The 57,529-nt window shown below is 74.3% G+C and carries 49 protein-coding genes (2 of these 49 only partly in view); 25 read left to right on the forward strand and 24 right to left on the reverse strand.

Annotated features, from left to right (window positions below; translation table 11 throughout):
- Nucleotides 1–1,215, reverse strand: partial view of a hypothetical protein gene (locus QSK52_RS24890; protein ID WP_285738365.1) — the 5' portion only. It extends 201 nt beyond the left edge of the window; 1,215 of the gene's 1,416 nt are visible here — the first part of the coding sequence; it begins with the start codon at nt 1,213–1,215; its stop codon lies beyond the left edge, outside the window.
- Nucleotides 1,216–1,533: 318 nt separating this feature from the next.
- On the opposite strand from QSK52_RS24890, the gene QSK52_RS24895 reads away from it, so the two are divergent.
- Both QSK52_RS24895 and pntB read left to right on the forward strand, forming a co-directional pair.
- The gene (locus QSK52_RS24895; protein ID WP_285738366.1) at nt 1,534–3,096 is read left to right on the forward strand and encodes a Re/Si-specific NAD(P)(+) transhydrogenase subunit alpha; all 1,563 of its coding nucleotides are present in this window, start codon (nt 1,534–1,536) and stop codon (nt 3,094–3,096) included.
- Nucleotides 3,097–3,102: 6 nt separating this feature from the next.
- A complete protein-coding gene (gene pntB, locus QSK52_RS24900) occupies nt 3,103–4,542 on the forward strand; it encodes a Re/Si-specific NAD(P)(+) transhydrogenase subunit beta (protein WP_285738367.1) in 1,440 nt (479 codons plus the stop codon).
- Here the strand turns inward: pntB and QSK52_RS24905 are convergent.
- Together QSK52_RS24905 and QSK52_RS24910 are read right to left on the reverse strand one after the other, a co-directional pair.
- On the reverse strand, nt 4,526–4,900 hold the full coding sequence (locus QSK52_RS24905) for an STAS domain-containing protein (protein ID WP_285738368.1): 375 nt from the start codon (nt 4,898–4,900) through the stop codon (nt 4,526–4,528). The two genes, pntB and QSK52_RS24905, sit on opposite strands and share 17 nt — an antisense overlap.
- A gap of 121 nt (nt 4,901–5,021) precedes the next feature.
- The gene (locus QSK52_RS24910; protein WP_285738369.1) at nt 5,022–5,456 is read right to left on the reverse strand and encodes an Hsp20/alpha crystallin family protein; all 435 of its coding nucleotides are present in this window, start codon (nt 5,454–5,456) and stop codon (nt 5,022–5,024) included.
- Nucleotides 5,457–5,567: 111 nt separating this feature from the next.
- Between QSK52_RS24910 and QSK52_RS24915 the strand changes: the two genes are divergently transcribed.
- From QSK52_RS24915 to QSK52_RS24950, 8 genes are all read left to right on the forward strand, one after another.
- Nucleotides 5,568–6,260 carry a hypothetical protein gene (locus tag QSK52_RS24915; RefSeq protein ID WP_285738370.1) on the forward strand — a complete coding sequence of 231 codons (693 nt, stop codon included), beginning with the start codon at nt 5,568–5,570 and terminating at the stop codon, nt 6,258–6,260.
- 309 nt (nt 6,261–6,569) lie between these two features.
- Nucleotides 6,570–7,889 (forward strand): sensor histidine kinase, encoded by a 1,320-nt coding sequence (locus tag QSK52_RS24920; RefSeq protein WP_285738371.1) that lies wholly within the window; start codon nt 6,570–6,572, stop codon nt 7,887–7,889.
- Nucleotides 7,874–8,533: a LuxR C-terminal-related transcriptional regulator gene (locus QSK52_RS24925; protein WP_285738372.1), complete on the forward strand. Its 660-nt coding sequence runs from the start codon at nt 7,874–7,876 to the stop codon at nt 8,531–8,533. Before QSK52_RS24920 ends, QSK52_RS24925 begins: the two co-directional genes overlap by 16 nt.
- A 201-nt stretch (nt 8,534–8,734) precedes the next feature.
- Entirely contained in the window at nt 8,735–10,012 is a 1,278-nt protein-coding gene (locus QSK52_RS24930) for a hypothetical protein (protein WP_285738373.1), read from the forward strand.
- Nucleotides 10,013–10,145: 133 nt separating this feature from the next.
- Nucleotides 10,146–11,123, forward strand: coding sequence for an ABC transporter ATP-binding protein (locus QSK52_RS24935; RefSeq protein ID WP_285738374.1), 978 nt, complete (start codon nt 10,146–10,148; stop codon nt 11,121–11,123).
- On the forward strand, nt 11,120–12,562 hold the full coding sequence (locus QSK52_RS24940; protein ID WP_285738375.1) for an ABC transporter permease: 1,443 nt from the start codon (nt 11,120–11,122) through the stop codon (nt 12,560–12,562). The genes QSK52_RS24935 and QSK52_RS24940 overlap by 4 nt, the downstream gene beginning before the upstream one ends.
- A gap of 5 nt (nt 12,563–12,567) precedes the next feature.
- Complete coding sequence (locus QSK52_RS24945) at nt 12,568–15,312, forward strand: bifunctional YncE family protein/alkaline phosphatase family protein (RefSeq protein ID WP_285738376.1); 2,745 nt, start codon at nt 12,568–12,570, stop codon at nt 15,310–15,312.
- Between the two features lie 360 nt (nt 15,313–15,672).
- Nucleotides 15,673–16,839 (forward strand): endo-1,4-beta-xylanase, encoded by a 1,167-nt coding sequence (locus tag QSK52_RS24950; protein WP_285738377.1) that lies wholly within the window; start codon nt 15,673–15,675, stop codon nt 16,837–16,839.
- A gap of 352 nt (nt 16,840–17,191) precedes the next feature.
- On the opposite strand, the gene QSK52_RS24955 is transcribed toward QSK52_RS24950, so the two are convergent.
- From QSK52_RS24955 to QSK52_RS24970, 4 genes are read right to left on the reverse strand one after another with little or no spacing between them, the layout of a single operon-like run.
- Nucleotides 17,192–19,561 (reverse strand): beta-glucosidase, encoded by a 2,370-nt coding sequence (locus QSK52_RS24955; protein WP_285738444.1) that lies wholly within the window; start codon nt 19,559–19,561, stop codon nt 17,192–17,194.
- Between the two features lie 8 nt (nt 19,562–19,569).
- The gene (locus QSK52_RS24960; protein ID WP_285738378.1) at nt 19,570–20,388 is read right to left on the reverse strand and encodes a carbohydrate ABC transporter permease; all 819 of its coding nucleotides are present in this window, start codon (nt 20,386–20,388) and stop codon (nt 19,570–19,572) included.
- Entirely contained in the window at nt 20,388–21,323 is a 936-nt protein-coding gene (locus QSK52_RS24965) for a carbohydrate ABC transporter permease (protein WP_285738379.1), read from the reverse strand. The genes QSK52_RS24960 and QSK52_RS24965 overlap by 1 nt, the downstream gene beginning before the upstream one ends.
- 11 nt (nt 21,324–21,334) lie before the next feature.
- Entirely contained in the window at nt 21,335–22,627 is a 1,293-nt protein-coding gene (locus tag QSK52_RS24970) for an ABC transporter substrate-binding protein (protein ID WP_285738380.1), read from the reverse strand.
- A 155-nt stretch (nt 22,628–22,782) separates the two neighbouring features.
- Here QSK52_RS24970 and QSK52_RS24975 point away from each other — a divergent pair, with 155 nt between their 5' ends.
- From QSK52_RS24975 to QSK52_RS24990, 4 genes are all read left to right on the forward strand, one after another.
- Entirely contained in the window at nt 22,783–23,808 is a 1,026-nt protein-coding gene (locus QSK52_RS24975; protein ID WP_285738381.1) for a LacI family DNA-binding transcriptional regulator, read from the forward strand.
- Nucleotides 23,809–23,949: 141 nt separating this feature from the next.
- The gene (locus QSK52_RS24980) at nt 23,950–25,212 is read left to right on the forward strand and encodes an FAD-binding protein (RefSeq protein ID WP_285738382.1); all 1,263 of its coding nucleotides are present in this window, start codon (nt 23,950–23,952) and stop codon (nt 25,210–25,212) included.
- A 451-nt stretch (nt 25,213–25,663) separates the two neighbouring features.
- On the forward strand, nt 25,664–26,698 hold the full coding sequence (locus QSK52_RS24985) for a polysaccharide deacetylase family protein (protein WP_285738383.1): 1,035 nt from the start codon (nt 25,664–25,666) through the stop codon (nt 26,696–26,698).
- A 440-nt stretch (nt 26,699–27,138) separates the two neighbouring features.
- Entirely contained in the window at nt 27,139–28,092 is a 954-nt protein-coding gene (locus QSK52_RS24990; RefSeq protein ID WP_285738384.1) for a glycoside hydrolase family 11 protein, read from the forward strand.
- A gap of 50 nt (nt 28,093–28,142) precedes the next feature.
- Here QSK52_RS24990 and QSK52_RS24995 read toward each other — a convergent pair whose 3' ends face one another.
- The 10 genes from QSK52_RS24995 to QSK52_RS25040 form a co-directional block, all read right to left on the reverse strand.
- Nucleotides 28,143–29,180 (reverse strand): SDR family oxidoreductase, encoded by a 1,038-nt coding sequence (locus tag QSK52_RS24995; protein ID WP_285738385.1) that lies wholly within the window; start codon nt 29,178–29,180, stop codon nt 28,143–28,145.
- Between the two features lie 21 nt (nt 29,181–29,201).
- Nucleotides 29,202–30,455: a beta-ketoacyl-[acyl-carrier-protein] synthase family protein gene (locus QSK52_RS25000; protein ID WP_285738386.1), complete on the reverse strand. Its 1,254-nt coding sequence runs from the start codon at nt 30,453–30,455 to the stop codon at nt 29,202–29,204.
- Entirely contained in the window at nt 30,452–30,775 is a 324-nt protein-coding gene (locus QSK52_RS25005; RefSeq protein WP_285738387.1) for an acyl carrier protein, read from the reverse strand. Before QSK52_RS25005 ends, QSK52_RS25000 begins: the two co-directional genes overlap by 4 nt.
- Nucleotides 30,762–32,072, reverse strand: coding sequence for an aspartate aminotransferase family protein (locus QSK52_RS25010; RefSeq protein ID WP_285738388.1), 1,311 nt, complete (start codon nt 32,070–32,072; stop codon nt 30,762–30,764). The genes QSK52_RS25005 and QSK52_RS25010 overlap by 14 nt, the downstream gene beginning before the upstream one ends.
- Nucleotides 32,069–32,524: a type II toxin-antitoxin system RatA family toxin gene (locus tag QSK52_RS25015; RefSeq protein ID WP_285738389.1), complete on the reverse strand. Its 456-nt coding sequence runs from the start codon at nt 32,522–32,524 to the stop codon at nt 32,069–32,071. Before QSK52_RS25015 ends, QSK52_RS25010 begins: the two co-directional genes overlap by 4 nt.
- Nucleotides 32,511–33,764 (reverse strand): GNAT family N-acetyltransferase, encoded by a 1,254-nt coding sequence (locus tag QSK52_RS25020; RefSeq protein ID WP_285738390.1) that lies wholly within the window; start codon nt 33,762–33,764, stop codon nt 32,511–32,513. Before QSK52_RS25020 ends, QSK52_RS25015 begins: the two co-directional genes overlap by 14 nt.
- Nucleotides 33,765–33,767: 3 nt before the next feature.
- The gene (locus tag QSK52_RS25025; protein WP_285738391.1) at nt 33,768–34,898 is read right to left on the reverse strand and encodes an acyl-CoA dehydrogenase family protein; all 1,131 of its coding nucleotides are present in this window, start codon (nt 34,896–34,898) and stop codon (nt 33,768–33,770) included.
- Between the two features lie 50 nt (nt 34,899–34,948).
- Entirely contained in the window at nt 34,949–36,202 is a 1,254-nt protein-coding gene (locus tag QSK52_RS25030) for a cytochrome P450 (RefSeq protein WP_285738392.1), read from the reverse strand.
- A gap of 188 nt (nt 36,203–36,390) precedes the next feature.
- The gene (locus QSK52_RS25035) at nt 36,391–37,320 is read right to left on the reverse strand and encodes a DUF6801 domain-containing protein (protein ID WP_285738393.1); all 930 of its coding nucleotides are present in this window, start codon (nt 37,318–37,320) and stop codon (nt 36,391–36,393) included.
- Nucleotides 37,317–39,710 carry a helix-turn-helix transcriptional regulator gene (locus QSK52_RS25040; protein ID WP_285738394.1) on the reverse strand — a complete coding sequence of 798 codons (2,394 nt, stop codon included), beginning with the start codon at nt 39,708–39,710 and terminating at the stop codon, nt 37,317–37,319. Before QSK52_RS25040 ends, QSK52_RS25035 begins: the two co-directional genes overlap by 4 nt.
- Before the next feature lie 222 nt (nt 39,711–39,932).
- On the opposite strand from QSK52_RS25040, the gene QSK52_RS25045 reads away from it, so the two are divergent.
- The 6 genes from QSK52_RS25045 (at nt 39,933) to QSK52_RS25070 (ending at nt 46,769) form a co-directional block, all read left to right on the forward strand.
- Nucleotides 39,933–40,616 carry a vWA domain-containing protein gene (locus tag QSK52_RS25045; protein ID WP_285738395.1) on the forward strand — a complete coding sequence of 228 codons (684 nt, stop codon included), beginning with the start codon at nt 39,933–39,935 and terminating at the stop codon, nt 40,614–40,616.
- Between the two features lie 110 nt (nt 40,617–40,726).
- Complete coding sequence (locus QSK52_RS25050) at nt 40,727–41,584, forward strand: protein phosphatase 2C domain-containing protein (protein ID WP_285738396.1); 858 nt, start codon at nt 40,727–40,729, stop codon at nt 41,582–41,584.
- Nucleotides 41,581–43,614 carry an LppU/SCO3897 family protein gene (locus QSK52_RS25055; protein ID WP_285738397.1) on the forward strand — a complete coding sequence of 678 codons (2,034 nt, stop codon included), beginning with the start codon at nt 41,581–41,583 and terminating at the stop codon, nt 43,612–43,614. Before QSK52_RS25050 ends, QSK52_RS25055 begins: the two co-directional genes overlap by 4 nt.
- A gap of 56 nt (nt 43,615–43,670) precedes the next feature.
- Nucleotides 43,671–43,898, forward strand: a complete 228-nt coding sequence (locus QSK52_RS25060) for a hypothetical protein (RefSeq protein WP_285738398.1) — start codon at nt 43,671–43,673, stop codon at nt 43,896–43,898.
- Nucleotides 43,899–44,235: 337 nt separating this feature from the next.
- Nucleotides 44,236–44,904: a sensor domain-containing protein gene (locus tag QSK52_RS25065; protein ID WP_285738399.1), complete on the forward strand. Its 669-nt coding sequence runs from the start codon at nt 44,236–44,238 to the stop codon at nt 44,902–44,904.
- On the forward strand, nt 44,901–46,769 hold the full coding sequence (locus QSK52_RS25070; protein ID WP_285738400.1) for a hypothetical protein: 1,869 nt from the start codon (nt 44,901–44,903) through the stop codon (nt 46,767–46,769). Before QSK52_RS25065 ends, QSK52_RS25070 begins: the two co-directional genes overlap by 4 nt.
- A gap of 80 nt (nt 46,770–46,849) precedes the next feature.
- On the opposite strand, the gene QSK52_RS25075 is transcribed toward QSK52_RS25070, so the two are convergent.
- Both QSK52_RS25075 and QSK52_RS25080 read right to left on the reverse strand, forming a co-directional pair.
- On the reverse strand, nt 46,850–48,133 hold the full coding sequence (locus tag QSK52_RS25075) for a cellulose-binding domain-containing protein (protein WP_285738401.1): 1,284 nt from the start codon (nt 48,131–48,133) through the stop codon (nt 46,850–46,852).
- Nucleotides 48,134–48,233: 100 nt separating this feature from the next.
- The gene (locus QSK52_RS25080; RefSeq protein WP_285738402.1) at nt 48,234–49,409 is read right to left on the reverse strand and encodes a lytic polysaccharide monooxygenase; all 1,176 of its coding nucleotides are present in this window, start codon (nt 49,407–49,409) and stop codon (nt 48,234–48,236) included.
- Nucleotides 49,410–49,724: 315 nt separating this feature from the next.
- On the opposite strand from QSK52_RS25080, the gene QSK52_RS25085 reads away from it, so the two are divergent.
- Entirely contained in the window at nt 49,725–50,393 is a 669-nt protein-coding gene (locus tag QSK52_RS25085) for an HD domain-containing protein (RefSeq protein ID WP_285738403.1), read from the forward strand.
- Nucleotides 50,394–50,402: 9 nt separating this feature from the next.
- Here the strand turns inward: QSK52_RS25085 and QSK52_RS25090 are convergent, their stop codons facing one another.
- From QSK52_RS25090 to QSK52_RS25100, 3 genes are all read right to left on the reverse strand, one after another.
- On the reverse strand, nt 50,403–51,095 hold the full coding sequence (locus tag QSK52_RS25090; protein WP_285738404.1) for a response regulator: 693 nt from the start codon (nt 51,093–51,095) through the stop codon (nt 50,403–50,405).
- A 5-nt stretch (nt 51,096–51,100) separates the two neighbouring features.
- Nucleotides 51,101–52,303: a sensor histidine kinase gene (locus QSK52_RS25095; RefSeq protein ID WP_435053357.1), complete on the reverse strand. Its 1,203-nt coding sequence runs from the start codon at nt 52,301–52,303 to the stop codon at nt 51,101–51,103.
- 89 nt (nt 52,304–52,392) lie between these two features.
- Complete coding sequence (locus tag QSK52_RS25100; protein WP_285738406.1) at nt 52,393–53,280, reverse strand: CPBP family intramembrane glutamic endopeptidase; 888 nt, start codon at nt 53,278–53,280, stop codon at nt 52,393–52,395.
- A gap of 662 nt (nt 53,281–53,942) precedes the next feature.
- Between QSK52_RS25100 and QSK52_RS25105 the strand changes: the two genes are divergently transcribed.
- Both QSK52_RS25105 and QSK52_RS25110 read left to right on the forward strand, forming a co-directional pair.
- Nucleotides 53,943–54,512, forward strand: coding sequence for a TetR/AcrR family transcriptional regulator (locus QSK52_RS25105; RefSeq protein WP_285738407.1), 570 nt, complete (start codon nt 53,943–53,945; stop codon nt 54,510–54,512).
- A 97-nt stretch (nt 54,513–54,609) separates the two neighbouring features.
- A complete protein-coding gene (locus tag QSK52_RS25110; protein ID WP_285738408.1) occupies nt 54,610–55,788 on the forward strand; it encodes a GDSL-type esterase/lipase family protein in 1,179 nt (392 codons plus the stop codon).
- 60 nt (nt 55,789–55,848) lie between these two features.
- Here QSK52_RS25110 and QSK52_RS25115 read toward each other — a convergent pair whose 3' ends face one another.
- Nucleotides 55,849–56,196 carry an ArsR/SmtB family transcription factor gene (locus QSK52_RS25115; RefSeq protein ID WP_285738409.1) on the reverse strand — a complete coding sequence of 116 codons (348 nt, stop codon included), beginning with the start codon at nt 56,194–56,196 and terminating at the stop codon, nt 55,849–55,851.
- 93 nt (nt 56,197–56,289) lie between these two features.
- Between QSK52_RS25115 and QSK52_RS25120 the strand changes: the two genes are divergently transcribed.
- Nucleotides 56,290–56,598, forward strand: coding sequence for a putative quinol monooxygenase (locus QSK52_RS25120; protein ID WP_285738410.1), 309 nt, complete (start codon nt 56,290–56,292; stop codon nt 56,596–56,598).
- 19 nt (nt 56,599–56,617) lie between these two features.
- On the opposite strand, the gene QSK52_RS25125 is transcribed toward QSK52_RS25120, so the two are convergent.
- The gene (locus QSK52_RS25125; protein WP_285738411.1) at nt 56,618–57,220 is read right to left on the reverse strand and encodes a helix-turn-helix domain-containing protein; all 603 of its coding nucleotides are present in this window, start codon (nt 57,218–57,220) and stop codon (nt 56,618–56,620) included.
- Nucleotides 57,221–57,350: 130 nt separating this feature from the next.
- Between QSK52_RS25125 and QSK52_RS25130 the strand changes: the two genes are divergently transcribed.
- Nucleotides 57,351–57,529, forward strand: the 5' portion of a protein-coding gene (locus tag QSK52_RS25130) for an alpha/beta fold hydrolase (protein WP_285738412.1). It continues 808 nt past the right edge of the window; the window shows 179 of its 987 coding nt (coding positions 1–179); it begins with the start codon at nt 57,351–57,353; the stop codon falls past the right edge of the window.

Raw genomic sequence — 57,529 nt, forward strand, 5'->3', positions numbered from 1 at the left:
CAGGACGTTGCTGAAGACCCCGAGCCCGGCGAGCACCACCCAGCGGGGGCCGATCCGGTCGGCGCGCATCGCCAGCAGCAGGAACAGGGTGGGGTAGATCGGGAGCAGGTAGCGGGCACCGACCTGGTCGTAGCCGGCCGCCTGGAACATGATGACGGGCAGGAACAGGGCGGCGGTGCCCGCCCACATCACGGTCCGCATCCACCGGTCGGCCGCCTTGCCCTGCGAGGAGACCAGGAACAGCAGCATCAGCGGGGTGCTGAAGAAGATGCTGGTGCCCATGCCGCCCGCCCGCAGGTTCACCACCGGGTGCGCGTCGTTGACGCCGGTGTAGGAGAAGTCGGGGAAGCGCAGGAAGTCGATGACGAAGTTCGGCCAGATGTAGTGCCAGTTCATCAGCCCGTACGGGAAGACCACCACGTCGTTGGCGGAGTGGATGTCGTAGCCGGTGCTGGTGATGCTGCCGAAGTACAGCTTGTTGCGGGCCAGCAGGACCGCGCCGCAGACCGCGAGCGGGACCACGGTGGCCGCCACCTCACGCGGGGACGGCCACCGGACGGGGCCCCTGCGGCCCACGCCCAGGTCGCGGAGGTACACCAGGGCCGGGACGACGCCCACCACCATCTCGGTGGTGCGGGTCAGCGCGATCAGGCCGACGCCCAGCCAGGCCGGCCACCAGCGGCGGCAGATCGTGCTGTGCAGCACCAGGAGGATCAGGGCGGTGCTCATCAACTGCCCGGTGAACCAGACCTTGCCGCCCAGCGAGAGCCACAGCACGATCGTGCCGAAGCCGAAGACCGCGGCCAGGACGAGGTTCTCCAGCGTGGTGCGCCGGGTGATCCGCCGATGGCGCATCAACTCCAGGGTGCGGAACATCAGCACCACGTCGAGCGCCGCCACCGCCCAGGTGAACCAGACGTCGCTGAAGCCGTCGCCCAGCAGCCACACGAAGGGCAGCATGACCATGGCCGGGAACGGCGGGTACATCGAGTAGTAGTGGCCGTTCACGGTGATCTTGTCGTCGACCACCCACGGACCGGGGCTCGGACCGAGGTCGAACCTCCCGTCCAGCCACGCCTGCACCTGCCACACGTAGTGCCCCGACGTCGAGACCCTGCCCGCGTCGATCTCGAAGATGCCGGCGAGCATCGCGAGCAGCGCCAGCACGACGGCGAACAGCGCGAGGTCGACCAGCCGACGCCGGAGACGGGACATGGCAAGGACTCCATGGTGGACGAAGAGGATTCGCGCCGAAACACACCCCCAGGCAGCGAGGCTGTCCGTTCCCCCAGGACGGAGAGCACCGCAATGCTAGGGCACGGTCGGTCGGAATCCCTACGGGAGACCACCCTTGACCCGCGTCACGCCCCGCCGGTGTAGGCCGGTCGGTGGGAGTTGTGGTGACACATTTCACCGTTCGCCCCGTTCTGCCGGGAGGGGTCGGGAGTCTAGGTTCCTGCGACCAGGGGGAGTACTCCCCCTCGATCACGGAACACGTCCGGCACCACCTCCTCCGACGAGAGAGAACGAGCGATGTCTGGATACGACTCCTCCGCCCGCCCGCCCCAACGGGTCGGCGTGGTCGCCGAGTCCACGCCCGGGGAGACCCGGGTCGCGGCGACCCCGGCCACCGTGCGCGGCCTGCTGGCCCTCGGCTACGACGTGGTCGTCGAACCCGGCGCCGGTGCGGCCTCCGGGTTCGACGACGCGGCGTACGCGGCGGCGGGCGCCGCCGTCGGGGACGCCTGGGCGGCCGACGTGGTGCTGAAGGTGAACGCGCCGTCGGACGCCGAGGTGGAGCGGCTGCGCACCGGCGCCGTCCTGGTGGGGCTGCTGGCGCCCGCGCAGCACCCGGAGCTGCTGGCGGCGCTGGCGGAGCGCGGGGTGACGGCGCTGTCGTTGGACGCGGTGCCGCGGATCTCCCGGGCGCAGTCGATGGACGTGCTCAGTTCGATGGCCAACATCGCCGGGTACCGGGCCGTCATCGAGGCCGCGCACGCCTTCGGCCGGTTCTTCACCGGGCAGGTCACCGCGGCGGGCAAGGTCCCGCCCGCCAAGGTGCTGGTGGCGGGCGCGGGCGTGGCCGGGCTGGCCGCGATCGGCGCCGCCTCCAGCCTGGGCGCGATCGTCCGGGCCACCGACCCGCGGCCCGAAGTGGCCGACCAGGTCAAGTCGTTGGGCGGCGAGTACCTGGCCGTGGAGGTCGCCCAGGAGGCGAGCACCGACGGGTACGCGAAGGCCACCTCGGCGGACTACGACCGGGCCGCCGCCGAGCTGTACCGGGCCCAGGCCGCGGACGTGGACATCGTGATCACCACCGCGCTGATCCCCGGCCGCCCCGCGCCGAAGCTGCTCACCGCCGAGGACGTGGCGGCGATGAAGCCGGGCAGCGTGGTCGTCGACATGGCGGCCGCCCAGGGCGGCAACGTGGCCGGGACGGTGCCCGGCCGGACGGTGGTCACCGAGAACGGGGTGACCCTGATCGGCTACACCGACCTGGCGTCCCGGCTGCCCGCGCAGGCCTCGCAGCTGTTCGGCACCAACCTGGTGAACCTGCTGAAGCTGCTGACGCCCGGCAAGGACGGGCGGTTGGCGATCGACTTCGAGGACGTGGTGCAGCGCGCCGTGACGGTCGTCCGGGACGGGGAGACCACCTGGCCGCCCCCGCCGGTCGCCGTCTCCGCGGCGCCCGCCGCGGCCGCGTCCGCCGCTCCCCCGGCCGCCCCGGCCGCCGCCGCGACCCCGCGGGCGACGCCCGCCGTCCGGTTCGGCCTGATCGGCGCCGGGATGCTCGCGCTGTTCCTGCTGGTCGCCTTCGCCCCGGCCCAACTGGCGGAGAACTTCACGGTGTTCGCGCTCTCCGTGGTGATCGGCTACTACGTGATCGGCAAGGTCCACCACGCCCTGCACACGCCGCTGATGTCGGTGACCAACGCGATCTCCGGCATCGTCGTGATCGGCGCGCTGCTGCAGATCGGGCACGAGAGCACCCTGGTCACCGTGCTGTCCTTCGTGGCGATCCTGCTGACCAGCGTGAACGTCTTCGGCGGCTTCGCCGTCACCCGCCGCATGCTGAGCATGTTCTCGAAAGGCTGAGCCGAGATGACCTCCCTCACCGCCGCGCACGCCGCGGACCTGGTCGCCGCCCTGCTGTTCGTCCTCAGCCTGGCCGGCCTCTCCCAGCACCGCACCTCCCGGGCCGGGGTGGTCTACGGCATCGCCGGGATGGCCCTCGCCCTGACCGCCACCGTCGTGGTCGCCTCCCGCTCGATCAGTGCGGGCGCCGTCGCACTGATCCTGCTGGCCATGGCGCTGGGCGCCGCGATCGGCCTGTGGCGGGCCCGCCGGGTCGAGATGACCGAGATGCCGGAGCTGATCGCCGTCCTGCACAGCTTCGTCGGCCTGGCCGCCGTGCTGGTCGGCTGGAACAGCTACCTGGAGGTGGAGCGGCACGGCGACGCGCAGACCGCGATCGCCGCCGACCTGCTGTCCATCCACCACGCCGAGGTGTTCATCGGCGTCTTCATCGGCGCCGTCACCTTCACCGGCTCGGTGGTCGCCTACCTGAAGCTCTCCGCCAGGATCGCCTCGCGCCCGCTGGTGCTGCCCGGCAAGAACGCCCTCAACCTGGGCGCGCTCGGCGCCTTCGTCGCGCTCACCGCCTGGTTCACCGCCTCGCCCTCCCTCGGCCTGATGGTCGCCGTCACGGTGCTGGCGCTGCTGCTGGGCTGGCACCTGGTCGCCTCGATCGGCGGCGGCGACATGCCGGTCGTGGTCTCGATGCTCAACAGCTACTCGGGCTGGGCGGCGGCGGCCGCGGGCTTCCTGCTCGACAACGACCTGCTGATCGTCACCGGCGCGCTGGTCGGCTCCTCCGGCGCCTACCTGTCGTACATCATGTGCCGGGCGATGAACCGCTCGTTCCTCTCCGTCATCGCCGGGGGCTTCGGCATCGAGGCCGCGGCGGGCGGGGACGCCGAGCAGGGCGAGCACCACGAGATCGCCGCCCGGGAGGCCGCCGAACTCCTCGCCGCCGCCGAGTCGGTGATCATCACCCCCGGCTACGGGATGGCCGTCGCCCAGGCCCAGCACCCCGTCGCCGACCTGACCCGCCGCCTGCGCGAACGCGGCGTCGAGGTCCGCTTCGGCGTCCACCCGGTGGCGGGCCGGCTGCCCGGCCACATGAACGTGCTGCTCGCCGAGGCGAAGGTCCCCTACGACGTCGTCCTGGAGATGGACGAGATCAACGAGGACTTCGCCGACACCTCCGTCGTCCTGGTCATCGGCGCCAACGACACCGTCAACCCGGCCGCCCTCGACGACCCGGCCAGCCCGATCGCCGGGATGCCCGTCCTCAGGGTCTGGGAGGCCGAGCGGGTCGTCGTCTTCAAGCGCTCGATGGCCTCCGGCTACGCGGGCGTGCAGAACCCGCTGTTCTTCCGCGAGAACACCAGCATGCTGTTCGGCGACGCCAAGCAGAGCGTCGACCAGATCCTGCAGTCCCTGGACGCCGCCGACCCGGCCCTCACCGGCCGGCCCTGACCGCGCGGGGGCGGGCGGCGCGGGGGCGGGGGGCACCGGACCGGTCGGCGCGGGGGCGGGGCCCGCCGGGGCGTTCCAGCCCGGCGAGGTCCAGCCCGGTCAGCTCCAGCAGCCGGGCCACCGGTCGGCCCGCGCCGCGCAGCACCAGCCGGGCGCCCGTCCGGTCGGCCAGCTCGCCGGCCGCCAGCAGGACGCGCAGGCCCGCACAGTCCATGAACGTCACCTCCGAGAGGTCCAGCACCACCTCCCGGTGCTCGGCCAGGGCGCGGGTCAGTTCGCGGTGCGTCCGGGGGGCGGTGTCGGCGTCGACCTCGCCGCGGACGCGCACCGGGAAGGGGCTCTCCACTCGGTCCGCCATGGGCTTGCCCGCCGTTCTGGATCGGCCCGCCCGTGCCGGGGGCGGGCCTGGGTTGCCGGGGTGCCGGGCCGCGCCGTGCCCGCGGGTACGGCGCGGCCGGGCCTGGTCCAGCCGGGCCCGGTCAGGCCTGGAGCTGGTGGCGGGTGCCGCTGTGCGCGACCGCCACTTTGCGGGGCCGGGCCTTCTCGGCGACCGGGATGCGCAGCGTCAGCACGCCCTCGTCGTACTCGGCGGTGATGCCGTCCGGGTCGAGGGTGTCGGCGAGCACGACCTGCCGGGAGAAGACGCCCAGCGGCCGCTCGGACAGCTCCCACTGCACGTCCTCGCCCTGGTGGCGCGGGCGGCGCTCGGCCTTGACGGTCAGGACGTTCCGCTCGACGTCGATGTCGATCGCCTCCGGGTCCACCCCCGGCAGGTCGAAGCAGATCACGTACTCGTCGCCGGCCCGGTACGCGTCGAGCGGCATCGGGGTCGGGCGCGACCAGGTGCCGGTCGTTCCCAGGAACTGCTGGGTCAGCCGGTCGAGTTCGCGGAACGGGTCGGTGCGCAGCAGCATCGCGAAACACCTCCTGTGGGATCAAAGGGTGCCGGTGCACATCACCTGGATCCGTTCTAACACGTCATCCGATGGATGACAAAGCAGGTGCGTCGTCGTTAGGGTGACAGTATGAGTCGCAAGCCGCACCCCGTTCCCGCCGTTCCCGAGCGGCCCGCCGCACCGGTGCCGCTGCTCGCCGCCGTCGCGGCCCTGACCACCATCGACGACGCCGTCCGCACCGCCCAGCGGCCCGGTGCGGGGGCACCGACCGGCGAGCCGCCCGACCCCGCCCCCGGCCCCGAACCGGCCCTCGCCGCCCTGGTCCTGCTGCGCGAGCTGCGGGCCCAGCTCGCCGGGTGGGAGGCCGGCCTGGTGGAGGACGCCCGCGCCGCCGGGGCCACCTGGGCCGACCTGGCGCACCCGATGGGCGTCGCCAGCCGCCAGGCCGCCGAGAACCGCTACCTGCGCCTGCGCCGCGGCGGGGCCGCCCCCGCCGCGGAGACCGGTGCGGGACGGGTCAAGGCCGTCCGCGACCACCGGGCCGCCGAGCGCGCCGTCACCGCGTGGGCCCGCGACCACGCCGCCGAACTGCGCGTCCTGGCCGCCCAGCTCACCGCGGCCGGGCTCGGCCCCGAGGCCCGCCCCGCCCAGCAGACCCTCACCGCCGCGCTCGGCACCGCCGACGCCGCCGACCTGCTCGCCCCCCTCCACGACATGCGCCCCCACCTCGATGACGACCACGACCACCTCGCCTCGCGCCTCGACGCCCTCTCCGACCGCACCGAACGGCTCCGCGACGCCAGCAACCGGCGCCGCGCCTGACCGCACCGCGACGGCCCCGACGGCCGATCCGCCCGAGGCCCGCTGGGAGCACCTGCTGCACCGGCTGGACCTGACGCGGGCCCGGCTGCGCTCCGACACGGCGGCCGCCCTGACCGCGCTGGACGCCCGCCTCGCCCGGCTCGACGCCCTGCGCGGGCAGGTGGCCCGGGGCCACGACCCATCCGGGGTGGGCCCAGCCCCACCCGGCCGTACGGGCAGGCCCATGTCGGCCCGGCCGCCCGCTCCGTAGGGTCGAGTGGCACCGTCCGCCGGGGCGGTGCCACTCGACGCGGTGGGAGGGGACGGGAAGTGGGCGGGGTCTCGTGGGGCGGGCCGGTGCGGTGGGCGGCCGCGGTCGGGGTCGGGCTGTGGCGCTCGGCCGTGCTGGTGGCGTCGACCTGCCTGCTGGCGGTGGTCGCGGTGCCGGTGGGGTGGGCGGGGTCCGCGCTGGCCTACTCGTGGTCGGCGGGGACGACGGCGGCGCTGCCGCTGCGGGCGCTGGCGGTGTTCGGGGAGACCCTGCTGGTGGCGCTCTGGGTGGGGGTGGCGGTGTGGACGGTGCACCCGTTCACCAGCCGGCCGCTGGCGGGGGCGGCCCGCCGGTGCGCGGCGCGCTGGCTGGGCCTGGAGCTGGCGGTGGAGTACCGGCGGGCCCGGCCGGTGACCCGGATGGCCACGGGGTTCTGGTGGGACGGGCAGGAGTACCACCGCTCCGAGCGGGAGGCCCGCCGCCGGGCCGCGGTGCACGCCCGGTTCCACGACCCGCAGCTGCACGGGGACGGGGTGTGGATGCTGGCCGCCGCCGTCACGGTGCTGCCGGTGGCCGCGCTGCCGCTGCTGGGGCTGGGGTTCGGCGCGGCGCTGCTGCCCGGCCGCCCCGCCGCCGGGGCGGCGCTGGTGCTGGCGGGCCTGGCCGCGGCGCCGTTCGCCTGGCGGGTGCTGGGGCCGGTGGGGCGCCGCCTGCTGGGGCCGGTGGCCTCCACCCGGCTGGGGTGGCGGGTGGCCGAACTGGAGGGCATCCGGGCCGACCTGACGCAGACCCAGGCCGCCGAACTGGAGCGGATCGAGCGCGGGCTGCACGACGGCGCGCAGGCCCGGCTGGTCGCGCTGGGCATGTCGGTGGGCGCCGCCGAGCACCTGGTCGACCGGGACCCGGAGGCGGCGAAGCGGCTGCTGGCCGAGGCCCGGGCCACCTCGGCGGGGGCACTGGCCGAACTGCGGGCGCTGGTGCGCGGCATCAACCCGCCGGTGCTGGTCGAGCGCGGCCTGGTGGACGCCGTCCGGGCCCTGGCGCTGGACGCCGCGGTGGAGACGGAGGTGGTCAGCGAGGTGCCGTCGCGGCCCGAGCGCCCGGTCGAGGCGGCGCTGTACTTCTCCGTCGCGGAACTGCTGGCCAACGCCGCCAAGCACGCGCACGCCCACCTGGTCCGGATCGAACTGTCGTACGCGAACCGGGTGTTGACTGCTACGGTGAGCGACGACGGAATCGGCGGGGCGGCCGCGTCCGCCGGGTCCGGGCTGAGCGGCGTCGAGCGCCGCGCGGCGGCCTTCGGCGGGCGGCTGGAGATCGACAGCCCCGCCGGGGGACCCACTCGTATCACCGTGGCGGTGCCGTGCGAATTGTCGTAGCCGAGGACCTCTTCCTGCTCCGGGAGGGGATGGTGCGCCTGGTCGAGGCGTACGGCCACCAGGTGGTCGCCGCCGTCGACAACGGGCCCGCCGCGCTGGAGGCGCTGCTCGCCCACCGGCCGGACGTGGCGGTGGTCGACGTCCGGCTGCCCCCGGCGTTCTCCGACGAGGGCCTGCGGGCCGCGCTGACCGCCCGTCAGCGCTTCCCGGGCCTGCCGGTGCTGATCCTCTCCCAGCACGTCGAGCAGCTGTACGCCCGGGAGCTGCTCGCGGACGGGCACGGCGGCGTCGGCTACCAGCTCAAGGACCGGGTGCTGGACGCCGCCCAGTTCATGGACGCCGTCCAGCGGGTCGCCGACGGCGGCACCGCACTGGACCCGACGGTGGTCGCCAAGCTGCTGGGCCGCCCGGCCCGGGCCGACCCGCTGGCCGCGCTGACCGACCGGGAGCGCGCGGTGCTGGCGCTGATGGCCGAGGGGCTGTCGAACGCGGCGATCGCCACCCGGCTGTTCCTCTCCGAGGGCTCGGTCAGCAAGTACACCACCGCGCTCTTCGCCAAGCTCGGCCTGGCCGACGACCAGGACACCAACCGCCGGGTCCGGGCCGTCCTCGCCTACCTGGACGCCGGGCGGCAGGAGGGCTGACCCGTCACGGGCCGCCGGGGCGGACCAGGCCGGTCTCGTGGGCGGTGCCGGCGGCCCGGGTGCGAGGGCGTCCGGCACCGCGGCCACCCGGTCCCCGGCCCTTGACGGCGGGGTCGTCCATCGGCGGGCGAGGACGCCCGGAGCTGATCATCCGTCAGAAGTACCCGCACGAACGGACCTCCGCCCCCAGGGGGAGGGCCGATGCTCCGGGAGGCCGACGCCACCGCCCGCGCGGACCGGGAGGCTGGAGGCACCGAACCGGACCGGCCCGAGCCGTCCCGCACCGGCCCGTCCCGCACCGCACCGCACCGCACAGACCCGGAGGTCACGGTGGCCACCCCCGCCCGCACCCCGCACCGCCCGTCCTGGCCCCGCCGCTGGCCCGCCTGGGCCCCCGCGGTCGCCGCCCTGTGGGCCGGCGGGTACGCCGCGCTCCAGCTCGGCTGGGCCGCGACCCGCACCACCGTCCCGTGGAAGGCCCACTCCGCCTACCCGCCCGTAGCGCTCCTGCTGCTCGCCGCCCTCGCCCTCGCGGCCGGCGCGGCCGCCCTGACCACCGCCCGCCCGGGCGGACGGGACGGCAGCGCCGACCGGACCGACCCGGGTGGCCGCAGCGGCCCGACCGCGCTCGGCGACCGGGTCGGCCGGGGCCTGGCGACCTGTGTGCTGGCGGTGGCGGTGGCCGTGTTCGCGGTGGGGGCGAGCGGGCTGCCGGTGCACTTCGTGAGCCTGGCGGCCCTCTCCGGACCGGAGAGCGCCACCGGGCTGGCGCAGGTGGTGCTGGACGCCGTCGGGGCCGCGCTGCTGCTGCTCGTCCTGCTGGCCCACCGGCGGCGGGTGCGCGGCCGGTGCCCGCGCTGCGGGCTGGCGCACGGCGGCGCGGTCGACGGCCCGCTGGTGCACCCCGCCGCGTCCCGGGCCCCGGGCCGGACCAGGACCGCGGCGTACCTGCTGGTGTGCGGGCTGCTGCCGTGGGCCGGGGTGAAGACGGTGTGGACGCTGGGCGGCAGCGCGCTCGGCGTCACCGCCGAGGCCTGGGACCGGGCGGTGTCCCCGGGCGAGTCGGGGGCGGCGGCGGCCACCGCGGCGGTCGGGGTGGACGTCACCGTGCTGGCCGCCCTGGTCGCGCTCCTCCTGCTGCTGGGGCTGCTGCACCCGTGGGGGCAGGTGTTCCCGCGCTGGACGCTCCCGCTGGCCGGACGGCGGGTGCCGCGGCTGCTCCCGCTCGTCCCGGCCTGGCTGACCGGCGTCCCGCTGGCGGTCTACGGGGTGGTGCTGAACGCGATCGCCGCGCTGACCGCCGTCGGCGTGCTGCACCCGGTCGAGCCGCAGCCCCCGTTCACCGCCTCCTGGCAGCTGACCTGGATGGTCGAGTTCGGCGGCCTGGCCTTCACCGGCCTGGGCACCGCCCTGGTCCTGGCCGCCCGCTCCTACGGCGCCCGCACCCACCCGGCCTGCGCCGCCGCCCCCGCCCGGTAGGCCGCACCGCACCCGCCCCCGCCACGGACGCACACGCTCCTCACCCGCCGTTCCGTGAACGTTCAGGAAGCGCCTCCTGACCGCGCGTCATCACGTCCCTAGGGTCTCCTTCGGCTACGGAGGAAGGGACTTCATGGACGCACTCCTCGCGGTCCGGGCCCGCGGCGTCACCAAGTGCTTCGGCGAGGTCGTCGCGCTCGACGGCGTCGACCTGGCGGTGGCCCGGGGCCGGATCCACGGCCTGGTGGGGCCGAACGGCGCCGGGAAGACGACGCTGCTGGGCCTGCTGCTGGGGCTGGCGGCCGCCGACCGCGGCAGCCTGGAGATCCTGGGCACGCCGGTCGGCCGGACGCCGGCCGCTCCCGAGGGCGTCGCCGGGTTCGTGGACGGCCCGGGCCTGTACCCCTCGCTCACCGCCCGGCAGAACCTCGCCGCGCTGGCCGCGCTGCGCGGCCGGGCGGCGGACCGGGCGGCGGACCGGGCGGGCGTCGCGGACGCGCTCGACCAGGTCGGGCTGGTCGACGTCGCCGACGACCGGGTGGGCGGCTTCTCGCTCGGCATGCGCCAACGCCTGGGCCTGGCCGCCGCGTTGCTCTCCCGGCCGCGGCTGCTGGTGCTGGACGAGCCCGCCAACGGGCTGGACCCGGCCGGCAAGCGGCACGTGCACGGGGTGCTGCACCGGCTCGCGGCGCAGGGCACCGCCGTCGTGCTCTCCAGCCACCGGATGGACGACCTGGAGGCGCTCTGCTCGGAGGTCACCATCCTCGCCACCGGACGGGTCGCCTTCTCCGGCCCGCTGCGCGAACTCGCCGCCGGGGACCGCGAACTGGACTACCGGCTGCTCACCTCCGACCCGGCGGCGGCCCGCCGGACGGCCGCCGGGACCCCCGGCGTCCGGCTGCTCGACCCCGACCCCGCCGGGCCGCCCCCGGACGCCGAACGGCTGGTGCTGCGCGCCCGGGTGCCCGCGCTGGACGTCCTGGTGTCCCGGCTGGTCGGGGACGGCGTCGCGGTGCGTGAACTGGCGCCCGTGGTCTCGCCGTTGGAGGCCGCGTTCCTCGCCCTCACCGAACAGCAGCAGCGTCCGCAGCCGGAAGGGGCCCGCCGATGACCACCGCCCGCACCGGGACCGAGGCCGGGGCCGAAGCCGGGACCGAAGCCGGGACCGGGACCGAGGCCGCGCCCGGGAGCCCGCCCGTCGCCGGGGCGGTGCCCGGAGCGCCCCCGGCCGGCCCGGTGCCGCTCGCCCGGGTCTACCGCTTCGAGCTGGTCAAGCTGTTCGCGCCGTGGCGGATCCGCCTGCTGCTGCCCGCCTGCTGGCTGGCGCCGGGCCTGTTCGTCGCCGCGGTGGCGCAGCAGGGGACGCTGCCCACCGACACCCTGTTCGGCCGCTGGATGCACGCCACGGGGTGGGCCGGTCCGCTGGTGGTGCTCGGGTTCGCCGGCAGTTGGGCGCTGCCGCTGCTGACCTCGGTGGTCGCCGGTGACGTGTTCGCCGCGGAGGACCGGCTCGGCACCTGGCGGCACCTGCTGGTGGCGGTCCGCTCGCCGCGCCGGATCTTCGCCGCGAAGGCGCTGGCCGCGCTGAGCGTGCTGGTGCTGCTGGTGGCGGGGTTGGCGGTGTCGGGTGCGGTCGGCGGGCTGCTGGCGGTGGGCGACCGTCCGCTGGTGGGCCTGGACGGGCACCTGCTGTCGCCGGGGGACGCCGCCGCGCGCGTCCTGCTGGCCTGGCTGTGCGCGCTGGCACCGACGCTGGCGCTGGCCGGGATCGGCCTGCTGGGGTCGGTCGCGCTGGGGCGCTCCCCGATGGGGCTGCTGCTGCCCGCGGTGGTGGCGCTGGCGGTGCAGTCGGCGCAACTGCTGCCGCTGCCGGTGGGGGTGCGGCTGGCGCTGCCCGGGTACGCGTTCGTCTCCTGGAACGGCCTGTTCACCGCCCCGGTCCAGGCCGGTCCGCTGCTGGTCGGGGTCGCGGTGGGCCTGGTGTGGGCGGTGGTGGCGACCGTCGCGGCCCGGCTGCTGTTCCTGCGGCGGGACTTCACCAATCCGGTGCAGGACGGTGCGGGCCGGCGGGCGGCGGTGCTGGGCGCGCTGCCGCTGGCGGGGCTGCTGGTGCTGGGCGTCGGGGTGCTGACCCCGCTGGCCCGGGGCGCCGGTTCCGGGATCACCCAGCAGAAGGTGCAGCGTTCGGTGGCGACCGCCTTCGCCCACCTGTACCGGCTGCAGGCCGCCGAGCTGAACCGCCCGGACGTCACCGAGGCGCAGTTGGCGGTGGCGGTGGCCTGCGACAAGGGCAGCACCCTGGTCGATCCGGTGGGCCCGGGCAACGACTGGCGCTGCACCGTGTCCTGGCACCTGCCGGGCACCGAGGCCACCGGGACGGCGGTCTACCAGCTCGACGTCGCCCCCGACGGGCGCTACGTCGCCGACGGCGACGGGCCCAAGGACGTGAACGGCTACTTCCTGGTGCGCACCGCCACCGGGGACGCGCCCAACCCGCTCTGGCAGTTCGACGGCAACGTCGAGCTGCTGCCGGCTCCTTCGAAGGGATAGCAGTCATGCAGGTCACCCGCCGCCGGATCGGCGACGACGCCCCGCTCCCCCACCGCCCCCGCCGCCTGTCCCGGACGGTGCTCACCGCCGCCACCGCGGTCGTGCTGGCCGCCGGGGCCGGGGTCGGCTTCGCGCACGCCGACCCGTTCGGCGACCGCCAGGTCGGCCAGGCGTACGAGCAGGGCCTGTTGGTCTCCGACAACCAGTACGTCGACCCGTACGGCGAGCGGCTGGTCGTCCCCAACGGGAAGATCACCTCCTCGACGGTGAGCCCGGACGGCACCCACCTGGCGGCCGCGGTCACCGACGGCGGTTCGGCGCTGGCGATCGTGGACGTGCGGACCTGGAAGGTGCAGCAGCTGGTCGGCAGCGGCGCCGCCTCCGTCCCGCGGATCAGCAGCAACAGCGTCGGCCAGGAGGGCCCGGCGTACTCGCCCGACGGGAAGCAGCTGTGGCTGGCCCAGCCGGACGGCTACACCCGCTTCGACGTCGCCCCGGACGGCAGCGTCGCCCGCCCGGTGTACGTGAAGATCGCCAAGAGCGGCGCGCAGCAGGCCCTGGTGGCCGGGCTGGTGTTCTCCGCCGACGGCCGCACCGCGTACGCGGCGGTCAACGGCCAGAACCGGGTGGTGGCGATCGACACCGCCGCGGGCACCGTCACCCGCAGCTGGCCGGTCGGCAACGCGCCGCGCGGCCTGGCCCTGGCGGGCGGCAAGCTGTACGTCAGCAACGAGGGCGGGCGGCCCGCGCTGCCCGGCGAGAGCACCATCAACTCGTACGGCACCCAGGTCCCGGCCGACCCGGACACCGGGGCCACCACCACCGGCACGGTCAGCGTGATCGACCCGGCGGACGGGTCCGCCGCGCCGCGCAGCATCGACGTGGGCCTGCACCCGACCGCCGTGTACGCCAAGGACGGCGCGGTGTTCGTCACCAACACCGCGAGCAACAGCGTCTCGGTGATCGACACCCGCAGCGAGCAGGTCGTCCAGACGATCGCCACCCGGCCGTGGTCCGAGGCCGCGATCGGCTACGAGCCGAACGCGGTGGCCCTCACCGACGACGGCCACCTGCTGGTCACCCTCGGCCGGGCCAACGCGATAGCCGTCTACCGGTACGCGGGCCCGCGGGAACCGGCGAGCTACGTCGGCCTGCTGCCCACCGACTACTTCCCCGCGGAGGTCACCGCCTCGGGCAACGACGTCCTGGTCGCCAACACCCGCGGCGTCGACGCCCGCCGCCCCACCACCGCGGCCGGGCACGCCACCCACGACACCACCTCCAGCGTGGTGCGCTTCACGCTGCCGAGCGACAAGGAGATCCGCAAGCGGACCGCCGAGGTCTTCGCGCAGAACAACTGGACGCACCACGCGGCCGAGCTCGCCACCGGCAACAAGGCCAGGGCCGTGCCCGTCCCGGACAGGATCGGCGACCCGTCGACGATCGAACACGTCTTCCTGATCGTCAAGGAGAACCGCACCTACGACCAGGTCTACGGCGACCTGCCGCAGGGCAACGGCGACGCGTCGCTCGCCCAGTTCGGCGCGAACGTGACGCCCAACCAGCACGCGCTGGCCACCCAGTTCGGGCTGTACGACAACACGTACGACATCGGCACCAACTCCGCCGAGGGCCACAACTGGCTGATGCAGGCCGACAACCCGGAGTACACCGAGTCCTCGGCGGGCGAGTACCTGCGCAGCTACGACACCGAGGACGACGCGCTCGGCCACCAGGCCAGCGGCACGCTGTGGAGCGGCGCCCAGGCCGCGGGCCGGTCGGTGCGGGACTTCGGCGAGTTCCACCAGTTCCTCACCAAGCCGTCCGGCGCGACCTGGCAGAACCTGTACTGCGACAGCAGGACCATGGCCGCCACCGGCGCCGCCTCGGCCTACCGGCTGGTCTCCTCCTCGCCGATCCCCTCGCTCAACGCGGTGTCGGTGCCCGCCTTCCCGAAGTTCGACACCAGCGTCCCGGACGTCTACCGCGCCGAGATCTGGAAGCAGGACTTCGAGCGCAACGGCCCCGCGAACCTCAACATGCTCTGGCTCTCCAGCGACCACACCGGCGGCCCCGCCAACGCGGCCGCCCAGGTCGCCGACAACGACCTCGCGGTCGGCCGGATCGTCGACGAGATCACCCACAGCCCGTACTGGAAGAGCTCGGCGATCTTCGTGGTCGAGGACGACTCGCAGGCGGGCCTGGACCACGTCGACGGGCACCGCGCGCCGATCCAGGTGATCAGCCCCTACGCGCAGCACGGCGCCGTCGACAGCACCTACTACTCGCAGATCAACCTGATCCGCACCATCGAGCAGATCCTCGGGATCAAGCCGATGAACCAGAAGGACACCGCGGCCACCCCGATGACCGGCGCCTTCACCCGCACCCCCGACTACACCCCGTTCACCGCCCTGCCCAACCGCACCTCGCTCACCAACGGCCTGGCCACCGCCCCCTCCTGCGGCCTCGACGTCCCCGCCCCGCAGGACCCGGCGGCGGCCGCCGCCCCGACCGGGAGCGTCCCGGCCGCCGAGGCGGAGACCGCGCGGAAGTGGTCGGACTGGAAGCAGCAGCAGCACCTGACCGGGCCCGACGCCGCAGCCGACCGCGCCAACCCGGCCCAGCTGAACCACCTCACCTGGTACGAGGCCCACGACTGGAGCACCCCCTACCCCGGCGAGCAGCGCGTCCTCGCCCCGGCCGACGTCCCCGGTGCCTTCCTGCCCGCCGCGGAGAACGAGGGCTGACACCGCTCCGACCGGAGGCCCGTCCCCCTGCCCGCCGCACCGCACCGGTGCGGCGGGCAGGTCCGTTTCGGCGGGCCGCACCGAGCAGGAGGGTAGGCGGAGACCGGCCGACCCGTCAATGAAAACTTCCGATAGTGCGCCTGAAAGTTTTGCTCGTGGCCCATCGGTCCGATTTCCGGTACTAACCTGCCCTGACCGGCCACTGACCCGGAAGGCCCGCGAGGAAAGAGGCAACTCCTGATACGTGCAGTGTTATTGACTGGGGCCGATTTCCGGCACTAGCTTCTTGGAAGTTCGATCGATGTATCGAAAGTTTCGAAATTCCTTCCCCGACCACCCTCAGGTGCCAAGGAGTTCGTTGTGAAGCCACGCCGCCAGCTCGCGGCCGCGGTTGCCACCGCTGCCGTCCTCGCGCTCGTCCCCTCCGCGATCGCGTCCGCCGCCCCCGACCAGGGCGGCAACAAGAAGCCCTCGGTCCCCGCCGACTCGCTGCGCGCCCTCGGCGACCGCCAGAAGCTGGGCATCGGCACCGCCGTCGACGACGCCCACCTGGGCAGCGACAAGCCGTACACCGCGATCGTCGCGGACCAGTTCTCCGTCGTGACGCCGGAGAACGCCATGAAGTGGGAGTCCGTCGAGCCCACCCGCGGCACCTACGACTGGGCCGCCGCCGACCGCCTGGTCGCCTTCGCCGGGGAGCACGGCCAGCAGGTCCGCGGCCACACCCTGATGTGGCACAACCAGCTGCCGTCCTGGCTCACCACCGGCGTCGACAACGGCACCATCACCAAGGACCAGCTGCGCGAGATCCTGCACCAGCACGTCACCGACGAGGTCACCCACTTCCGCGGCAAGATCTGGCAGTGGGACGTCGCCAACGAGGTGTTCGCCAACTCCTGGGACCCGAACCCGCTGCCCAACGGCCTGAACGGCGACGACTTCTGGATCAAGAACCTGGGCGAGGGCGTCCTCGCCGACGTGTTCCGCTGGGCCCACCAGGCCGACCCGAAGGCCCTGCTCTTCTACAACGACTACAACATCGCCGGCCAGGACGGCAGCAACGCCAAGTTCCAGGCCGTGCACGACTTCTTCGCGAAGCTCGTCGCCCAGGGCGTCCCGGTCAACGGCATCGGCGAGCAGGGCCACCTGGACACCCAGTACGGCTTCGACGGCAAGCGCTTCCAGGCCGACCTGCAGTCCTACGGCGACCTCGGCCTGAAGGTGGCCGTCACCGAGGCCGACGTCCGGACCTTCGTCAACAACGCCACCGAGCAGGTCCCGACCAGCCAGCTGGCCGCCTTCGCCCAGCCGTACGAGTTCTCCCAGATGCTGACGGCCTGCCAGCTGGTCGACCAGTGCATCTCGTTCACCGCCTGGGGCGTCTACGACGGCGACTCCTGGATCCCCGGCACCTTCGCCGGCACCGGCTACGGCCTGCTCTACGACGTCAACATGGCGCCCAAGCCCGCCTACTACACCCTCCAGCAGGACCTCGCCCTCGCCGCCCGCCCGGGCGGCAAGAAGTAACACCCCCTCCGAACAGCCGGCCCGCAGGAGCCCCCACCCCCACGGGGAGCCCCTGCGGGCCGGCCCGTTTCCCGGCCCCGGACACCCGGACACCCGGACACCCGGTGGAAGGCTCCCCCGGCGCCCCGCCCGCCGCTGTGCCGGACCCACCGCGCGGTCGCAGCCGCCCGCGGAGGAGCCCCCCGGCCCCGCGGCACCGCACCCCCGGCGCCCCTCCCGGTGCCCTCCCGCCGCCCTCCGGCGGCCCCTCCCCGTGCCCTCGGGCGTGGCTCCGGAACGGCGCCGGAGACGACGCGGCCGCGCCCCCTGCCCGCGGGTGCGGGAGGGGGCGCGGCCGTCGGGGTGGTGCGGGTCAGGCGGTGCGGATGTCCGCGTGGAGGCGGCGGGTGTGGTCCAGGGGGCGGACCGGGCCGGTGAGCTGGACGGTGGCGGTGAGGTGGGCGGTGGTGCTGGAGGCGGCCACCCGCAGTTCCAGGGCGCCGGGTTCGACGATCCGGCGGCCGTCGCGTCCGGTGAAGGAGGCGAGGTCGGCGGGGACGTCGATCAGCACGCGGGTCTGCTCGCCGGGCTCCAGGGTGACCCGGCGGTAGCCGATCAGGCGCTGGACGGGCTGGACCACGCTGGCGACCGGGTCGTGCAGGTAGAGCTGCACGGTCTCGGTGCCGGTCCGCTCGCCGGTGTTGCGCAGGGCGAAGGAGAGGGCGAGCGTGCCGTCGGTCCCGGCGGTGCCCCGTTCGACCTGGAGGTCGGTCCAGTCGAAGGTGGTGTAGCCGACGCCGTGGCCGAAGCCGAACGCCGGGGTGGGGTCGGTGCTGGAGACCTCGCTCGGGCCGGCCAGGCGGGCGGCCAGGTAGGTGGAGGGCTGGACACCGGGCCGGGCCGGGATGCTGACGGGCAGTCGGCCGGACGGGTTGACCCGGCCGCTGAGCACCCCGGCGACCGCCTCGGTCCCGGCCTCGCCGGGGAAGAAGGTCTGCACCAGGGCGGCGGCCTCGGTGACGGCGCGCCCCAGCGCGTAGGGGCGGCCGGCCAGCAGCACCGGGACGACCGGCGTCCCGACGTCCAGCAGGGCGTCGAGCAGCTGCTGCTGCACGCCCGGCAGGTCGAGGGACTCCACGTCGCAGCCCTCGCCGCTGGTGCCGCGGCCGAACAGTCCGGCCCGGTCACCCAGGGCGAGGATCACCACGTCGGCGCGGCGGGCGGTGTCGATCGCCTCGGCGAACCCGGAGGTGTCGGTGCCGTCGACGTCGGTCCCGGCGACCGTCCAGATCTCGCTGCCGGGGAACTCGGCGGCCAGCGCCTGGCGCAGCGTGGGCAGTTCGATGCCGACGGGGACCTCGGGGTGCTGGCTGCCGACGTGCACCGGGAAGGCGTAGCAGCCCAGGACGGAGGTCGGGGTGTCGGCGTTGGGGCCGATCAGGGCGATCCGTCGCGGGGAGCGCAGCGGGAGGGTGCCGTCGTTGCTGAGCAGGACCACGGCCCGCTCGGCGATCTCGCGGGCGAGGGCGCGGTTCTCCGGGCGGTCCAGGTCGACGCTGCCGCGCAGCGCGGCCGGGTCGTCCAGCGAACGTCCGGCCAGGACGGCGGGGACGGCGTCCCAGTCCTCGTCCAGCAGGCCGAGCTCGGCCTTCTGGGCCAGGACGCGGCGCAGCGCCCCGTCGATCAGCGCCTCGGGGACGGTGCCGTCCTCGACGGCCCGCAGCAGGGGGTCGCCGAAGGTCTTGACCGTGGGGAGCTCGACGTCGACGCCGCTGGCCAGGGCGAGGGCGGCGGCTTCGGCCCAGTCCCCGGCGACGCCGTGCAGCACCTTGAGGAAGGCGATGCCGAAGTAGTCGGCGACCACGGTGCCGTCGAAGCCCCAGGTGTCGCGCAGCAGCCCGGTCAGCAGCTCGCCGTCGGCGGCGGAGGGGATGCCGTCGGTGTCGGTGTAGGCGTGCATGACGGAGCGCGGGCGGCCCTCGCGGACGGCCATCTCGAAGGGCGGCAGGATGACGTCGGCGCGTTCGCGGGTGCCCATGTTGACGGGGGCGAGGTTGCGCCCGGCGCGGGAGGCGGAGTACCCGGCGAAGTGCTTGAGGGTGGCGATGATGCCCGCCGACTCCAGGCCCTGCACGTAGGCGGTGGCCACGGTGCCGATCAGGTACGGGTCCTCGCCGATGGTCTCCTCGACCCGGCCCCAGCGGCCGTCGCGGACCACGTCGAGGACGGGGGCCAGGCCCTGGTGGACGCCGACGGCCCGCATGTCGCGGCCGATCGCGGCGGCCATCTCGCGGATCAGGTCGGGGTCGAAGGTGGCGCCCCAGGACAGCGGCACCGGATAGGCGGTGGCGCCCCAGGCGGCGAAGCCGGCCAGGCACTCCTCGTGGGCGAGGGCGGGGATGCCGAAGCGGTTCGCGGCGGCGATCCGCTGCTGGCTGCGGGCCAGCGAGAGCGCGCCGAGCGCCGGGTCGACCGGGCGGGTGCCGAACGGGCGGGTCAGCTGGCCCAGTCCGTTCGGGAGCAGCTCGTCCAGGTCGGGCGGCTCCTCCATGTCGTGCTGGTGCGGGGCGACGTCGCCGCCCTCGTCGGAGGCGCCGACCCAGAGGCCGACCAGCTGGCCGAGCTTCTCGGGCAGGGTCATCTCGGCGATCAGGGCGTCCGCGCGCTCCGCCGGGGTCAGCGTGCGGTCGCGCCAGCGGGGCGCCGCGGTGGCGGGGGCTTCGGTAGGAACGGCCAGGTTCATCTTGTCGGTCACTTTCCTCCGACGCCCATGAGGCCCTGGACCAAGGCGCGACGGGCGAACAGGTAGACGATGAAGATCGGGAGCATCGACAGCACGACGGCGCTGAGCAGGCCGGGCACGTCGACGCCGTGCTCGGTCTGGAAGTTGTACAGGCCGAGGGTGATGACCTTGCTGCTCTCCGACTGGGTGAGGATCAGCGGGAACAGGAAGCCGTTCCACGCCTGGAGCGCCGAGAAGACCACGATGGAGGACAGACCGCCCTTGGAGAGCGGCACCACCATCTGCCAGAACACCCGCCACGGGGTGGCGCCGTCCATCGCCATGGCTTCGTACAGCTCGTTGTTGATGTCGCGCATCGCGCCGGTCAGCACCAGCGTGCACACCGGCAGGCAGAACGCCGCGGTGGGCAGGATGACGCCGATCAGGTGGTCGTACAGTCCGGCCTTGCTGATGACGTAGAACATCGGCACGATCACGGCCTGGGCGGGGATCGCCAGGCCCAGCAGGAAGATCCGGAAGACCGTGCTGATGGTCCTGCCCTGGGCCCGGACGATCGCGTAGGCCAGCGGGGGCACGACGAGCAGCACGATCGCGACCACGCTCACCGTGACGATCACGGTGTTGAGGAAGTCCTGACCGAAGCCGTTGGAGAAGTCGTCGACGTAGTTCTTCAGGGTCAGGTGCTCGGGGAAGCTGAGCGGACCCTCGGAGGAGTAGCTGGCGCGGGTGCGGAACGTCGAGATCAGCAGGACGTACAGCGGGAAGCCGACGACGACCAGCCAGACCAGCGAGCCGAGCCCGGCGAGGTAGTTGGGACGCCTGCGCATCACAGTCCCTCCGTCGTGCCGCGCATCTTGTCGTAGCCGGAGAGGCGGACGACGGCGAGCGAGATCAGGGTGGCGACCACCACGAGGACCAGGGCGATGGCCGAGCCGGAGCCGAAGTCGAAGCTCTTGAAGGCCTGCTGGTACATGTAGAAGGCGCTGTTGGTGGTGTCGGTGCCCGGGCCGCCCTGGGTCAGGATCAGCACGGTGTCGAAGGTGGTGAGGCCGCCGACCAGCATCAGGATCACCGAGGTGATCATGGTGTTGCGCAGCTGGGGCAGGGTGATGTGCAGGAACTGCCGGACCTTGCCCGCGCCGTCGATCGCCGCGGCCTGGTAGAGCACCTGCGGGATCGCCCGGGCGCCGCCCTGGTAGAGCAGGGCGTGCATCGGCGTCCACTGCCACATGCCGACGAAGGTCAGCACGGCGATGGCGCCGCTCTGCGAGCCCATCAGGTTGCCGTCCCCGAACAGCCACTCCATCTGCGAGGGGACGCCGAAGTTGGGGTCGAGGATGGCGCGCCAGACCACCGATATCGCGGTGGCGGACAGCAGCAGCGGGATGAAGAAGATCGCGGACAGCACGGCGCGGTTGCGCTGGTGCCCGGCGGCCCACACGCCCAGCAGGATGCTGACCGGGGTCTGCACCACGACGCCGGCCACGGTCAGCACCAGGGTCAGCCAGATGCTCTGCGTCATCACCGGGTCGTGCAGCAGCTTGGTCCAGTTGTCCAGGCCGTTGAAGGTCGGCGCGCCGACGCCGTCCCAGCTGGTGAAGGACAGCACCGCGACCAGCACCAGCGGCAGGATCGCGAACAGCAGGAAGAAGACGGTGGCGGGCACCGCCCAGACCAGGCCCGGGCGGGTCACCCCGACGCCGGCCCGGCGCCCGGCACGCGCACGGCGGCCGGGCCCGGACCCGAGGGAGGAAGTACTCATGGAGATTCGTCTCAGGAGGCGGGCAAGGCCTGCATGGCCTTGATGAAGCCGTCCACGTCGAGCTTGCCGCTGAAGAACTGCTGCACGGCGGTGTGGATGGGCGTGGCGGCGGCCGGCGGGTACGCCTGGTCCCAGGAGAGCTGGAACGACGGGGCGGCCTTGACCAGGTTGTACTGGTACTTCGAGTACTCGGGGCTGGCCGAGGTGTCCAGGAACTGCTCGGTGTTGGTGGTGGTCGGCAGGTTGCCGATGCCGAGCTGGGCCTTCACGAACTCGTCGGAGTACATGAGCTTGAGGAACTCGGCGGCTTCCTTGGGGTGCTTGGTCTTCTTCAGCACCGAGTAGAAGTTGTTGGTGTTGCCGACCAGGTCCGCCGGGTCGCCCTTGCCACCGGGCACGGACGGGAAGTTGCTGTAGCCGAGGTCGTTCTTGGCGAAGTCCGGGCTGGCGTCCTGCTGGGTGGCGTACGCCCAGGAGCCCATCAGCTCGAAGGCCGCCTTGCCCTTGGCCAGCAGGGCCGGGGAGCCGCCGTCGGTGAACTTCACCGAGTCGAAGTTCGAGCCGAACGCGCCGGCGTCGACCAGCTGCTTGAGCATGCCCAGCGCCTTCTTCGACTCCGGGCTCTCCCAGGCGGTCTTGTCGCCGGACAGCGCCTTCTGGAACAGTTCGGGGCCCGCGACCCGGTCGAAGACGTACTCGTACCACATCAGGGTCGGCCACTGGTCGCCGCCGCCGAGCGCGAACGGGGTGATGCCCTTGCCCTTGAGCACGGTGACGGCGTTGAGCAGCTCGTCCCAGGTCTTCGGGACGCTCAGGCCCGCGTCCGCCAGCACCTTCTTGTTGTTGAACAGCAGCACCGGCTGGGTGCCGCGCATCGGGATGCCGTAGGACTTGCCGTCGATCACCGCGGTGTTGAAGACGGAGGAGAGGAAGTTGCTCTTCAGGCCCGGGTCCGCGGCGATCATGTCGTCCAGCGGGAGGAGCAGGTCCGCCTTGACGTACGGCTGGATGCTGCCGCCGCCCCAGTTGAAGAAGATGTCCGGCGCCTGCGGGGTGTTGATGATCGTGTTCAGCTTGGACTGGTAGTCCGCACCGGGGATGGTGTCCAGCACGACCTTGACCTTCGAGGTCTTGTTGAAGGTCTCGACGATCTGCTTCTCGACCTTGTTGCTGGCGTCGCCGTAGACCAGCACGTGGATCGTGTTGGAGCCGCCACCAGCGGAGGACCCACTGCTGCTGCAGGCCGTCACGGCCACGGTCGCCAGGGAGAGGCCGAGGGCCACAGCGAAAGCGCGTCTCTTCATCTGGGGGTCTCCTAAAGTTTCGAGCCGAGTCCCGAAATAACTGCCTGGCCGGGACGCTAAGTTGCGAGCATGTTGCGGGTCAACCCCTCGCGCCGAGGGTTACTGAAGCGTGATCCGGGGGTTGGCCCGCAGCGCCGGTGCCCTATGCTGCGTCCATGGAAAAGGGCGATGAACTGGGACGGGTCACCCTCGCGGACATCGCGCGAGAAGCCGAAGTCTCGGTTTCGACGGTTTCGAAGGTCCTCAACGGACGTACCGACGTCTCGGCGTCCACCCGGAACCGGGTCGAGCGCGTGTTGCGGGAACACGACTACCAGCGCGCCGCCCGCAACGGCGGCGAGGCACCGCTGATCGAGATCGTCTTCCACGAGCTCGACAGCCTCTGGGCGATGGAGCTGCTGCGCGGCGTCGAGAACGTCGCCAACGAGCACGGGGCCGCGGTGGTGGTCGCCCACAGCGGCTCCCGGCACGCCCCCGGGCCCGGCTGGATAGACGCGGTGCTGCGGCGGCGGCCGCTCGGCGTGGTGCTGGTTTTCTCCAGCCTCCCGCCCGAGCTCAAGCGCCAACTCCGGGCCCGCTCCATCCCGTTCGTGGTGATCGACCCGGCGGGCAACCCCGACCCGGACGTGCCCTCGGTCGGCTCCGCGAACTGGGCCGGCGGCCTGGCCGCCACCCGGCACCTGATCGAACTCGGCCACCGGCGGATCGGCATCGTCACCGGCCCCGAGGACACCCTCTGCTCGCTCGCCCGGCTCGACGGCTACCGCTCCGCGATGTCGATGGCCGGGATGGAGATCGACCCCGAGCTGATCGCCTTCGGCGACTTCCACACCGAGGGCGGCTTCGCCCGCGCCAAGCAGTTGCTGGAGCTCCCCGACCGGCCCACCGCGATCTTCGCGGGCAGCGACCTGCAGGCGCTCGGCGTGATGGAGGCGGCCCGGGTCTGCGGCCTGCGCGTCCCCGAGGACCTCTCCGTGGTCGGCTACGACGACCTGGACATCGCCCAGTGGACCAGCCCCGCGCTGACCACCGTCCGCCAACCGCTGCGCGAGATGGCCGAGCAGGCCGCCCGGCTGATCCTCGCCCTGCGCAGCGGGGAGATCGGCGCCGCCCCGACCCGGCTGGAGCTCTCCACCACCCTGGTGGTGCGCTCCAGCACCGTCGCACCCGGGCCGCGCTGAGCCGGGGAGACCGCGGTTTCGAAACTTTCAGCCTCCCGCCCCTTGCCCTGCTGACCTCGGCGGACTAATTTGTAGTTCGCCATTGCAAATGGGAACGGCCGTACGTCCGGGCGCCCCGCACCGACCCCTGGAGGTGCACCGATGACGACCACCGACCCGCTGGGCACCGGCCCGTCCGGCACCGGCCCGCTCAGCAACTGGGCGGGGAACCTGGTCTTCGGCGCCCGCGCCGTGCACCGGCCGCGCACCGTGGAGGAACTCCAGGAGCTGGTCCGCCGCAGCGAGCGCGTCCGGGCGCTGGGCAGCGGGCACTCCTTCAGCCCGGTCGCCGACACCACCGGCGACCTGGTGCTGCTGGACGGCCTGCCGACCCGGATCGAGATCGCCCCGGACGCCCGCAGCGTCACCGTCTCCGCCGGCACCCGCTACGCGGAGCTGGCGGTCGCCCTCCAGGCGGCGGGCCTGGCGCTGGAGAACCTGGCCTCGCTGCCGCACATCTCGGTCGCCGGGGCCACCGCCACCGGCACCCACGGCTCGGGCGACGGGCGCCGCTCGCTCGCGGCCGCCGTCCGCTCGCTGGAGGTGGTCGGCGCCGACGGCGAACTGCGCACCACCTCGCACCCCGGCGCGGTGGTGCACCTGGGCGCGCTCGGCGTCGTCACCGCGCTCACCCTGGACGTCGTCCCCGCCTTCGCCCTGCGCCAGCACGTCCACCTCGGCCTGCCGCTGGCGCAGTACGCGGCGCACCTGGACGAGGTGCACGCGGCCGGGTGGAGCGTCAGCCTGTTCACCGACTGGGGCTCGGACACCGGCCGGGTCTGGGTCAAGCAGCTCGACGACGGCACCCCCGCCGCGACCGTCCCCGGCGCCCGGCCGGCCGACGCCCCGCAGCACCCGGTGCCGGGCATGCCCACCGTCCACTGCACGGCCCAGCTCGGCGTCCCCGGCCCGTGGCACGAGCGACTGCCGCACTTCCGCCCCGAGTTCACCCCGAGCAGCGGCGCCGAGCTGCAGTCGGAGTACCTGCTGCCGCGCCCGGCCGCCCCCGCGGCGATCGCCGAACTCCGGGCCCTGGGTGCGCGGTTGGCGCCGGTGCTGCACATCTCCGAGGTGCGCACGGTGGCCGCGGACGAGCTGTGGCTCAGCCCCGCGTACGGGCGCGACTCGGTGGCCTTCCACTTCACCTGGAAGCCGGAGCCGGACGCCGTCGCCCCGGTGCTCGCAGCCGTGGAACGCGCCCTGCTGCCGCTGGGCGGCCGCCCGCACTGGGGGAAGGTGACGCACGGGCCGCGGGCCGCCGCCTACGAGCGACTGGACGACTTCCTGGCGCTGCGTCAGGAGCTCGACCCGGCGGGGAAGTTCGGCAACGCCTTCACCAACGGGCTGGCCGCCGACCGGACCTGACCCTCCGTCGGCGCCGCCCGGCCACCACTGCTCCGCCGCCCGGGAGGCACCCCGCTTCGCCCGCCCGGTGCGCGGTACCCGTCCGCTGCCCGCCCGGACCTCGACCGAGGTGCGGGCGGGCAGCGGACGGGCCGATCGGCCGTCGGCCCGCAACGACGCGGAACCCGCCGACGGCCGGTCCAGGCTTCCGGCACGGCAGTTGACCCGCCGCCAGGCTCCGAAACTCGATCGGTCCGCGGTCGGCGCCCCCGGGCGAAACGCTCCCGTCGTTTCCCGCTGTCATTGCCGAGATTTTTCGAATGTTGCCAGAAAGTTTCTACCGGGGCGTTGACACTAGAAGTGTCCGGGTCAAAACTCGTCGCAGTCGGCCGTCGCCGACTTCACCCGAGCCGGGTCGCCGGTTCCATCCGCCTCCCGGGCTCCCCCGCGAACCACGAGGAGTCGCACCCCCATGCGCTTCACCATGCTCTCGCCGCGCCCGCTGGTCGCGGCCCTGGCCGCCGCCGCCACCCTGGCGACCGGCCTGGCCCTGACCACCGCCGACCCCACCTCGGCCCGGGCGGCCGGCTGCAGCGGCTACGTCGGACTCACCTTCGACGACGGCCCCTCCAACGACCACACCCCCGCCCTGCTCAACGCCCTCCAGCAGAACGGGCTGCGGGCCACCATGTTCAACGAGGGCCAGTACGCGGCCGCCTACCCGGCCCAGGTCCGGGCCGAGGTGGCGGCCGGGATGTGGGTCGGCAACCACAGCTACACCCACCCCCACCTGATCCAGGAGAGCCAGGCCCAGATCGACTCCGAGGTCGGCAACACCCAGAGCGCCATCGCCAACGCGGGCGGCGGCACCCCGAAGCTGTTCCGCCCGCCGTACGGCGAGACCAACGCGACGCTGAAGACCGTCGAGGCCAAGTACGGCCTGACCGAGGTGATCTGGGACGTCGACTCGCAGGACTGGAACGGCGCCACCACCGCCGCGATCGTCCAGGCCGTCGGCCGCCTCACCAACGGCCAGGTCATCCTGATGCACGAGTGGCCCGCCAACACCCTCGCGGCGATCCCGCAGATCGCCCAGAGCCTGGCCTCCCGCGGCCTGTGCGCGGGCATGATCTCCCCGCAGACCGGCCACGCGGTCGCCCCCACCGACGGCGGCACGGGCGGCACCACCGGCGGCACCACCGGCGGCACCACCGGCGGCAGCACCGGCGGTACGGGGGGCGGGAGTTGCACCGCGACGCTCTCCGCGGGCCAGTCCTGGAGCGACCGGTACAACCTGAACGTCTCGGTCACCGGCTCCAGCACCTGGAAGGTCACCGTCAAGGTGCCCTCGCCGGAGAAGGTCAGCGCCACCTGGAACGTCAACGCCAGCTACCCGGACGCCCAGACCCTGGTGGCCACCCCCAACGGCTCCGGCAACACCTGGGGCATGACCATCATGAAGAACGGCTCCACCACCTGGCCCACCGTCAGCTGCAGCACCAGCTGAACCCGATTCCGGGCAGCCGGAAACCGCCTTTCCCGGGGCACGCGGGAAAAGCGGAAACCATAGGTCGTGCACGTACCTCACAGGCTGCGAAAGTCGTGCGCCCCCACCTCCCGGGTGCGCATTCCGCGACCCCGGCGGCCGCTCCGCGGCCCGCCCGACCCCTCCTCGCTTTCGAAACTTTCGAAGCCATCTGATCGAAAATTGTGCCGCACTGCGCCGCCGCGCGCCATCGAATACGAAGGATCGGCGTTCGACTGCCCCTCCTTCCGCCCGGCCACAAGGGCGCTGATCAGCAGTTTCCCTGACGAGGACTCAACTCGCCGACAGCCGACGCATTCGGAAACTCTGTCGAAAGTGTTGACAGTCCCTCGGGCGCCCCCCAACACTGTCGCCGGGCCCCACCCCGTTCCCCCACCCACCCACAGAACGGACCCCCACCCATGAAGCTGCGCCACAAGGCTCGCGTCCTGCCGCTCGCCCTGGCCGCCGTCGTGCTGCTGCCCGGCACCGCCGACGCCGCGACCATCACCAACAACCAGACCGGCACCGACGGCGGGTACTTCTACTCGTTCTGGAGCGACGGCAACGGCTCCTCCTCGATGTCCCTGAACGGCGGCGGCAACTACAGCACCTCCTGGAGCAACGTCGGCAACTTCGTGGCCGGCAAGGGCTGGAGCACCGGCTCCCGCAACCCGGTGACGTACTCCGGCACCTGGAGCACCAACGGCAACGCCTACCTGTCGCTCTACGGCTGGACCACCAACCCGCTGGTCGAGTACTACGTGGTCGAGAACTACGGCTCCTACAAGCCCACCGGCACCTACAAGGGCACCGTCACCACCGACGGCGGCACCTACGACATCTACGAGACCACCCGCTACAACGCCCCCTCCATCGAGGGCAACAAGACCTTCAACCAGTACTGGAGCGTCCGCCAGTCGAAGCGCACCGGCGGCACCATCACCGTCGGCAACCACTTCGACGCCTGGGCCCAGCACGGCATGAACCTCGGCACCATGAACTACGAGATCCTGGCCACCGAGGGCTACCAGAGCAGCGGCAACTCCAACATCACCCTGGGCTCCTCCACCGGCGGCGGCGGCACGGGCGGCGGCGGCACCGGCACCGGCAGCTGCACCGCGACGCTCTCCGCGGGCGACTCCTGGAGCGACCGGTACAACCTGAACGTCTCGGTCACCGGCTCCAGCACCTGGAAGGTCACCGTCAAGGTGCCCTCGCCGGAGAAGGTCAGCGCCACCTGGAACGTCAACGCCAGCTACCCGGACGCCCAGACCCTGGTCGCCACCCCCAACGGCTCCGGCAACAACTGGGGCATGACCATCATGAAGAACGGCTCCACCACCTGGCCCACCGTCAGCTGCACCAACGCCTGATCCCGAACTCCCCCGACGGCCCCGGCCGTTGGATGCACCGGCGGGTGCGTTCAGCGGCCGGGGCCGAGGAGCGTCCAGGGTTCGGGGCGGGCCAGGGCGAGGCGGGGGCGGCGTTCGGCCCAGTGGCGGACGGAGGCGGCCATCGCAGCGGCCGGGTCCGGGACCTTCCAGGTCGGTGTGAAGGGGCGGCGCATGCTGGTGTAGCTCTGGAACATGGCGAGGAGCTTGACGGCCTGGTGCTGGACGGGCGTGAGGTGCCGTTCGGCGAGCGGGAGGAAGAAGCGGTTCCAGCTCTCGGTCGGAACCAGCGGCGGCCGGTCCAGGGGTGCGGCGCCGTGCGCGGCGCGGAAGGCGTTGAGGGTGCCGAGGATGACGTCGAGCAGGGCGTCGAGGTCGAGGCCGTCGGCCCCGGCGGCGATCACCTCGGTGCGGGGCCGTTCGGGCGGCGCGGACAGGACGGCGGAGGCCAGCGCGGCGGCGACCTCGTCGACGGGGCTGATCTCGGCGTGACCGGCCGGGTCGCCGACCACCACGGCGGCCGTGCCGGAGACCAGGGCCTGCAGCATCGTGTACGGGCCGGAGAAGCGGGCGATCTCGCCGGTGCGGCGGCGGCCGACCACCAGCGGCGGGCGGACCAGGGTGAGCGGGCCGGGGTGCTGCTCGCGGGCGATCTCCTCGCAGCACGCCTTGGACCACTCGTAACCGTTGCGGTAGCCCGCGAACTCGCTGCCGCGCAGGTCCTCCGGGTTGCGGACGCCGCCGACGTACGCGGTGGAGACCTGGACGAGGTGGGTGTCGCGGTCGGCGAGGGCGAGGACGGCGCGCAGCGGGTCGAGGTTGGCGGCGGTGGCCTCGTCGCGGCCGAGCGTCCAGCGGGTGCTGGCGGCGGCGTGCACGATGACGTCCCAGTGGCCGGCCAGGGCGGCGGGCGGCGGTTCGGTGCCCATCCGCCAGTGCACGACGCCGTCGCCGCGGCGGGCGACGGGGACGAGGTCGAGCGGGCGGCCGTGCTCGGGGGCGGCGGCGCGCAGGTGGTGGGCGAGTTCGGTGCCGACGACACCGGTCGCCCCGGTGAGCAGGACGCGCATGGGTGGCTCCCTCGGAAGCGGTCAGGCGGGGGGCGTGAGCACCAGGCAGGCGTTCTGGCCGCCGAACCCGAAGGCGTTGACCAGGACGGGCGCGGGGGCGACGGGGCGCGGGGCGCCGTGGACGAGGTCGACCAGGTCGGCTTCGGGGCTGCGGTGCAGGTTGGCGATCGGCGGGACGAGGCCACGGGCGGCGCCGTGCAGGGCCAGGGCGGCGGCGAGGGCTCCGGCGGCGCCGATCAGGTGGCCGGTGACGCCCTTGACGGCGGTGACCGGCGGGGACTGGCCGCGGTAGCAGCGGGCGACGGCGCGGGCCTCGGCGCGGTCGCCGGGAACGGTGGAGGTGCCGTGGGCGCTGATGTGGCCGATGTCGGCGAGGGAGAGTCCGGCGTCGGCGACGGCCCGCTGCATGCAGCGGGCGGCGACCTCGCCGTCCTCGTGCGGGGCGGCGATGTGGAAGGCGTCGCAGTTCTCGGCGTAGCCCGCGATCTCGCCGTGGATGCGGGCGCCGCGGGCACGGGCCGACTCCCAGCGTTCCAGGACCAGGACCGCGGCGCCCTCGCCCATCACGAAACCGTCCCGGTCGGCGTCGAACGGGCGGCTGGCCAGGGCGGGTTGGTCGTTGCGCAGGGACAGCGCACGCATCCGGGCGAAGGCGCCCATCACCACGGTGCTGACCGCCGCGTCGACGCCGCCGGCCACCGCGACGTCCAGTTCGCCGTGCCGGATCCGGCGAGCGGCCTCGCCGAGGGCGGTGCCGCCGCTGGCGCAAGCGCTGGAGTAGGTGGTGCAGACGCCCTGGAAGCCGTGGCGCAGCGCGACCCGGCAGGCGGGCGAGTTGGCCATGGTCCGCGGGACGGTGTGCACGGGCAGGTCGCGGGGGCGGTCGACGTAGCCCGCGGTGGCGGCCTCCATGCTGGACAGGCCGCCGATGCCGGTGCCGATCTGCACGCCGATCCGCTCACGCGGCACCCCGGCGGGCAGGGCGGCGTCGGTGAGGGCGTCGTCCGCGGCGCACAGCAGCAGTTGCGCGGGGCGGTCGATCTGCCGGACCTCACGGCGGCCGAGGTACGCCTCCGGGTCGAACTCCGGTACCAGGCAGGCGAAGTGGACCGGCAGGTCGGCCTCCACCAGCCGTTCCACCCGGGTGGCGGCGGAACGGCCGGCCAGCACCGCGGCGTACACCTGGTCGAGGGTGTGGCCCGCGGGTGACTTGAGGCCGATGCCGGTGACGGCGACCCGGTGGCCGCCCGAGGGGTGCCGGTGCGGCGCGCTCACGCGGGGCCGCCCGGGGCCGGCGTCAGGGTGATCACCGCGTGGGCGGTGCGGCTGGCCGGGTCGGCGGTGGCGGGGTCGGCGAACCGGGCGTGCAGCAGGTCGACGGCGTGGCCGAGGTCGCGGGCCGAGAGGAGGTCGTCGGGGTCGATCCGCAGGCACAGGGTGCGTTCCAACCGGGCGCCGATCTCCATGAGTTCGAGGCTGTCGATGCCGAACTCCTCGGCCAGGCCGGTGCGTTCCCCCAGCTCCTCGGGGTCGGTGCCGAGGACGTCGGAGACGACCGTCCGGACGGTGGCGGCGAGTTCCTCACGTGTGGGCATCCGGGTGCGCTCCTTCGCTGGTTCCTACGTCGGTGGTCCGCAGGGTCCGTTCGGTGGCGGCCAGTGCGGAGTCCAGGATGCTTGCGGCTTCGGCGAGTTGGGCCGGGGTGGTGAGCAGTGGCGGCAGCAGCCGGACGGTGGTGGGGCGGCTCAGGCAGGGCGAGACCAGCAGGCCGGTGGCGGCGAGTTCGAGCACGGTGGCACCCGCGGCCCGCGGGGAGGTGCAGTCGAGGCCGCGCAGCAGTCCGCGGCCGGGCACGGCCCGCACCACCCGGGGGTGGCGCTCCTGGAGGCCGGTCAGCAGGACGTCCAGTTGTGCGGCCAACGACTCTCCGTGGTCCGCGAGTTGTTCGATGGCGTCGAGGGCGGCGGGGACGGCGGCGCAGCTCAGCGGGTGGCCGCCGAAGGTCGCCGAGTGCAGGAACGGGTCGGCGGCCAGCGGCGCGTACAGGCGCTCGGAGCACAGCAGGGCGGAGAGCGGGACGACGCCGCCGCCCAGCGGTTTGCCGAGCAGCACTCCGTCGACGGGCAGGCCGTCGGCGAGGGCGACCGAGCGTTCGCCGCAGCGGCGCAGGCCGCACTGGATCTCGTCGGCGATCACGAAGGCGCCGTCGCGGGCCGCGTCCGCGCACCACTGCCGGAGCACCTCGGTGGGCAGCGGCAGGGCGCCGTTCTCGCCCTGCACGGGTTCGAAGACGAGCGCGGCCACCCGGCCGCCCGCGGTCTCCCGGCCGACCGCCGCCGGGTCCTCGGCGTCGACGTGCACGACGTCGACCTCGCTGCCGAGCAGGCCGCGCCGGTACAGCGGGCTGTGGGTGAGCGCGAGGGCGCCCAGCGACTTGCCGTGGAAGGCGCCGCGGACGGCCAGCACCCGGGGGCGGCCGGTCGCCAACCTGGCCAGTTTGACCGCGACTTCGACCGCGTCGGCGCCGTTCAGGCCGAAGTGGACCTTGGGGAGCGCGTCGCCGAGGTAGCCGCTGAGCCGGGCGGCGGCCGCGGCGGCGACCGGGTTGGCCAGAGCGCGGGTCGAGGTCGGCATGGCGTCCAGCTGGGCGCGGACGGCGGCGGTGACGGCGGGGTGGCGGTGGCCGAGCAGGGTGACGGCGTAGGAGCCGAAGTCCAGCGCGGTGCGGCCGTCGGAGAGCGTCACCCGGCAGCCCTCGGCGACCGACTCGACGGCGCCGCGCCCGGCGAAGCCGCCGGTCAGGGCGAGCTTCGGGGAGCAGTGGCGGCGCAGCCGGTCGAAGACCGGGCCCGCCCCGGTGTCCGTCGCCGGGTTCGGGAGGGCGGTGGTCACCGGGCGGCTCCCGGAAGGAGCATCCGCTGTTCGAGGGCGGCGAGCATCTGCGCGGCGCTGTCCCGCAGCGCGTCCGCCGCGACCGGGTTGAGCATCTCGGCGAGCAGCGGGATGCCGAGGTCGAAGTCGACGTGCAGGGCGACGGTGCTGCCGCCGCCGGGCGCGGCCCGCACCGCCCAGTGGCCGCTGAACGCGCCCAGGTCACCGGTGAGTTGCTCGAAGTCGAAGCGGCGCGCGGCGTGGTCGATCAGCTCCGTCTCGGTCCAGCGCAGCACGGAGCCCTGCAGCCGGACCGACCATGCGGTGGTGCGGTGCCGCTCGTCGGGCTGCTCGACCAGTTCGACCGCGTCCACGCTCTCCATGCAGGCGGGGTAGCCGAGGACGTCCACCACCACCGGCCAGGCCACCTCGGGCGGGGCGGCGACGGGCAACTCCACTTCAACGTGCGGCACGGGACGGCCTCTCCTCGGAACGGCTGGTGGTGGCAGGGGGGTCGGGGTGGGGGCGGGCGACGCGGGGGCGGTCGGGCGGACGGGCGGGCAGGCCCAGCGCCCCGGCGCGGGCGGCCGCCAGGGCGGGCGGGAGCAGGCGCCGTAGCACGGCCCGGGGCAGCGGCCGCAGGTGGGTCATCGCGTGCCACTGCTCGACCAGGGCGCAGCCCATCTCGGTCTTCGGGAGGTACGCGGTCTGGGCGAAGCGGATGTGCCCGCAGCCGGCGGCCATCGCCAGCCGGACGGCCGCGTAGTGCAGGTTGTGGTAGAGCGCGGCCCGGTGCGCGAGGCGGTAGTCCAGGCCGATCCGGGCGCCGGTGGCACCGTTCCCGGCGAACAGGCAGAGCAGGAACCCGACCAGCTCCCGCTGTTCGCCGCCCTGTTGCCCGCCCTCGTCGAAGCAGGCCAGCAGGCGGCTGCCGGGGTCGGCGGCGACGGCGGCCAGGAAGGCGTGGTCCAGCACGTCCAGTGTCTGGTCGGCCCGGTCCATCACCTGCCGGTACAGCGGCAGCAGTTGGGGCACCAGGTGGTCGAACTCGGTCAACTCCTCGATCCCCAGGCCGGGCTGGGCTTCGAAGCGGCGGATCTTGGCCCGGGCGTTGCGCCGCGGCTTGGCCGGGAGGGCGGCCAGGTAGTGGGCGAACGAATCGGCGGACAGGGCGAGTTCGGTGTCGGGCAGGGCGGGGGCGAGGAAGAACCCGGCCTCCTTCAACGGGGTGCGCAGCGGGGCGAGGTCGGGCCCGGTGAAGTCCTTGAGGACCACGGTGCCCAGCCCTTCGCGCCGGGCCAGGTCCAGGGCGGTCGCGACCAGCAGCCGCCCGGCCCGGTCGTCCGGCGGCTGCACGGCGAGCAGGCGACCCTGGCCGAGCAGGTTGCCGCACAGCAGCATCGGCACCCGCAGCAGGCGGGGTGCGCGGCGGCGCAGCGGGGCGAGCAGGCGGCGCTCGCGCGGGCCGAGGATCCGGTCCACCTGCAGGTCGGGGAAGAGGCACAGCGGCAGCACCGCGACGGGTTCGCCGGCCCGGCGCAGCAGCAGGTAGGCGTACCCGGCCGGTCCGACCCGGCTGCCTTCCAGTGCCGCGAAGACCTCCCGGGACCACATGGGGTCGTCGGCCGGGGCCAGCCGCTCCCACAGCCCGGGCGGCAACTCCGCGATGCCGCGCAGCACGTCGACCCGGTACGGGCCGTCTCCGGGGCGCACCGGTCAGCCGATCCGCAGCGGGCGGCCGTCCAGGAACTCCCGCAGCGGGCGGGCCATCCTGGTGCGGGCCGGCGGGTGGAAGGTCAGGCCGGTGGCGGCGGCGGCCAGGTAGGAGCCGTCCGGGGAGGTGATGAAGGCCATGCCGCCGAGCGCGGCCAGGCAGGTGCGGGCGGTTTCGGCGATGGCGTCCTGCGCGGCGTAGCGGGCGGTCAGGGCGCGCACCAGCAGCGCCTCGTCCAGGGGTTCGTCCGCCATCGCCCGGGCGACGGCCTCCACGGCGAGCATCGCGGCCTCGACCGGGACGAGGTGGGCGGTCGGGTCGTCCGCGTCGCCGCCGGGGCGCTGCAGGGTCCGTTCGACCAGGGCGCTGGCCACGCCCAGGTAGCCCGCGGTCAGCAGCAGTTCGAACCAGAGGAAGCCCGCGACGTTCAGGGCGTCCGGCACGGCGTCCGCGGTGACCTCGGTGGGGACCACCATGGACGGGTCCAACTCGACGTCGGTGAGCCGGACTTCGTCGCTCTCGGCGCCTGCCAGGAGGGGGGTTCCCCAGAACGGGCGGACGGTGATGCCCGGGCTGTCGGCGGGGATCAACGCCACCGCCAGCCGGTCGACGCCGTCCGGGCCGGTCAGCGCGACCGACGCGGTCAGCAGGTCCATCGAACGGGAGAGGCTGCACGGCATCTTGCTGCCGTTCAGCACGATCCGGTCGCCGCGGCGCTCGGCGGTGAGGTGCGGGGCGAGGATGTTCTGCCCGGCCCGGCCCTCGGCGAACGCGGAGGCCACCAGCAGCCGCTGCTTGGCGACGGACTCCAGCAGCGCCCCCTCCAGGCCGTCCCCGTACTTCGCGGCCTCGACCAGCCCCGCGACCGAGAAGTGGTGCATGGTGGTGGCCACCGCCAGCGAGGGACAGCGGGCCCCGACCGCGCGCTGCACCCGGACGGCCTGCAGCGCGCTCGCGCCCGCGCCGGAGTACGCGGCGGGCACCAGCAGCCCCGGGCCGCCCGCCTCCTTGAACGCGGCGATCGCCGGGCTGGGCGTGCGTTCCAGCTCGGCGAGCGGGTGGCCGGCCAGCACCCGGTCCAACCCGGGCATGAACGCCTCCAGTTCGGCGCGTTCGCGGTGCAGGAAGTTCACGGGCACGTCCTTCGGGAGGGGCGGGTGCGGCACGGGGACGAGGGGGGTGCTCAGCCGGTGGCCGCCAGGGGCAGGGTGTCGAACGAGCGCAGGCAGGCCGAGGCGCGCCGCACCGGCTCCCCGGCCGGGACCAGCCCGGGGAGGCGGTCGAGCAGCGGGCCCAGCAGCAGTACCGCCTCCAGCCGGGCCAGCGCCGCGCCGAAGCAGTAGTGCGGCCCGGCGCCGAAGCTCAGCACGCGCACGTCCGGGCGGCGGACCAGGAAGGCGTCCGGGTCCGGGTGGCGGCGCGGGTCCCGGTTGGCGGCGCCCAGCACCGCGGTCACGCTGCCACCGGCCGGGACGGGCAGGCCGCCGATCTCGACGGGTTCCAGCGCCAGCCGCTCGGTCATCAGCACCGGGCCGTCCCAGCGCAGCGCCTCCTCGACGGCGCCGGGCAGCAGTCCCGGGTCGGCCCGGAGCAGCGCGGTCTGGTCGGGGTGGGTGAGCAGGGCGTGTACCGCCGTCCCGAGCAGGCCGGCGGTGGTCTCGAACCCGGCGACGAAGACCAGCAGCAGCAGGTCCGCCAACTCGCTTTCCCCGAGCGGACGGTGGGTACCGGGGCGGTCGGCGAGCAGCGCCGTGGCGAGGTCCTCGGCCGGGCGGGCCCGGCGTTCACGCAGCAGCCCGGCGAAGTACGCCCGCAGCGCGGTCACCGCCGCGTCCGCCCGCTGCCAGTCCTCGTCCGAGCGGACCGGTTCCAGCAGGCGCGCGGCGTCCCGGCCGAGGCGGTGGAACTGCTCCCGGTCAGCCCGGGGCACGCCGATCAGTTCGCCCACCACCGCGACCGGCAGCGGGTAGCCGACCAGGGCCTGGAAATCCGCGGTCGCGCCGCCGGAGAGCGCGTCCGCGAAACGGTCGAGGAGTTCGTCGACGGTCCTCTGCACGCCCGCCGAGAGTTCGGCTGCCCGGCGGGGCCCGAACGCCGCCGTCAGCGGGGTGCGCAGCCGCGCGTGGGCGGGGCCGTTGGTGCCGAGCAGCGAGGCGTAGAAGAAGTCCGCCGCGGGCCGGGCCGCCCAGTCGGGGTGCTCGCGGTGCAGCCAGGCGGCGTCCGGCACCGCGAAGGCCGGCCCCGCCAGCACGGCCTGGCAGTCGGCGAAGCCGGTCAGGAAACGGGTGCCGGTCTCCGGGTCGTACAGCACCGGGGCGCTCTCCCGCAGGCGGGCGAGCAGGGCGTAGGGGCCCGCCGGAGAGGAGGTTGCGCCCGGGGCGAGGACTGCGCGCAGCAGGCCGAGCGCACCCGCCCGGTCGGCCGCCGCACCGTTCACCGAAACTCGCCCACCTTCAGCCGCCGCCGCGCACGCCGGGTCGCCGAACCGGCCCGCACTCTGCGATTCGTTCGGACAGAGAGTACCCGAACCGGAATTCCCGCGCACATTTGAAAATCATTCAAGTTCCCATTTCTCCATGGGAATTACTACTCTTCAGATGATTTTCCGGCCGGTACCGCGGAGGGTCAGGCCGCGGGCCCGGAGGGTCCGCGGCGCTCGGTCCGCCGTCGGAGGACGACCGCTGCGGCGGCCAGCGCGGCGACGACGGCTGCGGCGCCCAGGGCGACGGCCCAGGGGCGGGACGCCGACGCCCGCGGGGCGCCGGCCGTGGCGGGGGCGGAGGCCGCCGGTGGCGGAGCCGGCGGGGCGGTGCCGACGGGGGCGCTGCTCGCGGCGGCGGAGGCGTCCGTTCCCGGCGAGGCGGTCGCCGGGCTCGCGGAGGACGGGGCCGGGGCGGACGGGAGGGTGGTGGAGGACGGCGTGGGCGAGGCCTTCGCCGGGGTGACCTCGAAGGGGGCGACGGTGCCGTCCTGGCCCGCGTTCAGGGTGCAGGGGACGTCGACCCGGCCGGGACCGGCCAGGTTGCCGTCGGCGTCCCTGGGCACCAGGTGGAGGGTGAAGTTCCCGGCGCTCACGCGTCCGCTGCCGGGGCGGCCGAAGGAGAGCCGGGGCGCGTTGCCGGTGGCGGGGATCTCGAAGGCGCCGTAGGCGGGGACGGAGGTCCGGGTGATGGCGAGGTGGACGGGGACGACCGTCTCGCCCTGCGGGGCGAGGACCCGGGTCTCGGCGTCGACCGAGCCTTCGATGGTGCGCACCCCGAGGACGTAGCGCAGGCCGATGGTGAAGGACGCCTCGACGGTGGCGGTAGCCCGGACGGCGAAGGCCGGGCTGGACTCGCCGACCGGCAGTGTGTCCGGGACGTCCGCGGAGATCCCGGCGGTGATGGCCTGTCCGCCGATGGTCGGGAAGACGCAGGTGTAGTGCAGGGTGGGGGTGGCGGGCCGGGCGGCCGCGGGGGCGGTGCCCAGGGCGCCGACCAGCGCGGTGGCGGTCGCGGCGACGGCCGCGCGCCGGGTGCGCCCGCTCGGGCGGCGGGTACGGGATCCGGCGCTCATGCTGCCCCTTTCGTCCGGTGGTCCGTCCGGTGGTCCGTCGAGTGGTCCGTCGGGTGGTCGCGGCGGCGCCGGGCGCGGTCGCGGTGCTGCTGGTGGCTGCGGCTCAGGTGGCTCTGGATCCAGGCGTGGCGGAACTGGTAGACCGCGCCGACCTGGCGGAGCACGCCGCGCTGGTGGGCGTCCGCCAGGAAGGCGATCGGCGCCCAGGGGAGCCGTCCCGTGAGCGGCAGCCAGATGCGGGCCAGCGCCACCCACTGGCCCCAGGCGGTCAGGCTCAGTCCGTAGCCGAGCCCCGCGCCGAACGCGGCCTCCAGCCCGAAGACCAGGCCGACCTCGAAGCCGCGCAGCGGCCCGTACACGACGCCGTTGAGCAGGCCGACGCCGAGGCCGAGGACGAGTGCCCAGGTGATCATGTGGAAGACGACGTTGCGGCGCTCGATGTGCAGCAGGTCGGCCGGGCTGACCACGGACTCGGTGCGCACCGGGGCCTCGAACAGGGCGATCAGGCCGAAGACCAGCCCGGTCGCGAGGGCGATCGGCGGGATGAACAGCAGCCCGGCCGCGAGGTCGGCGCCCTGTCCGTCGGCGAGCCCGATCGGGGCCACCAGTCCCTCGTCGACCAGGATGAGCAGCGCCATCCCGGCCGCTCCGCAGCCCAGGCCGACCAGGAACCGGATGAGCGCGTTGCGGCGGGTGCGCGGGGTGCCGGTGCTCAGCCGCAGCCGGACGGGGGAGGGTCTGAGGGCGGCGCGGGCGCAGGCGTGCCAGTACACGAGGCCGAACAGCGCTCCGGCGACGGTGCCGTGCAGGAGGCCGACCACGAGGCCGCGGACGACGGCGAACCGGAGTCCGTGCGAGGTGGCGACCAGGTCGACCGGCACGTTGCCGACCGCGGTGGTGACGCCGAAGGCGAGACCGGCCAGGAACCCGACGATCAGGGTGCGCAGGGTGCGGCTCGTGCTGGTGCCGACCTCCCACCAGGTGAGGTCCTGCCGTTCGGGGCCGAGCCGGGTCAGGTGGTCGGCGAGGTGGCCGAGCCAGTGCTCGGCGCGTCGCGCGTCCCACGGTCCGGGCCGGCGGCGGACGGTGTCGAGCCGTTCGGCGGGACGGGGGCGGTAGACGGCGGGCACGAACCCGGCCAGCAGGTGCTCCTCGATCGCCTCGGGGGTGGGGAAGCGGGCGGTGTCCAGGAGTTCGCCCGGCCGCCGTTCGGGGTGGTCGCTGTACACGGTGCGGGCGAGGGCGATCATCAGCGGGGTGCGCAGGGCGGCGGCGAGGTTGGCGCGGCCGGCGCTCTCCGCCGTCCGGTCGGGGTCGAGGACGGCCTCCCAGGTCGCGGCCGGCCCGTCGGTGTCGGCGGGCCCGGGGAAGGCCGGGTCGGTCCGGGGCAGGTAGCCGCGCAGGTCGTCGAGGTCGAGGTCGCACAGTTCCAGGACCGCGGCGGCGGCCAGCGGGGCGTGCGCGACCCGGACGGCCTCGGTGAACTCGGCGTGCCGACTGGTCAGGACGAGCGGCAGCCGGGAGAGGTTGAGCGCTTCGAGGGCCGGGGCGCGCAGGCCCTCGGCGAGTTCGTCGAACCCGTCGAGGACGGGGAGGACGAGGTCGTCGTCCAACAGGTCCGCGGCCAGGGTCTTGCCGCTGGGGACCCGGCGGGCCAGGTGCGGGTAGTCGCGCAGCAGCCGACCGATCAGCCAGTCGCGCAGGGCCACGGCGGCCGGGTCCCAGTCACCGAGGCTGAAGATCACCGGCACCCGTTCGTCGCGGGTGCGGGCGTCCAGCAGGTCGAGGGCGAACCGGACGGCCAGGATCGACTTGCCCGATCCGGCCCGGCCGAGGACCACCAGTCGGCCGGACGGTATGCGCCGGTAGATCTCGGCGACCCGCCGCAGGTCGCCGGTGAGGTCCGGTTCGCCACGGACCTCACCGGGGGCCAGCAGGAGGGCGTTCGCCGACCGGTCGGCCACTCCCCCCGACACCTGCTGCCAGCGCACCGGCAGCGCGAACGGGTGGTGCACCCGGCGCTGGGCCTCCTCGCGGCGCCAGCGCTGCCGGCTCTCGCGGGCCAACTCCTCGGCGGCGTCGGCGAGCGGGCCGTGGTCCCGGGGCGGGGGCGGTGGTCCCGGGGCGGGCTCCGGAGCGGGCTCCGGGGCCTCCGGCGCGGCCGAGGCGGTGCCGCCGCCGAGGGCGCTCAACCGTCGGCGCTCCTCGGGTCCGGCGTCGAGCGCGTCCGCGATGCGGTGGATGGTGCCGCGCCGGTGGTCGAAGGGGCGGTCGGTCTCGATCCGGCGGACGGTGCTCTCGCCGAGCTCGGCCCGTTCCGCGAGCTGGGACTGCGTCAGACCGGCCTGCTTCCGCAACTGGCGCACCAGTGCTCCGAGCGTCTCCGCCACGCCCCGCCCCCTCCCCTGGGTTCCGCATGCAGGGGCCGAGCCTACCGCTGACGGCCGGTCAGATATGACCGGTGCCGTGACCTGTGCACTCGCCGGGCGCGGCGCCAGCATCGGCGGTGCGGACGGCCGGTTCCGCGGCCCCGTGGCGCACCCCGTCACGCGGCCCGGGCCGCCCCTGTCCGCGACACCAGTGACACGGACGTGAGAAAGACGGTGTTTGCGATGGCGGAGACGAGGGGCGTCCTGCTGCCGGCCTACGTGGTGGCGGACGAGTCGGGTTCGATGGCGCCCTACCAGCGCGAGCTGGCGGACGGGGTGGCGTCGCTGTGCGAAGGGCTGCGGGCGGAGCCGATGGTCGCGGCCAAGCTCCGGCTGGCCGTGCTGGGTTTCTCCGACGACGTCCAGGTCCGGCTCGCGGTGGCCGACATGCGCACCGAGACCGCGGTGCCCCGGCTGGTGATCCGCGGGGTGACCAACTACCGGGCCGTCTTCGAGGACCTGCTGCAGCGGATCCCCGGCGACGTGAAGTGGCTGTGCGGCGAGGGCTACCGGGTGCACCGCCCGGTGGTCTTCCTGCTCAGCGACGGCCAGCCCACCGACGGCTCGTCCTGGCACGCGCCGCACGCGGAGCTGACCGACCGGGACCGCACGCCGACCGCGCCGAACATCATCGCCTGCGGTATCGGCGACGCCCGGGCCCGGACCATGGTCGACGTCGCGACCCGCCCCGAGTTCGCCTTCCTCGCCAAGTCCGGAACCGACGTCGGCCGGGCGATCTCGGAGTTCTTCCACTCGCTCACCATGAGCCTGGTGGCCTCCGGGCACGCCCTGAACTCGGCCCACCCGCAGCTGGTGGTGAACCGGCCCGACCAGTTCACCATGGCCATCGACGAGGTCGGCCGGTGACGCCCGACCACCGGGGCGCCCCGGGGCCCGGGTCGCCGACGGCGCCCCCGGGGCCCGCCGGACCGCCCCCGGCCACCGGACCGGACCGGGTGCCGTGGCAGCGGATCGCCGTGGACGTACCGGGCCTGGAGTTCGAGGCCCGGCCGCCCAGCCAGTACGCCTTCGACTTCCCCGACAGCGAGTGCGAGGGCTGGTCCACCGACCGGCTCACCCTGCGGTTCGCCTCCGTCCGCGGCGCCAAGCACCGCTACTACCGGCAGCCGCGCCAGGACGCGGTGCGCGCCGCGGTGCACGAGGCCACCGGCAGCATCGTCTTCGCGGTCGCCGACGGCGTCTCCAGCGCCGCCGAGTCCCACCAGGGCGCCGTCGAGGCGTGCCGGGCCGCCGTCGAACGCATCCTGCACCTGCTCGACCGGGGCGCGCAGCGGCTGGACGGCGCCGACGTCGCGGCCCACGCCGCGGAACGGCTGCGCGAACTGGCACGGTGGCGGCTCGGCGTCGCCCTGCCGCAGGCGGCCGAGGTGGCCCGGCTGTACGCGACCACCCTGGTGGCGGGGGCGGTCCGGACCGCGGGCGACGTCCTGGAGGCCGAACTGTTCCGGGTCGGCGACTCCGGGGCGTGGCTCCTCGACCGGGCGGGCGGCGGCTACCGTCCGCTGTTCGGCGGCAAGGCCGTACCGGGCACCCCGCTGGTCAGCAACGCGGTCTCCCCGCTCCCCCTGGTCCCCGACCGGCCGGAGACCGCGGTCGGACGGCTGGCCGAGCCGTGGACGCTGCTGGTCGGCACCGACGGGTTCGGCGACCCGCTCGGCGAGGGCGACGGCCGGGTGGGCGAGCTGTTCGCCCGCCAACTCGCCTCTCCCCCTCCGCCGTTGTGGCTGGGCCACGTACTGGACTTCACCCGGGAGACCTTCGACGACGACCGCACCCTGCTGGCGGTCTGGCCGCGGGCCGAGGGAGCGAGGTGAGCACGCAACCGACCGCCCCGGTCGAGTTCGCCGCGCTGGCCCTGGACGGGGAACTCGGCCGGGGCGGCCAGGGATCGGTCCACCGGGTGCGCAACAGGCGCATCAACGAGTCGGCGGCCGACGGCGGCTGGGAGGTCGTCTACAAGGAGTACGCCCCCGCGGTGCTGCCGCAGGTGGACGCCGCCGCACTGGCCGCCGCGGTCGCCCTGCCCGGGCGGCTGACCGGCGAACAGGGGCGCTGGCTGTGCGAGAAGACCGCCTGGCCGGCCGCCGTGGTCCGGCGCGGCGGACGGACGTGCGGGTTCCTGATGCGGTCCGTCCCCGACCGCTTCCGCTTCACGCTGCGGACCCTGGCGACCGGCCACCAGGGACCGCCCCGGCTCGCCACCCTGGAGTACCTCCTCAACGAGGACGCCTACGTCACCGGGATCGGACTGACCGTCACCGACCGGGACCGGCTGCTGCTGCTCGCCGACCTCGCGACCACCCTCGACCGGCTGCACCGCTTCGGCGTCACCGTCGGCGACCTCTCGCCGAAGAACCTGCTCTTCGCCCTCGCGCCGCAGCCCGAGTGCTTCCTCATCGACTGCGACGCGGCCCGCACCGACGGTGCGACGGTGCTGCCGCAGGCCGAGACCCCGGACTGGCACGTCCCCGCGGGCGAGGAACGGGCGACCCGGCACAGCGACACCTACAAGCTCGGCCTGCTCGCCGTCCGCCTCTTCGCCCGCGACCAGAGCACGACCGACCCGGCCGCGCTGACGGCGGTCGACCCGGCCCTCGGCGCCCTGGCCCGTGCCTCGCTCGGGACGGACCCGGCCGCCCGGCCGACGCCCGCCGCCTGGGCCGAGCAACTGACCTCGGCGTCGGGCCGGTTGAAGCCCGGCCACGGGCCCGGCGCGGCCGGTGGGGCCAGTGGGGCGAAACCGAAACCGAAACCGAAGTCGAAGCCCAGGCCGAAACCCGGGCCGAAGCCGCCGACCGGGTCGGCCGCCCCGCGGCCGCGCGCCACCAGCGGTGCGGCTCCGGCGAGTTCGTCAGGTCCGGCGGGCTCGGCTGGCTCGGCGGGCCCGGCAGCGGGCGGCACCGGGGCGGGCAGCACGGCGGCCGGGGTCGGCAAGGTGCTCGTCGCCGTGGCCGCCGTCGTGGCAGCGCTGCTGTTCGTGGCCCACCGTGACGACTCCCGTCCGGCGGACTCCCGCCCGGCCGCCGACAGCCGTCCGCTGACGGTCAGTCACCCGGCGCGCTCGGCCCCGCAGCCCGACCCGGCCTCCAGCAGCACCCGCCCGAGGACCCCGACCCCGACGCCCACTCCGACCCCGACCCCGACCCCGACGCCCACCCCGAGCCCGAGCCCGACCGATCCGGTCGCCACCGCGGACGTCGGCGACTGCTTCTTCGACACCGGGACCAGCGGGCACGCCGACCTCACCCCGACCACCTGCACCCCCGGGGCGTTCGAGGTCGTCCGGATCAACGAGGACAGCACCGACCTGGACGGCTGCGCCCACGTGCCCGGCAACGACGAGAGCGTCAGCTCCGAGCGGTACTCGCGGGTCCTGTGCCTCAGCTACCGGAGCCCGGGCGGGGACTCCTACCACGCCGGGCCGGGCGACTGCGTCTTCGGGCCGAACGGCGCGGGCCCGTGGTCGCTGCTGTCCTGCCGGACCGGCGCCTTCAAGGTCCTGGCCGTCTACCACGGCACCAGCGACCACTCCCGGTGCGACGGCTGGCCCCACTACAACCAGTGGCGGACCGTCCCCGGTCCCCGGGGCGCCGACCGGGACGTCCTGCAGTGCCTGTCCATGGTGTTCCCCGACGACGCGGGCTACGCCACCGTCCGCGAGTGCCTGTCCAAGTCGGGCTCCACCTTCACCGACGTGGGCAGCTGCGACCGCTCCAACGTCTACGTCACCGGCCGCACCAGTACGCCCAACTACCCGGCGTTCTGCGGCCAGGACGCCTCCACCTACTGGCGCTCCAACGAGTTCCCCGACCTCGGCTACACCGTCTGCTGGCGCTGGCGCTGACCCGCCGCGCGGCGACCGATCCACCCTCCCACCGAACAGACTCCGAAGGACCTGACATGGCATACCGCTACCGGTGCGGCGAGTGCGGCTTCAAGACCTCCTGGGGCACCGAGTCCCAGGGCGAGCGGGCCCAGATCGCGCACTACGCCGACCGCCACCCCGACCTGTACCCCGGCGGGACGGTCGAGACCAACGGCAAGGACCCGTCCGGCGGCATCGGCTGCCTCGGCGTCCTCGCCGTGCTCTTCCTGCTGTTCGTCCTCGCCGTCTCGTGCAGCCGGTGAACGGCGCCGACCCGAACACCGCGACCCGGAGGACGTCATGACGGAGCACTACGGGAGCCGGCCCCCGGCCGCACCGACACCGCCCACCTGGCAGCAGACACCGCGCGCGGTGCCGCCCCGGCTCGGCCGCGGCGGCGGCTCGGCGGCGGCGCCGTCCACGCCGTCCACGCAACCGGCGGCCGGGGCGGGCGGCCCACAACCCGCGGCCGGAACGAGCAGCACGCAAGCGGCTGTTGGGGCGGGCGGCCCACAACCCGCTGCCGGAACGGGCGGCACGCAACCACCGGCCGCGCCGGTACCGCCGTCCGGGGTGCGGGGGGCGCGGCGGGGAGCCGGGGTGCTGCGCCACTGGCGGCTGCTGGTGGCCGCGGTGGTGCCCTGCCTCCTGCTGGCCGGTGCCGGGTGGTGGTTCTGGCCGCAGCAGCCGACGGGCCGCCCTCCGCACATCGCCGCGGGGACCGTCCAGGCGGACCTGCTCGACGCCGACGAGGTCAGCAGGCTCGCCGGAACGGCGCTGGTGGCCGGTCCCCGGTCGGACCGGCCCCACGCACCGCTCGCCACGGCCCCGGCGGACTGCGCCGTCGCCGCCGGGCCGACCACGCAGTCGGTCTACGGGCAGGCGTGGAAGGCGTTCCTGTCCGCGACCTACCAGGACGCCGCGGGCTCGGGCAGCTACACCGTCAACCAGGTGATCGGCGTGTTCCCGGACGGCGCGAAGGCGACCGCCGCCTTCCGCACGCTCGCCGACGGCTTCGCCAAGTGCCCCTCCTCGACCCTCACCGACCAGGCCGGACGCACCTCGAAGTGGACCTACACGGCGCACCCCGCCTCCGAGGTCGCGGTGGCGTGGACCGCCGCGCAGGGCGAGGCCGCGAACTGGGCCTGCTACCACCAGGCCCGGGTGAAGGGCGCCAGCCTGATACAGGTCGCGGTCTGCCAGGCCGGTGACGGCGGGCCGACCGCCTTCATGATCACCGACGAGCTCACCGGCCGGGTGACCGGATGACCGCGCCCTCGCACCCGGCGGCCTCGCCCCCGGCGCCCCCGCAGCCGGCGACCGTGCGCCGCCGCCGGACGCTCCCCCGGGTCCTGCGCCCCGTGCTGCTGGCGCTGCTGGCGCTCCTGGCTCCGGTCGTCGCCGCAGGAGCGCAGACCGTCGCGGCGACCGCGGCCGCGGCGGCGACGGCGCAGGCGGGCACGCTCGCCTCCGTTCCCCTGACGGCACCGCGGGGGTTCGAGGCCGCCCTGGCGGCCGAGCTGGCGGAGGTCGCGGACGCGAACCGGCAGGCCGAGGAGCTGGCGCAGCAGGAGAAGGAGGTGGTCGCCGAGGCGGAGCGGATCACGAAGGAGGCCGCCGCCATCGAGGACGGCAAGGCCGCGCTCAACGCCAGGGTGGCCGAGGTGAACCAGGAGATCAGCAGCCACAACGAGCGTGCGCGGGCCGTGGCGGACGAGATCGCCGCCCACAACGCCAGGCAGGGCACGGCCGGATCAGCCGGCGAGGTCGCCGCCTTCAACGCCGAGGCGGACCGACTGGACGCCCGACGGGACCAGGAGAACGCCGTGGACGACAGGATCCAGGGCGAGGAGAGCCAGATCCAGCAGGAGGCCGACCAGATCGACGCCCGGTCCTCCCAACTCGACAGCGCCGCCCGGGCCAACGACGGGAAGGCCGCCGACCTCACGACGAGGGAACAGCAACTCCAGTCCCGCAAGCAGCAGTTGCTCGCGCAGATGGCGCAGGCGGTTCAGAGCTTCGCCGCCGTCCCGTCGAACCCGGCAGCCGCCATGGACCAGGGCGGTGACGCGCCCGCTCCGGCCCCGCAAACCGGCAACCGGCTCACCGGACAGGACGAGGACACCGGCGACCGCCCCTACCGCAGGCCGCAGGCCGCCGCGCTGACGCAGTACGCGGAGCAGCACGGCACCACCGTCGACCCCCGCCCCGGCACGGCGTACCTGACGCCCGACGCCGTCCGGCGGCTCTCCCCCGCGCAGGCCGCCGCCCTCGGCAGCCCGGCCGTCAGCTACGACGGGCTGGTCCGCAAGCCCGACGGGCACTACACGGCGCTCCGGGTGCGGGCCCCGTCCGACGCCGCTGCCCCGGCTCCGGCGCCGTCCCCGTCCCCGTCACCGTCCCCGTCTCCGTCACCGTCACTGTCCCCGTCTCCGTCTACGGTGGTCTTCGGATCCGGTGGGCTGGTCGTGCACCTCGACGGCGCGCAGCTCCCCGTCGACGAGGTCACCACGGTCGAGGAGGCCCCCGCCCCGGGGGAGGACGCCGCTCGGCGCGTCCCCACCTGCAAGGACCTGAAGCCCGGGGGAGCCGTGGACCTGAACGGCGGCGGATGGGTCGACTACCTGCCGTCGGACGCCCAGGGCCGCAACCGGGGCGTCAGGTCCTGCCTCCAGGGGACGCCCGACCGGAAGAGGGGGGAGGAGGCGTCCAAGGCCGGCAACATCCGGGGCTGGACCGCCGCCCTGGCGCGGGCCGCCGCCCTCGGGTTCACCGCCTCGGAGAACGCCGTCGCCCGCTGCCACTCGGTGCCGAGCCTGGCCGGCGGAACGGCGGACGAGCGGAACCTGACGCCGTGCTTCCAGCTGGGGGCCAACATCAACCAGGCGACCGGCGGCACCATCACCAACAGCATGCGGTCCTTCGAGCGGATAGCCGAGAGCCGCATGCCCCAGGGCTACGTGCTGTACGACGTGCGCCCGGAGTACGACAACCCCGGCAGCACCATTCCCTGGGCGTGGGACATGTCGCTCGACGCGTGGGACGCCACCACCGGGGCGGGCACGGGCCCCGAATCGACGGTCGTGGAGAACGCGCGCTACGGCCCGACCGGACTGGTGAACCTGGGGAAGTAGCCTTCGGCCGGAACGCCGCGCGCCCCCGCTCCCGGGAGTGCGCGGCGTTCCGGCGGGCTCGGGGGCCCGACTCCCCTCGCTCAGCAGGCGATCGGCGAGGACCCCAGGGCCACGTCGTCGTACCAGAGCGTGTCGGAGCCGTTCCCGTACGCCTCCCAGCCGAGGTCCAGGGTGACCGGGCGGGGGGCGGTGGTGCGGCTGAGCCACTGCTGGTCGATGTCGGCGGTGGGGACGCCGTCGTCGTGCAGGCCGGGCACCAGTTGGTCGTTCAGCCAGGTGTCCATGGACTGCTTGGTGGTGTCCACGGCGAAGCGGACGCAGACCCACTGGTTCACCGGCAGCGGCACGCTCTGCGACACGCCGACCGGACTCTGCGCGGGCAGCGTGGCGTCGTCGGACTCGCGGTTCCACTGCAGGGCGCCGTTCTGGCCGCCCAGGCGCAGGTGCTTGTTGCCGTTGTTCGCGTCCTCCATGGTGACCATCGCGATGTGGTCGGCCGGCAGCGCGGTGGTGTGCCGCACCCAGTAGCGGGCGTAGACCACCGGGCCGACGGAGGACACGTTCTTCGTGGTGGCCGCGAACACGTGGTTGCAGTAGCCGGCTTGGCCGTTGACCCGCAGCGAACGGCTGCCGCCGTGGACCACCGAGGTGTCGACCGTCACCGTGCCCGCGCCCGCGCAGTCGGGGGCGGCGACCGTCCAGTCACCGGTCAGGGCACTGCCGTTCTGGTCCTCGAAGCCCGAGCAGACCACCGCCCCGGAGCAGCCGGTGCCCCCGCCCCCGGTCGAACTCGCGCTCGGGCTGGGGCTGGAGCTGGGGCTGGAGCTGGACGAAGGGCTCGCGGACGGACTCGGGGACGCGGACGGGCTCGGGGAGGCACTCGCGGTCGGCGAGGACGTGGGAGTGGGCGTGGGAGTCGAACCCCCTTGGCAGGAGGCCCCGTTGAAGGCGAAGTCGCCGGGGGCGGGGTTGCTGCCCGACCAGGTGCCCTGCATCCCGAAGGACACCGAACCGCCGCTGCCGACCGTCCCGTTGTAGCTCAGGCTGCTCGCCGTGACGGCACTGCCGCTCTGGCTGACCTGCGCGTTCCAGGCCGAGGTGACCTGCTGACCGGCCGGGAACGTCCAGGTCAGCTTCCAACTGCTGACCGCCGCACCAGAGTTGGTGACGGACACCTGCGCGGTGAAGCCGCCGGTCCACTCGTTGTTCGTCCAGGAGACCTGGCAGGCCGCGCTGCCCGCGCCCCAGGCCGGAGTCGGGTGCTGGCCGAGCCCGGCCAGCACCCCGAGGACCACCGCGAGCACGGCGAACACCGCCACCGGGGCGCGCCGCCCGCCGTGCACCCGCCCGTTGCTTCGCACCATGTCGAACCTCCTTGCGTCGTCGGTGCGTTCTGTGGTTCGTGCGGGCCCCGGGCCGGGACCGCCGCGGAGTGCACGGCGGCCCCGGCCCGGGGCGCGGGGGTCACGAGGCGGTGCAGGAGATGGAGCCGGTCGGGAAGTTGTTGCCGGAGGAGTTGGCGGTGAAGCCGAAGGTGGTGCTGGAGTTCGCGCCGATGGTGCCGTTGTAGGCGACGTTCTTGACCGTCACGTCACTGCCGGAGACGGTCAGCGCCCCGTTCCACAGGTTGGTGATGGTGGTGCCCGCGCCCGTCTGCCACTTCAGCGTCCAGGAACTGACCGGCGTGGAGTTGTGGTTCATCACCTCGACCGACCCCTGGAAGCCGCCGCCCCAGGAGCTGACGACGCTGTACGTCGCCATGCAGCCGCTGCTCGGCATGGTGCCGCTGGACGACGGGCTCGGCGACGGGCTCGAGGAGGGGCTGGACGACGGGCTCGACGACGGCGAGGCGCTCGCCGACGGGCTCGGGCTCGCGCTGGCGCTCGGGCTGGGGCTCGCGGACCGGCTCGGGCTCGGCGAGGAGGTCGGCTGGTGGATGCCCGTCACCTCGCCGTGGCCGCCGTCGAAGACCAGGTCGGAGCAGGAGAAGAAGTTCTCCTGACTGTCCGACCGCACCCACTGGATGAACATCAGGGCGGCGCCGCTGCGGCCCGCCGGGAGGGCCTGGTTCCAGTAGTAGTGGCCGCCGTCGGTGCCGGGGCTGCCCACCTGCGGCGGGTTGACGACGGTGCTGATCAGGCTCAGGTCGGCCCAGGCCAGCGGGGTGGTGGGGGACCAGCCCTGCTTGGTCAGGTAGACCCGGAACTCCCCGGGGTGCGCGGCCCAGTTGGAGTAGTCGAGCTCGATCGTGGCGCCGGAGGTCAGGTGCGTCTTGGGCCAGTCGTCGCGGGGGGCGTTGTACGCGGCGAAGTCGTACGGGGACTTGTTCCCGGCGCTGCACAGGGTGCCGTCCGGGACGTACCCCTGGCCGCGGCCGCCCGCGTTGGAGTCCAGCACGGCGAACCAGTTGTAGAGCGGCGTGGTGCCGCCCTGCGCGACGGCCGCCTGGCAGGCGGGGTTGGTCGGCGTCAGGGCGCCGGTCCCGGTGAGCCCGTCCTGGTAGCACAGGTACGTGCGCGAGCCGGGCATGATCGCCAGGCCGTGCGCCTGCGCCGTGGGCAGGCCCAGCAGCAGCGCGCAGACCGTCGCGAACGCACCGGCGAGAGCCGCGACGATGGTGGGGGTCTTACGTCGTGACATGAAACTTTCACCACCTCGGTGGAGGGGCCCGCCCGTGCCGTCCCGGCCGGGCAGGCCGTCTGATCGGGGAAAAGCCATGCTCATGCCATGAGCGGGGGAATTTCTGGGAGCGCTCCCACGCCTCAAGGTAACGGCCTGTCAAGGGCGTGTAAACCGGTGGCTTGAAAGGCTGAAAAGGATCAAGTCCCTTGATGGGAAAGGAGGTTGATCCAAGCGCTCGCCGCCCGGCATGGCGCGCGACCGCCCCGCGCTCTCCGCGCCTAGGCTTCCCCCGTACCGCGACCCGCTCCGCCGCGACGCCGACCAGGAGGCCCCGTGTCCCACGACGACCGTCCGACCCCGAAGTTCGCCGCTGGTGTTCCGCAGCCCGACGGCGTGCCCGAACGGCTGCGCCGCCAGATCGAGTTCGTCATCGAGGTCGACCAGCTCAAGAACGTCTTCCGGCAGAGCCCGCTGCTGGCCGCCGACCGGCGGGAGAACGACGCCGAGCACTCCTGGCACCTCGCCCTGATGACCCTGGTCCTCGCCGAGTACGCGGACGAGCCCGTCGACCCGGTCAAGGTCCTCGCCATGGTCGTGCTGCACGACCTGGTGGAGATCTACGCCGGGGACACCCCGCTCTACGACGCGGCGGCCGGCGCCGACCAGGAGGAGCGCGAACGCCTGGCCGCCGACCGGCTGTTCGGCATCCTGCCCGACGACCAGCGCGACCACTTCCGGGCGCTCTGGGACGAGTTCGAGGAACGCAGCAGCCCGGAGGCCCGGTTCGCCAAGGCGATGGACCGCCTCCAGCCGCTGCTGCTCAACTACGGCAACCGCGGCGGCACCTGGCGCACCCCCGGGGTCACCGACGCCGAGGTGCTGGCCCGCAAGTCCGTCATCGGCGACTCCTCCGCCGAACTGTGGGACTACGCGCGGACGTTGATCCGCACCGGCGCCGACCGCGGCTGGGTCCCCCGCGCCGATCCGGAGCCGCGGGCGTGACGGGGAGGCTCACTGCGCGCCCGGCACCAGTCCGACCCGGTGGGCCAGCACGACCGCCTGGACGCGGTCGCGCAGGCCGAGCTTCGCCAGGATGCGCGACACGTAGGTCTTGACCGTCTCGGGCGTGATGAACAGCGCCGCGGCGATCTCCGCGTTCGACGACCCCTCGGCGATCAGCCGGAACACCTCCAGCTCGCGGGGGGTCAGCACGCGCACCACGTCCTGCCCGGCCGCCCGGGAGGTGGCGGCCGGGCGCAGGTGCCGGGCGAAGTGGCCGATCAGGTGGCGGGTGACGGCGGGTGCCAGCAGGGCCTCGCCGCGGGCCACGGTGCGGATGCCGTTGACGAGTTCCGGCGGCGGCGCGTCCTTGAGCAGGAAGCCGCTGGCCCCGGCGCGCAGCGCGTCGTAGACGTGGGCGTCGACGTTGAAGGTGGTGACGACCAGGACCTTCGGCGCGCCCTCCACCTCCGGCCCGGCCAGCTGCCGGGTGGCCTCGATGCCGTCGAGCAGGGGCATCCGGATGTCCATCACGACCACGTCCGGGCGCAGCTGCCGGGCGGCCCGGACCGCCTCGTGGCCGTTCTCGGCCTCGCCGACGACCTCCATGTCGGGTTGCGCGGAGAAGATGGTGACGTAGCCGGTCCGCACCAGCGCCTGGTCGTCGCAGACGAGCACCCGGATCGGTGTCGGCGCTTCACTCACGGTGGTCACTCCTGGCGGGGGTCGGACGGGATGGTGGCCCGGACCGCGAAACCGCCCGCGGGCCCGGGTCCTGACTCCAGTTCACCACCCAGCATCCGCACCCGTTCGCGCAGCCCCGCCAGCCCGCGTCCGCCCCCGCCCCCGCTCCCGCTCCCGCGGAGCGCCCCGCCGACCGCCCCGCGCGCGGGGGCCGCGGCGGGCCCGTCCGTGGCCACCTCGACCCGGAGGTCGGCCGCGCCGTAGCGGAGCAGGACCCGGGTCGGCTGCCCGGCCGCGTACTTGAGCGCGTTGGTGAGCGCCTCCTGCACCACCCGGTACGCGGCCAGTTCCACGTCCACGCCGTGCGGGCGCCGCTCGCCCTGCCGGGTGAACTCGACCGGCTGGCCCGCCCGGCGGGCCCGCTCGACCAGGTCGCCCACCCGGCCCAGGGTCGGCGCCCGGTCCACGGTCGCGGGGTCACCGGTCGCCGCGTCCCCGGTCGCCTCCAGGACGCCCAGCAGGTACCGGAGTTCGGTCAGCGCCCGGCGTCCGGTGTCACTGACCGCCGCCATCGCCTCCGTGGCGCGCTCCGGCGCCGGGCCGACCAGGAACTGGGCCGCGTCGGCCTGGACCACCATGGCCGTCACGTGGTGGGTGACCACGTCGTGCAACTCGCGGGCGATCCGGGCCCGTTCGGCGGCGGTGGCGGCCTCGGCGGCCGTCCGACGCCGCTGCGCCTCGTCCGTCCGCCGGGTGCGCACCGCGCCGCCCAGCAGCGCGGCCACGGCCAGGACCAGGAAGAACGCCAGGTAGTCCGGGACGGACTGCGGGGAGCCGAGGCGGTGCAGGACGACGGCCAGCGCGGCGTAGCCCGCCGCCGCCGCGACGGCCAGCGCGGGGCGGTGGCGGGGCTGGTGGGCCCCGGCGGAGTAGAGCGCCAGGTACAGCCCGACGCTGGCGAACGTCGTCGCGAAGCCCAGCGCCTGGTGCACCGCGAACGCGCCCCCGACGGCGGCCAGGCAGGCCGCGGGCCACCTGCGGCGCACCGCCAGCGGCAGGGCCTGGGCCAGTACCAGCCCGGCCCCCAGCGCGCTCGCGGGCCGCTCGGGCAGGTCGCCGATCTGCGCACCGATGCCGAACAGGGTCGGCACGAAGGCCGCCAGGGCCAGCACCAGCGCCAGGACGCCGTCCCCGAGCGGGACGCCCCCGGGCAGGGCGCCCCCGGACAGGAGGCCCCCGAGCCGGACGACCCGCTGCCGCACCCGTCCCCCGCTCACCCGAGGCCGTGCCACATCCGTCCCCTTCCGCAGTTCCGTGCTCAACAACCGTTGCGCCGACGGGACTTGATCCCGCCGTCGCGGCGGGCGAGGACGAGCATCCGGGCGGCCAGGGCCAGCGCGATCAGGACGGGCACCACCGACGCCTCCAGGCCGAACCCGCCGCCGGTCAGGAAGGTCGAACCGTGGGTGGTGACGGTGAACAGGCCCTCGGGGGCGTGCCCGGAGACCGGGATGCCGAGCAGCTGCTCCGCGGTGTTCCAGACGAAGTGCAGGCCCACGACGAACCAGATGCTACGCCGCCACAGGAACGCGGCCCCGAGCAGGGCGCCCGCCTCCAGCACGATCGACAGCCCGCCCCACGCGGTCGCCCCCGGCGTGCCCAGGTGCGCCACCCCGAAGAACAGCGAGGTCACCGCGAGGGCGACCCGGCTGCCCCACACCTGCTCCAGGGCCTGCAGGGCGAGGCCGCGGAACATCAGCTCCTCGCCGACCGCGGCCCCGACCTGCACCGCGACCGCGCTCCCCACCAGCGACAGGACGCCACCGCCCTTCCAGGAGAACGAGTAGCCCCCGAGCACCGTGATCAGGAAGGCGGCGGCGAGGACGAACCCCAGGCCGATCCCGCCGCCGAGCAGCAGCTCCCGCCCGGCACCGCGCCGGGCGACCTCCGGCACCGGACGCCGGGCCACCCGCTGCCCGATCAGCCGGTACGCGACCACCGCCGCGACCGCCCCCAGCACCGGCACCGGACCGGGCCCGGTCGCCGTCAGGCCCGACACCAGGCCGACGCCGACCATCCCCGTCACCATCCAGCCGAGCGGCGACCGCACGAGACGGCCGAGCCGCCCGCCGCTCCCCCCGCTCGCCCCGCCCGCCCCGCCCGTCTCCGGAGCCGAAGCGGCGGTGTCCGGTGCAGCAGTCCCCATGGTGCCCTCCCCTGTCGCGGCCGGACCCGTTCCGACCCGACCACCACGCTAGGAAGCCGCCGCCCGCCACGAATCACCCGCGGCGGGACGGCCCCGGTAGCTCTCCCGGGGGATGCGCGACCGCCCCGGCACGGTGACCGACCGGGCCCGCACGCACGGCAGGGCCGTCACCGACTCCCAGGAGGCGTCCCACGAGGATCCCTGCTGTCTCGTCACCACCCTTGCCCAACAGGCTGGTTGGTGTCGGCAGCCTGCCCGCCCGGACGGCGTCGTCGACCAACCCGGTGCAGGGGAACCGGGGCGAGCCCGCGCCGCCGTGCCACTCCTCGGTGAGGAGGCGGGCGTCGTAGCACAGGGCGCCCGTCCCGGCGGCGGTCAGGGCGGCACCGAGGTCCCGGAGCCCGTACGGGTGCAGCAGCACCGCGGCCGGGGCGGGCCGGTCGGCGGGCGGCCGCAGGTGCGCGGTGCGGCCCCGGTCTCGAGGGGGATCCGGTCGGTGCGCGCGGAGGCGTGGTCCTCGATCACGCCCGACACCGTCCCGGACCCGCACCGGTCCGGTGGACCCCCGGGGCGCAGGGCGGCACCCTCCTACACCACTCGACGATTTGCCTACATGATTTAGGAAACTCCATACTGGGCGTAGTCCGACGGAGGGAAGCACCATGGCTCGCGCAGGGCTGACCCCGGAGCGCCTGGCCCGGGCCGGGGCGGAACTCGCCGACGAGGTCGGCTTCGACCAGGTGACCGTCGCGGCGCTCGCCCGGCGGTTCGACGTGAAGACCGCGAGCCTGTACGCGCACGTGCGGAGCTCGCAGGACCTCAAGGTCCGGATCGCCCTGTTCGCCCTGGAGGAACTCGCCGACCGGGCCGCCGAGGCCCTCGCCGGACGGGCCGGGAAGGACGCCCTGGTCGCCTTCGCGGACGCCTACCGCAGCTACGCACGGGAGCACCCCGGCCGCTACGACGCCACCCGGCTCCGGCTCGACCCCGAGACCGCGGCCGCCGGCGCGGGCGTCCGCCACGCCCGGATGACGCGCGCCCTCCTGCGCGCCTACCACCTGGCGGAACCGGAGCAGACCCACGCGGTACGGATGCTGGGCAGCGCCTTCCACGGCTACATCAGCCTGGAACTGGCCGGCGGCTTCAGCCACAGCGCCCCCGAACCGCAGGCGTCCTGGCTCTGGATGCTGGACTCCCTCGACGCCCTGCTGCGCCTGCAGGGCACCCCCTGACCGGCCGCCGCCGCACCGCTGCGCCGTCGCACCGCCGCCCGCGCCGCACCGGCGCGCCCGGACACCCCCCCGCACCCCGATCGACCGGCTGGAACCCATGAGCACCGCACCCCCCTGGACCACCACCCCCGTCACCGCGGACCTGCTGCGCGGCTTCCTCGACCTGGAGCGGACCGCGCACGGCCTGCTCCCGCACCGGCTGCCCGCCGCGGCGCGCCGACAGATCCCCGACGAGCAGCTGGCCCTGGCGGAGGCCCAGCCGTCCGGCGTGCGGCTCGTCTTCCGCACCGCCGCGATCGTCGTCGAACTGGACGCGCTGCCCACCAAGCGCGCCCACCGGGGCTTCCCGGCCCCCGCGGACGGCGTCTACGACCTGCTGGTCGACGGCCGCCTCGCCGCCCAGGCCACCGTGCCCGGCGGCAACGTCCGCCTGGTCACCGACCTGACCGCCCGGACCTCCGAACTGCACGAGGGCCCGGTCGGCACCGCCCGCTTCACCGGCCTGCCCGCGCACGACAAGGAGGTCGAGATCTGGCTGCCGCACAACGAGACCACCGAACTGGTCGCGCTGCGCACCGACGCCCCCGTCTCCCCCGTGCCGGACCGCGGCCGCCGGGTCTGGCTGCACCACGGCAGCTCCATCAGCCACGGCTCCAACGCCACCCACCCCACCGCCGTCTGGCCGGCCCTGGCCGCGGCCCGGGGCGGGGTGGAGCTGGTCAACCTGGGCTTCGGCGGCGGCGCGCTGCTCGACCCGTTCACCGCCCGCGCCGTGCGGGACACCCCCGCGGACCTGATCAGCCTGAAGATCGGCATCAACCTGGTCAACACCGACGCGATGCGCCTGCGCGCCTTCACCCCCGCGGTGCACGGGTTCCTCGACACCGTCCGCGAGGGCCACCCGACCACGCCGCTGCTGGTCGTCTCGCCCGTCCTGTGCCCGGTCCAGGAGGACACCCCCGGGCCCCTGATGCCCGACTTCACCGACGGCACGCTGAAGTTCAGGGCCACCGGCGACCCGGCCGAACGCGCCGCCGGGCGCCTGACCCTCACCACGATCCGCGCCGAACTCGCCCGGATCGTCGCGGCGCGGGCGGCCGAGGACCCGCACCTGCACCACCTCGACGGGCGCGACCTGTACGGGGAGCAGGACTACGCCGAGTTCCCGCTGCCCGACGAGGTCCACCCCGACGCCGCGGGCCACCGCCGCATCGGCGAGAACTTCGCCCGGCTCGTCTTCGGCCCCGCGGGCCCCTTCGCCGCCGTGGCCGCCTGAGCCCACCGCGTCCGCCCGAGCCCGCCGCGTCCGCCCGAACCCGCCACGGGCACTGGCGCCCTATCCGGCCTCCGCCGTCCCCGCCGCCTCCACCGCTTCCGTCTCCGCGGCGATCAGCGCGAGCAGCCCCGGGAAGCGCCGGTCGATGTCGGTGCGGCGCAGCGTCGCGGCGCGGCTGTTGCCCCGGTCGACCTGGCGGATCAGGCCCGCCTCGCGCAGGGTGCGGAAGTGGTAGGTGACGGTCGCCTTGCTGACGGGGAGGGCGAAGGAACTGCAGGTGCGGGCGGTGCCGACGGGGGCGGCGGTGAGTTCGCGGACGACCCGCCGCCGCAGCGGATCGGCCAGGGCCGACAGCACCGCACCGAGTTCGATCTCGTCCACCGCCGGGTGTCCTTCGCTGTCGGGCACCGTCCACCACCTCCCAGGTAAGACTTGCATCGTACCTTCCCGTCCGGCTAGCGTCCCGAGGTACGAAAAAACTCTTACCTGAGGGAGTCTCCCGTGGCCCAGCCCTTCACCCTGGTCGGAACCGCCCGCCCGAAGCCCGAACGCACCGAGGAGCTCCGGGAGTTGCTGCTGTCCTTCGTCGAACCGACCCGCGCCGAGGAGGGCTGCCTGGAGTACCACTTCCACGAGAAGCGGGACGAGCCCGGCGTCTTCGTCTTCTACGAGGCCTGGCGCACCGAGGCCGACCTGGACGCCCACCTGGCGCTCCCGCACATGCGCGCGTTCTGGGAGCGCCGGATGGACTACCTGGCCGAGGACCTGACCATCGACTTCCTCACCATGCACAGCCCGTACGGGAGTTGAGCCACCGCCCGGCCCGCCGTCACCCCGCTGCCACGCCGCCGGTGCGCGAGCGCAGCCGCTCGCCCTGCGGCCCGAACAGGACCAGGTACTCGACCGGGCCGCCGGAGCCGGCGTTGGCCACCCCGTGCGGGGTCCGGGTGTCGAACTCGGCGACCTCGCCGGGGGTCAGGACGAGGTCCCGGTCGGCGAGGGCGAGCCACAGCCGCCCGTACAGGACGCACAGCCACTCGTGGCCGTCGTGGGAGACCTGGCGGGGCCGCACCGGCGGGCCGTCGAGGGCGGGCAGGACGTGCTTGTGGGCGTGCAGGCCGCCGACGTACCGGGTCAGCGGCAGCACCGCCTTGTCGTCGCCGAAGCTCAGCGGCACCCTGGCGCGCGGCTCGGCCGCGGGAGCGGGGGTCCGGCCGGCCAGCTCGTCCAGCGAGGCGTCGTACTCCTCGGCCAGGCGCAGCAGCACCTCCAGGGTGGGCCGGCGCCGACCGGTCTCGATCCGGGACAACGTGCTGGCGGAGATGCCGGTGGCGCGGCCGACGGCGGTGAGCGTCGCGCCGCGGCGTTCGCGCGCGGCGCGCAGCCGGGGCCCCATCGCGTCCGGCGCCCCGTCCGCGTCGTCGGCTGCCACCTGCGTCCTCCTCCGCCTCACACCGCTCTGTCCTGCGAGTTTGCCAGAACGGCAACGGTCGTCGCGCCGGTCGGGTGGCGCGCCGCATGATCGACGGGCAGCCGCGTACGCCACGAAGCGAGGAGAAGCCGTGCAGCCCGAGCCGACCGCCGCACCCCGTCACCGCACCGTCCGGACCCCGGCCGGGCGCCTGCACCTGGTCGAGCAGGGCACCGGCCCGCTCGTCCTGCTGGTGCACGGCTTCCCCGAGTCCTGGTACTCCTGGCGCCACCAGCTCCCGGCCCTCGCCGCGGCCGGCCACCGGGCGGT

Source organism: Kitasatospora phosalacinea, assembly GCF_030268885.1.
In the GTDB taxonomy this organism is placed as follows: Bacteria; Actinomycetota; Actinomycetes; order Streptomycetales; family Streptomycetaceae; genus Kitasatospora; species Kitasatospora phosalacinea_C.

Bases quoted from the DNA above. Each gene is read 5' to 3' on its own strand.
- QSK52_RS24960 (WP_285738378.1), bottom strand. From the start codon at position 20,388: ATGCGCAGGCGTCCCAACTACCTCGCCGGGCTCGGCTCGCTGGTCTGG.
- QSK52_RS25005 (WP_285738387.1), bottom strand. From the start codon at position 30,775: ATGCCCACACGTGAGGAACTCGCCGCCACCGTCCGGACGGTCGTCTCC.
- QSK52_RS25105 (WP_285738407.1), top strand. From the start codon at position 53,943: ATGGCTCGCGCAGGGCTGACCCCGGAGCGCCTGGCCCGGGCCGGGGCG.
- QSK52_RS25045 (WP_285738395.1), top strand. From the start codon at position 39,933: ATGGCGGAGACGAGGGGCGTCCTGCTGCCGGCCTACGTGGTGGCGGAC.
- QSK52_RS24985 (WP_285738383.1), top strand. From the start codon at position 25,664: ATGCGCTTCACCATGCTCTCGCCGCGCCCGCTGGTCGCGGCCCTGGCC.
- QSK52_RS24910 (WP_285738369.1), bottom strand. From the start codon at position 5,456: ATGCTGCTGCGCACCGACCCGTTCCGCGAACTCGACCGGCTGACCCAG.
- QSK52_RS24915 (WP_285738370.1), top strand. From the start codon at position 5,568: ATGAGTCGCAAGCCGCACCCCGTTCCCGCCGTTCCCGAGCGGCCCGCC.
- QSK52_RS24975 (WP_285738381.1), top strand. From the start codon at position 22,783: ATGGAAAAGGGCGATGAACTGGGACGGGTCACCCTCGCGGACATCGCG.
- QSK52_RS24945 (WP_285738376.1), top strand. From the start codon at position 12,568: ATGCAGGTCACCCGCCGCCGGATCGGCGACGACGCCCCGCTCCCCCAC.
- QSK52_RS25070 (WP_285738400.1), top strand. From the start codon at position 44,901: ATGACCGCGCCCTCGCACCCGGCGGCCTCGCCCCCGGCGCCCCCGCAG.
- QSK52_RS25060 (WP_285738398.1), top strand. From the start codon at position 43,671: ATGGCATACCGCTACCGGTGCGGCGAGTGCGGCTTCAAGACCTCCTGG.
- QSK52_RS25075 (WP_285738401.1), bottom strand. From the start codon at position 48,133: ATGGTGCGAAGCAACGGGCGGGTGCACGGCGGGCGGCGCGCCCCGGTG.
- QSK52_RS24940 (WP_285738375.1), top strand. From the start codon at position 11,120: ATGACCACCGCCCGCACCGGGACCGAGGCCGGGGCCGAAGCCGGGACC.
- pntB (WP_285738367.1), top strand. From the start codon at position 3,103: ATGACCTCCCTCACCGCCGCGCACGCCGCGGACCTGGTCGCCGCCCTG.
- QSK52_RS25080 (WP_285738402.1), bottom strand. From the start codon at position 49,409: ATGTCACGACGTAAGACCCCCACCATCGTCGCGGCTCTCGCCGGTGCG.
- QSK52_RS24955 (WP_285738444.1), bottom strand. From the start codon at position 19,561: ATGAACCTGGCCGTTCCTACCGAAGCCCCCGCCACCGCGGCGCCCCGC.
- QSK52_RS24970 (WP_285738380.1), bottom strand. From the start codon at position 22,627: ATGAAGAGACGCGCTTTCGCTGTGGCCCTCGGCCTCTCCCTGGCGACC.
- QSK52_RS24980 (WP_285738382.1), top strand. From the start codon at position 23,950: ATGACGACCACCGACCCGCTGGGCACCGGCCCGTCCGGCACCGGCCCG.
- QSK52_RS24935 (WP_285738374.1), top strand. From the start codon at position 10,146: ATGGACGCACTCCTCGCGGTCCGGGCCCGCGGCGTCACCAAGTGCTTC.
- QSK52_RS24895 (WP_285738366.1), top strand. From the start codon at position 1,534: ATGTCTGGATACGACTCCTCCGCCCGCCCGCCCCAACGGGTCGGCGTG.
- QSK52_RS24990 (WP_285738384.1), top strand. From the start codon at position 27,139: ATGAAGCTGCGCCACAAGGCTCGCGTCCTGCCGCTCGCCCTGGCCGCC.
- QSK52_RS25100 (WP_285738406.1), bottom strand. From the start codon at position 53,280: ATGGGGACTGCTGCACCGGACACCGCCGCTTCGGCTCCGGAGACGGGC.
- QSK52_RS25035 (WP_285738393.1), bottom strand. From the start codon at position 37,320: ATGAGCGCCGGATCCCGTACCCGCCGCCCGAGCGGGCGCACCCGGCGC.
- QSK52_RS24930 (WP_285738373.1), top strand. From the start codon at position 8,735: ATGCTCCGGGAGGCCGACGCCACCGCCCGCGCGGACCGGGAGGCTGGA.
- QSK52_RS25110 (WP_285738408.1), top strand. From the start codon at position 54,610: ATGAGCACCGCACCCCCCTGGACCACCACCCCCGTCACCGCGGACCTG.
- QSK52_RS24995 (WP_285738385.1), bottom strand. From the start codon at position 29,180: ATGCGCGTCCTGCTCACCGGGGCGACCGGTGTCGTCGGCACCGAACTC.
- QSK52_RS24905 (WP_285738368.1), bottom strand. From the start codon at position 4,900: ATGGCGGACCGAGTGGAGAGCCCCTTCCCGGTGCGCGTCCGCGGCGAG.
- QSK52_RS24965 (WP_285738379.1), bottom strand. From the start codon at position 21,323: ATGAGTACTTCCTCCCTCGGGTCCGGGCCCGGCCGCCGTGCGCGTGCC.